Raw genomic sequence first — 57,671 nt, 5'->3', positions numbered from 1 at the left:
ACGTCTTCTTCGAGTGATGGCACGACAGATTGCCGTTTAATTCACGCCGCTCTTCGTGAGTAACTTATTTACAGCCCGCCTAATCGTTCTTTGCATCGAATGTCGGTTAGGCGAATCGCTTCTCCTTCTTGGGCTCGTTTGCTATCGCCTCTCTTCTGAGGTGGCTCGTTGTCCAATCCCTGTTGTGGGCGTTCGAGGTGGTCGCGCTCTCGGAACTCGGAGCAGAGTAGGCTCATTTGTTTCTCGCCGAAGGCGATGACGTGGTCGAGGCATTCTTGCTGGATTGCTTGAACGAATCTTTCGACGAAGGCGATGGTGTTTCGAGTCACGGACTCGATGTCGAGCTTCTTGCGTTCTCCGAGAATTCGGGTGCAACCCCGGACGCTGTCCTTGGCGGGTTTGAGGATCCGATTTTTGATGTCATCGGCGGTTCTTGGCCGACCCTGCTTTGGCCGCTTCTCGCGGGCTCAATCTGCTTGCAGAGCGGGTTGCGACCTGGTTTTCGGCCTTCAAGTCGCTCACTGGCCGAGCCAATTCCTTGTCCGTGGACTTGGCGATCACGAGTCATAGCGAGGTGTAGACGTTGCGAAGGTCGCCATCGAGATGAGGTTGTTTTTCCGGGGGAAATCTCACGCTGCGGGGGCCTGGACGGGGAGGGACGTGACTACAGTTCTTCTTTGATCTCAGTCATTAAACGAGTCACTTCCCTTTGAAATCGCATCATGGTTGTGCTGAATCTCAGGTAGTTTTCGCCAGGCCGCTGCGCGAATCGCTCGATTGCCTCGATTCGCTGTGACAGTGCATTGAAGTCACGAATGCTCGATTGAGAGAGGTGGGGACTGCTGCGGATCGTGTTTAAATGCTTGTCCATGTTCTGTTGCAGCAACGCGATGATTTCTTGGGTGCCCTTGCTTTGCAATGCTGATCGAAGAAGACGTGCCGGTTCGGCCGGAATCAGTTCGACCAAATCATCGGCCGCACGAGTCGCCGTCACTCGCGCCGCCTGCTGCCGCATTGCTTCCGGGACGTTCACATTCGCCTCCAGCAATCGTATTCCCGCAAGTGCGGCAAGTCGCTTGAACACCACACGGCTTTCATGCAACTGAGCACGTCGTCCCGCTTCTTTCGCGGTCATTGCACGCACGCTGTCGAGTGCCTTGGCCAGATCCTGTGCAGGGATTCCAAACGCGATGCCGTCCTGAGTTTGTTGCCTTGATTTGTTCTTGAACGAGTCATCAAGACGAGCGAGGCCTTCGTGAATCAACTTTTCTCCTTCGTCTGTCGCTTTCATGGCGATGACTCCAACGACCTGGTCCAGTTCATTCAAAATCGGGCCGCCGCTGGAACCGGAATCAATGGATGCATCGACCTGCAAAAAATCGAAGCCATCCACACGTACCATTGACCGTAGGGTTCCCTTCACCACCGCGTTTCTCAGCGTCACCCCTCCACCAATGGCCGGGTTGCCCCGCAATTGAACCGACTCGCCCTGTGGCACATATCCGTCGTACGCAACCGCCAAGGGTGTTCGCCGGGTTTCCAGAGAAAGGATTGCAAGGTCTCGATCGACATCCTCAAACAGGACACCATGAACATGGACGAAATCGCTTTCCTCTGGGAAAAAGATCTTCAGGTCGTCTGCGGGCGCATTCTCGATGACATGATGATTCGTCACCAATAAATTGGGGGCGGCAAGAAACCCACTGCCATGACCAAGTGGATGCTCGATCAAGGCGACCGAATCAGCCGGTGATGGTTTGCCGCGAGGCTTGTACTGGCGGAGTTCGGACTCGCGAATCGGCAGGTATTGCAACTGGGAGATGCGATAACTGCCGAGTACGGTCTCGATAAACAGTCTGTCGCTGGGGATTTTGAAATTGGGGTGCAGTGTCAGTCGGGATGGATCGCCGGTCCACTCGAAAATCGTTTTGCCGTCGCACGTGACACGTAAATGACTGTGGTGAACCGTACAAATGATTTCGGAATCACGCCCCGTCGTGAACACGGGCTTGCGGTAAAACGTCGAATTCGCGGGTTCGTTTTTTTCATCGATCCAGGCTAATCCCGATCTCTTCGATCTGCCGTAATCAAAGATGGCGAGCGCTTGATGCCGACTACCGACCGCAAGACCGATGTTAAGCGATCCCGTGTCCATCTGCCGTTGCGCGACAAGTCTGAGTTGATAGGAACCTGAAACGGAATGCGGGATCAAGATTCTTGCTCGCGACGAACGTGACGACACAAGTGCGTTTGCGTCACGTTCCCACTTTCCTGCTTGCGTGTCATTGGCAGGGTCGATCATCGACAACAAGTCGACCTGTTCTCCCAGGACGTCCGGCACAATGCCTGGCCTTAATGTCTCGGACTGCTTACGTTCGATTAGCCAGGAGAGGACATAATCGCGGTCCGGCTTACTGAGCTTGCTGATTGAAAGTGTGATGACGTTGCGATCCGCTTTTTTCAACGTCACCGCTGAATCGTTCGCTTCGACCAGTTCAGCTTGCGTTTCAAATTTGCCGTCGCTGGTCGTCCACGTACGAAGCTCCGCTGCGGAACTGGGCAGCTGAACAAGAGTCGTAAGCGTCAGGAAGAGGAGGCCGCGGAGTTGGGGAATCGTCATTCGTCAACTCGAGGGGTTGAGAGCAGTCGCCGTAAGGGAAGATTTCATTTCTACCCTGATGATACTCGATGACCTTGGCTCAATTTGAGGGAGCGAAGCCAATACAATGTCATCGAAACCGGAACCGCTCCCGCGACATTGCCAGTACGCCCCCGTTTGGTCGAGAAACTGAAACCAGCACTTTGGCGGGCGAAGCGAACACCGCTGGAACGGCAAAAACAGTCCAGGCGAACCCGAGGGGGGGGATTTTCGAAGTGACGGATTTGATCGTTGCGGAAGACGGGAAGATTTTTCAGCGCGGGCCCTCTCTGGCGTTTGCTTGCTGCGCAAACGCCCTCTCTCCCAAGGGGAGAGAAACTCAATGGTTTGCCCAAAGGGCATTCACAACATAGCCTGGGGTCAGGGAACGAGCGCAGCGGAGTGAACGCCACCCCAGGCTATGTTGTTGATCGCCTTTGGCGAACCGAGCCGATTGGTTCTTGATCCACCATGGAACAAGAACGCCCAGCCACTACACCCTAAGGAGTTAGCACAATGGCCAAGACCAACCCATTTGGCCCGAAAGGTTGGACCCCCGATCGACTCGGCTCACTTGCCGGCAAGACCTATGTCATCACCGGTGCCAATAGCGGCGCGGGATTTGAGGCATCGCGGGTGTTCCTGTCCAAGGGCGCAAGCGTGGTGATGCTGAACCGCAGCGACCAGAAATCGTCTGTCGCCATCGCGGCCTTGAAGGAGGAGTTTGGCAGTAACGCTGACGTGACTTTCATCCAAATGGACTTGGCCGATCTCGATTCTGTGCGGAAAGCGGCGGCGGAAGTCTTGCAGCACGTCCCCCGCATTGACGCTTTGATCTGCAACGCGGCCATCGCGCAGGTGGCCAAACAGGAGATCACCGCCGACGGCTTCGAAAGCCAGCTTGGGGTGAACCACTTCGGCCATTTCCTGCTGTGTGGAATGCTGTTTGAGCGAGTCGAAGCGTCAGCCGGGCGGATCGTGGTTGTCGGCAGCAACGCGTACAAAATGGGGTTGAAGAAGATTCAATTCGAAGACCTTAACTTCGACGAGAACTACACCGCCTGGAACGCCTATGCCCAAAGCAAACTGGCGCAGATGATGTTTGCCTGCGAGCTGCAGCGCCGTGTGGGTGCTGCGGGCAAGAACGTGACGGTCCAGGTCTGCCATCCGGGCGCGTCGCGGACGAACTTGTTGCAGGACACAGCCAGCACCTTCAACAAGATGGCCTGGGCGGTCCTTTCTCGTTTCATCGCACAATCCGCCGAGCGAGGCTCCTGGCCCGAAGTGATGTGTGCAGCCGAACCGGAAGTGGAGTCTGTAAAACTCTATGGCCCTACCAAAAGGGGGCAAATGGTCGGCCCCGTCGGAGAGTGTCCGCTGGACGACTGCGCCCTCGATCGGGAAGCGGCTGCGAAACTCTGGATGTTGTCTGAGCAGAAGACGTCCGCGGCTTGGTCACCCTAACCTTGGGAAAACTCCCTCTGCTTCTGTTGCTGTAGATCCTTGAGGGTCTTCCCGGCTTCGTTTCGAAACTGCTGGTTGGTGATCTTCATGCTGGTGATCCGGTCGACACGGAATTCACGAAAGTCACCACGAGTTTCGCACCACGCGGCGAGAAGCCAAACCGGTGCGGTGAAGACGAGGCACAAGGGACGAACCCTGCGCTGGGACTTTTTCCTCGCTTGGTCGGTATAACAGATTTCAACCCAATGCTTGCTGCGGACCGCTCGGCGCAGCGCGGCAAGATCAATCGCGATCGGCGGTTTACCACGGCTGGCGCATGCGTAGGCTGCTAAAAGCTTCGCGTCTTCGGCAAGGGCATCGGGCAAGACGGCAGTGATCTTGTCGAGAGCCCGGCGGGCCGAGCGGGCAATCGCAGCGTCTCCCCAACTCTCCACCATCTGAGCTCCAAGAGTCAGGGCGTCCAGTTCCTCAGTATCAAACATCAGCGGCTTCACGACGTAGTCCCGGCTGAGCAGATAGCCGACGCCGGCTTCGCCAACGATCGGGACACCGGAGGAACGCAAATCCGCTACGTCACGGTAAATCGTGCGAACACCGATTTCCATCTCGCCAGCAAGCTCTTCCCCGGTGACGACCTCTCGGCGCGACTTGAGGTATTCGACAATTCGAAACAGGCGGTCGGCTCGGCGCATCGGGCGTGTCCGAGAACAGATTGGTGAGGAAATTTGCGAATCCTGACAGGCTCCTGACAGTACGCTGTCAGGAGCGCCCTGTAAAGTCTCGACGTCAATCCGTTTTCACAAAGGACAAACGAACATGAAGCCTGCCACAGTCAACACACCCTCTGATACCCAAGTCGAAGTCGTCAGAAGCTTCGAAGCGCCAGTCGACTCGGTTTGGAAACCGTTCACCGACGCCGACTTGGTCCGTCGCTGGATGCTCGGACCACCGGGCTGGTCGATGCCCATCTGTGAGATGGACTTTCGAGTCGGCGGAACGTACGAAAACGTCTTCCGAAACGAAGGAGACGAGTCTGAGATCGCAATGCACGGAGCATTTCGCGAAATCGAAATGCTCAGCAAGATCGTCCAAGATGAAAAGCATGTCGTACGCAGTTCAACAGACAACACGGGTCATGAAACGGTCGTGACCTTCACGTTCCGGGAAACGGACCATGTCACGACGGTCACCACGCTGATCGAGTATCCGTCCCAGGAGGCACGCGACGAAGCCCTGGCGAGTGGAATGGGAGCTGCAATGGAAATGGGATACTGTCGCATTGATGAACTCATCGTTGCCTCCTGAACTGTTTTTGCAAGCGGATCGTTTACGTCGAGGACGCCGTCAGCAACTGCCAGCAGGTAAGTTGCATGCGAGGCATGTGGAAGGGGCCTTTCCAGAGATTTCCTTTGAGTGGGGAGCTGAGTCGGCCGTCGCGGTGCAGATAGCCGAACCACTCGCCGTGCTCGGTGTCAGGAAAATGCGCATAGCTCCAGTCATGGATCATTTGGTGCCAGTCGGCGTACTTGGGATCACCGGTCAGCTGATGAGCCAGAAGTGTTGCAATGATGGTTTCGTTTTGCGGCCACCAGAATTTCATGTCGTGCCAGTACTCCTGGACGGGCCGACCGTTGACATCGACGAAGTACAGGATCCCTCCAAACTCTTGATCCCAGCCACGCTGCCACATCCAGTCTAGCATCTGGCAGCCGGTTTGGACCAGCGAGGCGTCACCTCGAAGCTTTCCTTCCTGCATGATGAACCAGCCGCCTTCGATCGCGTGGCCGGGGTTGAGCGTGCGGCCGTCGAAGTGGTCGATGATTTCACCGGTCGGACTGACGGTCTCCATCACGCACTGGATTTCTTCTTTGAGGTGAAAACGACGGATGTCGTCAATGCTACGATCGATCCATCGGTCGGCATCGGACAGGCCGATCGATTCGCGAAGCTCCTGTGCCGTCACCAGGGTGATCATCGGGAACCCGATGCCTCGGGTCGGCCTTGTCGAGGTGAATTTTGGCTGCACACCGAGCGGATTCAGGTTGTGATCAAGAAACCGTCGGAATGTACGTCTTGCTTTTTCCGCGTATTGTTCGTCGCCGGTCGCTTTGAAGAGTTCTCCATAGGCGATCGATGCAAAGCTTTCTGAAAACGCGTAGCGGCGTTTGCGAATGGGTTTTCCCTCTCGAGTGACGTGAAACCACATCCGACCGTCCGCTGGATCGAAACAATGGTCATCGAGAAACCGAGCGCCGTGTTTCGCCAGTTCCAGCCATTCGTCACGCGGTTGGACGTTGTTGTACAGTTCGCCCAACAGCCAAGTGAATCGGCCTTGTTGCCAAACGCCCTTGTCCGTGTCGATCACGGTTCCGTCACGATCGAGCGACATCATGAACCCGCCGTACTCACGATCCACGCAGTGCTTGATCCAAAACGGCAGCGTGTCGCCGAGCAATCCGTCGCGATACGTGGTGATCAATTCGTTGCGCCGAGATTCATCCATATATAGTGGCTCAAAGTGAATCAATGTCGTCGTGCGAGTTGCCGGCATGCAGCGTGTGAATGGTCAGCCCGGCGAGGTCGTCAGCCGGTTTTTGCGTGGCGAGACTGGTGATGTAACCGACGACGAAGCAGGTGGTGATTCCACAGGCCGTGTACAGGTAGCCGTTGATCGCGGTGAATTTCCAAAGACCGAACATCACGGCGGCGCCGACCAGTGCACCGGCCATCGCACCGGTGGAATTGGCTCGGGTCGTTGTGCCCCCCAACACAAACAACCCGCCGAGCACGCCCATGAACAACCCGATCACGACCAAAAAGGTATCGAACAGCGATTTGATGTCGGGGTTGACGAACACCAGCCCCAACAGTGTCCCGATCACCCCCATCACAAACGTCAGACCGCGAGCCGCATTGAGATAGCCGCGCTCGGATTTGCAGGTGTCGAAGGGCCGCAGGAAATCGGTCACCAAAGCCGTCGCGGTGGAATTCATGCTGGTCGAAACCGTCGACTGTGCGGCGGCAAAAACCCCCGCGACGACCAACCCGGCCAATCCGATCGGCATCTCACGGGCAATGAAGTACGGAAACACTTGGTCGGTCGAAATCGTCGGGTCCAAGCGACCGGGGTTTGATTGATAGAACGCAAACAGAGCCGTGCCGATGCCGAAAAACAGCAGTGTGGACGGGATCGTCAGCGCGGCATTGGTCCAAATCGAACGCGCGGCGAGACTGGGGTCGGCAGTCGTCATGTACCGCTGCACGACGGCTTGGTCGGCGGTGTATGACGAAAGGTTTTGGCCGATGGCTCCGACGACGATGACCCACAATGCGATTTGGGCGCTCGTCGGACTCAGGTGCAGGTTTGCGATCCGAAATTTATCAGCGTCATCCGCGGCGGACAGAAAACCGCCGACCCCGCCGTCGGTCCCCATCACCAAGAGAACGATCGCAAGCAGCGCTCCGCCAAACAGCACAACGGTCTGGAGGGTGTCGGTCCAGATCACCGCTTCGACGCCACCCATGGTGCAATAGAGGATGCTGAGCACGCCCATCAGCAACACCGATTGAGCCGGTGTCAGCGGAGTCGCGACGGCCATCGCTAGACCGGTCAGTGACATGACGACCGCCATGCGAAAGAGGTGGAACAGCGTGAAACTGGCACTCCCGAACAGTCTGACCGGACGGCTGAATCGCTTTTCCAGATACTCGTACGCGCTGGTGGCATCGATGCGGCGAAAGAACGGCATCGCGACATACACGGCGACGATCGCAACCAGCGGAATGGTGAAATTGCCGATCGAGTACACCCAGTCCTGGGCATAGGCCTTGGACGGGATGCCGGTGAAGGTCAGCGAGCTGAGCATCGTGGCAAAAATGCTGCAACCGGCAGCCCACCACGGAATGTGGCGTCCCCCGCGAAAGTAGTCGTCGGTCGTCTTGTTGGTTCGGGCGAAGTAAAACCCGACGCCGACCATCGACACAAGATAGCCGAACAGGACGACATAGTTGACCCACCCGAAATTGTGTTCGGCTCGGTTGACGGCAACGCGATAGACCTTGGGCGTGCGGGTTCGCGGTCGGATTTCGCCGGACGGGACGATCAGATCGTCGCCCCATTGAACAGCGGTGGTCGTCACCTGGGTGACGGGATTCTTCCCGGCGGCAACCCAGGTGTCGGTGATGGTGTGATAGGCGGCAGTTTCGTTGCCAAATCCTGGGTGATTGTCCCGCAGTTCGTCGCCTTGGAAGAACAGTTCGCCGGTGGATCCGCCGAGCACAAGAAGATGGCTTTGGCCATACTTGACACCGGTGCCGGCCATCCAACATCGCGGGGCGTCGCTGCGTTGCCGCCAGGTGGCGGTGTTCGGATTGAATTCCCAGACATCGCGAAGGAATTCATAGCTGGAGGGCTCTTCCGCCGGCCCGTGCTGTCGTCGCCCGCTGATGACATACACACAGTCGTTGTATCCATTGTGCTGGCTAACGGTCAGGTTCAATGCCCGCGTTGGGCCGGGACAGGCAGGCAATTCTTTCCAGACAAATTCGTCTTGGTTTGCTTGCTGCGACAAATCCAGCGCCCACAAATTCGACATGGCTGTTTCCAGCGACGGACCGCTTTGCCCGCCTGCCAGATAGATCACATCGCCGATGATGGTTGCGGCCGTGAACGCGCACGGTTTTGGCAGCGAAGGATACTCCGTCGTCGTGATTCGTTCTGACTCGGGATCCCAGCTCAGCAGGAACACGTCGTCAAAGGTGTCGTCGGAATCGTTCCCACCCATGCAAACCACGCCCGCGCTGGTCGAGACGGACGCCCCGTATGCGACAGCACGGTCGAGTTTGCCGCCGTCTTTCCAGCTGTAGCGGTCGCCATCTCTGGTCAGCACGAAGATGCGATCGTGCCAGACTTTGTCGTTGTCCCAGACCGGCTTGGGAAAGTTCGCACCGCCGGCCACGATCATGACGTCATTGTGAACGCCGGCAAACGGACCTGCAAAGCCGAGTGCATCCGGCATGGGCGGCAGTTCCGTCCACGTCAGTAAATCCTGAGCGGTCGCGAGAGTGGGTGACGTGACTGCGGCAAGGAAAAGCAGGAGATGCAGGAATCGTTTCATAATCTCGTTTGTCATTGTGGCTTCCAGCCATCCCGATCGCATGGCATTGCTTCATGATTGAGTGACAGGCCGGCAGCCTGAGCGACATTCACCTGAACGCACCGAATCACGCCGGATCCGGGATGATCGTTCCCGTGCGGTCATCGACTCGGTGCAGCCGAGTGACAGCTGCGTTGGCGCCGTCGCCCGATTTCAGGGACACCAACCAATAGGGATCGTCCGGCACGTTCGCGGCGACCATCGTTCGCACGGTCTCCGGATCATGCACTCCGTTCTGGCTGTACAGTTTTGCGTGGAATTCCTTTTCGCGGCGAAGTCTCTCCGTGCCAAAGAACACGGCGGAACATTTCGTGCCGGGGGGAATGTCGCCAAAGTGTTCAATGACAACCATAATTGCCGCTTTCTGATCCAGCTCTCGGTTCGTCAACTTTTGCTCCTCTAGCCGCGGCATTTGCGTCATGAATCAATCCCGAGGTGTCGCATCGACGGTGCTGTTTGGCAATCCTCGTGGGTGGATTCTACATGATTGATCCGCATCCACTCACCGCCGCTGAAGTCAAACCCGCCGTACGACTTAGACCGCGACCGCCCCGGACCACGGAATCGCTGTGGCACTTGCTTAGCGGTCAGCGGCAAACGATGATGTGGGGCCACCCTCCCAGTCCTCCCCCACTTTTCCGCCTCCCTGAATCACCATGAAATCACTTGTCCTGCTTCCACTGGCCATCCTGGTGGCGATCAGCTCCGTGCGGGCCGCGGACGTTCCCACGGGAACACTCACCGAAGGCGTTTTCGCCGACAGCCGCATCTTTCCGGGCACCACGCGCCAGTACAGCGTCTACGTTCCGGCGCAATACGACGAAAACGAACCGGCGAACTTGATGGTGTTCATGGACGGCAAGAATTACGCCAAACCGGGCGGCGCCTTTGGCGTCCCCAGGGTCTTCGACAAGCTGATCGATCAAAATGCGATGCCGGTCACGATCGCCGTTTTTGTCAATCCGGGCACGATCCCCGCGACCAAACCCGGTGCGAAAGACCGCAGCAATCGTTCCTTCGAATACGATTCACTCGGTGACCGCTACGCGACGTTCTTGGTCGACGAATTTCTGCCCGTCGCCCTAAAAGGACTGAATGTTTCCGACGACGCCCAGCGCCGCGCGGTGTGCGGCATTTCGTCCGGCGGGATTTGCGCGTTCACCGTCGCTTGGGAAAAGCCACAGCAATTCGGCAAAGTGCTCAGCCACATCGGCAGCTTCACCAACATCCGCGGCGGCTGGGCCTATCCCGGATTGGTTCGAAAGACCAAAGACAACCCCAAGCCGATCAAGGTTTATCTGCAAGAAGGCAAGGACGACCTGAACAACCTGCACGGAAACTGGCCGCTGGGCAATCGAGACTTGGCGGCCGCCCTGCAGTTCGCCGGATACGACTACAAGTTGGTGATGACCGAAGGCGGACATAGCGGAAAGTGGGGCGGCGAAGTTTTCCCGGACGCGCTGCGTTGGCTGTGGTCCGACGACTCCGAGTCGACCGTGATTGCGTCGACGGAAACCCGACCCGAATGGCAACCGCATCCCGATGCCATTGCCAACGAGTCTGTCCCCAAAGGCACGGTCGAGCCAATGGAGCCCTGGGAGTCGGAGATCTTTGCAGACACGATCCGCGATTGGGCGATCTATGTGCCGGCACAATACCAAGCGGACACGCCAGCCGCGTTGATGGTTTTTCAGGACGGGGAACGGATGCGCGACACCAAAGGACGCTGGCGAATCCCGGTCGTGTTTGACAACCTGATCGCACGCGGCGAAATGCCACCGACGATCGCCGTGTTTATCAATCCTGGGCAACACAAATCCAAACCGCGGCAAGGGAAAAAATCATCCAACCGCAGCTTCGAATACGACAGCCTGGGCGATCGCTACACGCGATTTTTGCTGGAGGAAATCCTTCCCGCGGTCGAACAACGCTACAACGTTTCGTCCGATCCCGCGATGCGGGCGATCGGCGGATCCAGTTCCGGCGCCATCTGTGCGTTCACCGCCGCCTGGGAACACCCCGATCAGTTCGGCAAGGTTTATTCGAACGTCGGCAGTTTCACCAACCTTCGCGGCGGCAACGTCTATCCGGCACTGGTTCGTAAAACGGAACCGAAACCGATCCGAGTGTACATGTCCGACACCAGCGGTGATGTCGACAACGCGTTCGGAAGCTGGCCTTGGGCGAATCAACGAATGGCATCGGCGCTGAAGTACATGGGTTACGACACCCGTTTCGATTGGGCCGAAGGCTACGCGCACAATGCCGATTTCGGCAGCGCGCGTTTTCCCGAAGCGATGAAATGGCTGTGGCGAAACGAGACACACCAGCCGGTGCTGGACACCAGCGGTGACCTGCGTGGAGACTTGACGCTGTTGAACCTGTTGATCCCGGGCCAGTCATGGGAAGTCGTCGCGTCGGACTTGGGATTCGCCGATGCGCCCTGCAGCGACACCGAGGGGAACTTTATCTACAGCGACATGAAGGCACCGGCGGTGTATCGCGTCAGTGCCGATGACGGCAAGCAAACGGTGATCGCCAAGGAGTCGGTCAGCGGGCTGATGCTCGGCCCTGACGGACTGCTGTATGGATGCCAGGGCGCGCAAGGCCGCGTGATTTCCATCGACCCCAAATCCGGTGCGGTCAACGTGGTCGCGACCGGCGTCAAACCGAATGACTTGGCCGTCAGCGACGACGGACTCCTCTTCATCACCGAAACCAGGGCCAAGCAGGTCACGCGCATCGACCCGAAAACCGGCGCGACGACGGCGGTCGACAGCGGCATCACACGCCCGAACGGAATCGCGCTTTCCAACGACGGGGGAACGCTGGCGGTTTCCGATTCCGGCGGCACGAGCACGTGGACGTTCCGGGTCAACCCCGACGGCAGCCTGGACGCCAAAATGCCGACGATGCCGATGCGGCTTGCGATCGATGCCAAGGGCGAATTCAAGTTCAACGAACCCCCGCCGTACCTGACTGCATCGCGGGGCGATGGCATGGCCGTCGACAAGGCAGGGCGCTACTACGTGACCAGCTCGGTCGGAGTGCAAATCTTCGATCCGACCGGACGCCCCTGCGGCGTGCTGCCGACGCCCGATCCGACCAAACCGCTGACCAGTTGCACACTGGCCGGGGCGAATCACGACACCCTGTACGTGACCAACGGCTCGACGGTCTACCGTCGCAAGTTGAGCGTGAAGTAGCGCTGCGGAATATCTGGGACACCCCGCTGGTGTGCAGGCTTTAGCCGCCTCGATTCGCTGCCCCGCAGCGAGCGGAGGAATCGCCTAAAGGGACCGTCCAGCTTAAGGCGATCGCTTTTCGGATGTACGATGGCCCTTCCGGGCCGTCGCCCGTGGGGCTCTGCGCGACGACCTAGAAAGGACGTCGTACACCCCTCCGCCGACCACCTCTCACCCATTCGGTCAGATCATTCAGATTTGTCGCGTTTCGCGCTAGCCCTAAGCTGGACGGTCTCTAACCCGGATATTGCATCCGCTGAGTGGTTGACTGTGATTTTGGACTGAGTTACGGCGGCGTTGCCTATTATGGCCGATTTTCGCTGCAATTGATTGGCTTTGGGCAGAGGCCCCCCACCCCCAGAGGACAAAATTGTCGCTGGGTGATGAATCGCGATGCGATGGGGGTAGCTAGTCGCTACGACAAAGACGCGTCAGCACCTGATTGAACAGCGGTTCCCAGGGGCAGTGGCTGCAGAGATGAAAGATCACACGACGGCAAGTCACACGCACGCGTGCTGCAATTTTCAATAGACGCAATCGAATTGTGTCCACGCGTAGACGACTATGTTTCGTTCCACTCAGGCCCAGGCGACGCACCCCATCGAGTAGAACGTAAGCAAATGATGAAAGCATCACGCGGAACTGATTGGCAATAAAACGGGTGCAACTGGTGCGATCAGCGAACAGGCAAAGCTGTTGTTCTTTGATCCGATTCTCCATCTCGCCACGCATGCAGTAGTGCTCTCGATAAAACTTCTCCGGGTCAAAGGCGACAGAACACCATGTTCCTGGAGTCTTAACTTGCAACGGTTGCCTTTTGCCGTTGACCATCGGTCGATGGTAGGTCGTGTCGACAATGCCATCACTTGAGAAACGGTTTGTTACGACGAAGCGAGGATTGGGGCCTTTGCCAGTGTACTCTGCTTTGCCGACCACCCAGCGATGGCGGTCCCAAGTCCTGCCGGTGCGATAGCGAAACCATTTGAAGCAGGCTTGTTTCCCACCCCGGTGTGATCGAAGGATTCTTGCCCGTGTCATTTCGCAAGCAATTTCCTTGACTAAAACCTTATTTTTGGGCAAACCAAAGATGTAGTGGACATCGTTTTTGTCGCACCAACGCATCAGGCGTTCGATCGCAAAGCCTCCGTCACCACGAAGGGTAATTTTGACCTGAGGCCATCGTTTGCGGATCCTTGCGACGAGTAATTTTGTGATCCCGCGTGCGTGGTGTGCATCACCGAGATTGGCCGCACGAAGATAAGAGACGAGAAGTTGGTCGCCGCAAAATACGTACAGCGGTTGGAAGCAGTAACTGTCGTAGTAGGCATTGAAAGCCCTTCTTTCTTGCTCGCCGTGTACCTTGTCGTCCGTTGCGTCTAGATCGAGCGTGATTTCACCAGGCGGGGTGTCGAAGCTGTCAAGGAAAATGTCAACGAGGATCTTGCTGAGCTCGAAGAGTTCTTTTTTGCCGATTCGATTTTCAAATCGCGAATGCGTCGAGGGACTTGCCAGAGTGGGATCTTCATCGTCGTCCGCCCCGGCATTGATTCGAGGGGTCCGTCCGGCGGCGACTTGAAAGGCGGCATCGTTGCGAAGATGCTGTTGATCGTTTGCATCTTCGTATCCTGCAGCGATCGCAAAGATTCGACTGATGAGGATTTCCGCTTGCGAATGCTTGGTGTGAAACGGATCACGTGGGTCGTCGATGGCTTGGTCAATCCGCTCGATCAAATTGAGCTTTTTGTCGACTTCACGAAGCAGGACGAGGCCTCCGTCGGAGGTGAGCGATCCGCCGTTGAAATCCACTTCAACGGCCTGCCTGCGGAGGCGTTTCAATGCGGGACGTTTTCGATTACGCTTTGTCATTGCCGAAAGCCTTGGTTTCGTGTTCTGTGAAGTGTCGTAACTCCAATAGATACACGAACTAAGGCTTTCGCGCTATAGGGGGAATCGTATCAGCGGATGCAATATCCGGGCTAAAGGCTAGACACCAACGGCGCTGAATTCCCCTCCACCAATGTCGTTGCCATGCGACGGTTGGCTCTCTGTCGTTTGGGTCGTTCCGCAACCAGGCGGGTGTTTCGTGTTACAATCCCCAGACGACACCGGCGGTGGTCATCGCACCCCGAGACGCCTTCAAGAACACGATCAAACGAGACGAACATGAACAAGAAGACTCAGCCGATCACGCGTCGCCAATCCATCAAAGCCGCCGCGGCTGGGACCGCTGCGGTGTTCGCCGCCCCGGCGATCGTTCGCGGACAGAACTTGAACGACAAAATCCGGGTCGCGATCGTGGGCATGGGCGGTCGCGCCAAAGCCCACGCCGAAAGCCTGGTCGATTTGGAAAAAGAATCGACCTCCGGCGTCACTCTGGCGGGCATCTGCGATTGCGACGAAGCCAAATTAAAATCTGCCGAAACGGTTTGGACCGAGCGTAGCGGTCACAAGCTCGACACCTACGACGACATGCGACGCGTGCTCGATGACGCTTCCATCGACGCGGTCACGTTTGCCACCCCCAACCACTGGCACTCGCTGAACGTGATCTGGGGCTGCCAAGCCGGCAAAGATGTGTATGTCGAAAAACCCGGCTCGCACAACATCTTCGAAGGACGCAAGATGGTCGAGGCGGCCCGCAAGTACAACCGGATCGTCCAACACGGAACACAATGTCGATCGTCACCGAACATCGTCGAAGGGATCGACAAGCTGCATCAAGGCGTGATCGGCGACGTCTACTTTGCCCGCGGGATCGCCTACAAGATCCGCGGCGACCTGGGCAAACATGCTCCGCGGCCGGTCCCCGACGGACTCGATTGGAACGCCTGGTGTGGTCCGGCGCCGGTGCACGAGTTCAGCAATTTTCAACATCGCCGTTGGCACTGGATCTGGGATTACGGCAACGGAGAAATCGGCAATCAAGGCGTCCATCAGATGGACATCCTGCGTTGGGGGCTGAAACTGGACACGCACCCGGTCCAAGTTTCATCGGTGGGCTCCAATTACATGCAAGAGAACGTTCATCAGAGCAGCGCCGAAACACCGGGTGTCTTGTCGACGTCACTGAAATGGGCCGATGGAAAAATGGTCGAGTTTGCCGTTCGCGATTGGTACACCAACGCCGAAGCAGGCTTTCGCGACAAGTATCCCTTCGTCCAAAAAGATTTCCCCGTCGGAACGATCTTCTTGGGCACCGAAGGCACGATGATCATCCCCGATTACTCCAGCTACTACACGTTCTTGGGACGCAATCGCGAACCGGGCCCGAGCGCCTTTGAAGAGGGGAGCCCGATTTCCAACCTGCCGCATTTCCGCAACTGGGCGCTCGCGGTTCGGGCACGCAACCCCGAATTCCTCTCTGCCGAGATCGAACAGGGGCACCATTCGGCCGCGCTGTGTCACTTGGCCAATATCGCCTACCGGGTCGATCGCACGTTGCACTTTGATCCGGAAAAAGAAACCTTCAAAGACGACGCCCAAGCGGACCGATTGTTGACGCGACCGGCACGCGGTGCGTTCACGGTCCCCGACGTCGTGTAATCTGACGTCAACGAGCGGAAAAGGGGTCAGGTACCAAAAACCAAATGGCCCACAGGGTGCTTCGCATTTTTGGTACCTGACCCCTTTTCCGCGGCACCCAACGAAGAGTGAGATAGGCTTCCAGCCTGTCGATTCAGAGCATGACAGGCTGGAAGCCTATCCCACAATAATCCGGCAATTCACATCCCACCAAGAAACCCATGATGACGAAATACGGCTTGATCCTGTCGACCTGTGTGCTGGGGTTCGCGTTGGTCCAGTCCGACGCAGCCGCCGACTGGCCGCAATGGCGCGGATCGGCGGACCTGGGCAGTGTTGCGACGGGCAACTACCCGTCCGAACTGGATGACCAGACCCTGCGTTGGAAAGCACCGCTGCCCGGCAAGGGATGTTCCACACCGATCGAAGTCGACCACACCCTGTACGTCACCGCGCCGAGCGATGGTGTTGATGCATTGGTGGCGATCGATTGGTCGGGAAAGCAACAGTGGCTGACGAAGTTCGGCCCCGAAGTCAAAGGAAAACATCGCAACGGCTCGGGCAGCAATGCGTCTCCGGTCAGCGACGGCGATGCGATTTTCGTGTACTTCAAAAGCGGGACGTTGGCCGCCGTGGAACTCGACGGCACGGTGCGATGGCAGACGAATCTGGTCGATCGTTTCGGCAAGGACACGCTGTACTGGGACCACGGGACGTCCCCCGTGTTGACGAAACAACATGTCGTTTTTGCCCGCATGCACAACGGCGAATCGTGGCTGGCCGCGTTCGATAAACAGACCGGCAAAATCGCATGGAAAGAAGCCCGAAATTATCAGACGCCGCGTGAATGCGACCACGGCTATTCCACACCGCTGGTGATCGAACACCAGGGAAAGGAATCGCTACTGGTCTGGGGCGCACAACACTTGACGATCCACGACGCGCAAGACGGACGTGTGGTGTGGTCCTGTGGCGATTTCAATCCCGACTCCAATCAACTCTGGCCGGTCGTGGCCTCGCCGGTCCTGGTGGGCGACATGGCCGTCGTCGCCTTTGGGCGGAACGACAAGGGCGCACCGCGACTGTACGGAATTCGCATCGACGGCAGCGGCGACGTCACCGACACGAATCACGAATGGTTCCGCGATGACATCTCAACGTTCGTCCCTTCGCCCGTCGCGTACAACGGGAACGTTTACCTGGTCCGCGATCGCGGTGAAGTCGAATGCCTCGATCCGGCGACCGGCAAAACGATCTGGAGCGACGCGTTTCCCAAGAATCGGAATTCGTACTACGCGTCTCCGACCATCGCCGCCGGAAAACTGTACGCGGCGCGGGAAGACGGCGTCGTCTTCGTCGCCGATGTGGCCGACGGTGATTTTCGATTGCTGTCCGAAAACGACTTGAAAGAGTCCGTGATCGGATCGCCCGTTCCGGTTGAAAACCGCATTTTCATCCGCGGCGAAAAGCATCTGTTTTGTTTTTCGGCGAAGTGATTCGAAACTCGTTCCCAGGATCGGTCTGGGAACGCAATGACATGCAGACTCCGCCTGGCGAGTTGCCAAACCGAGAGGCGGAGCCTCTGAGACAGTGTGTTCACGGGCAGAGCCCGGGAACAAGGGACAAACACCGGAGGGCTCGCGCCCTGCCGCTAATTAATCGTTCTCGAAACTCGTTCCCAGGTTCGGCCTGGGAACGCGATGACACGCAGGCTCCGCCTGGGCTGCGCAAAATTGCAACTCAGAAGGATAGCAGATTTAGGCCGTATCGGTTCCTGGGGATGACGGTAGTACGCTGCGGCGGAACATCGTCATGGTTTGTCTGAGGTTGTCCTTCACCCAATTGCATAGGGTTTTGTGGGTAACGGAGGCGAGGCTCGTTTCAATGGCTTCCGCACTGACGTCGGCGACGCTGGCAGCCATTGATAAGACGTTGCGGGTGAAACCGCTGCGAGAATGTTGTCGACCCATCTGCTTGCCCTTACCGATCAAGGATTCAAGGATTTCGCTGCTCGCCGGCAACCTCTCCCCGGGGGCAAGAATGCTTGAATTCTCTTCGATCGCCGAGACGATCTCGTCGCGAAACGCTTGGCTCTGCCAATCGCCTACATCACACGAAAGTTTTTCAGCCAGGGAAGCAGCCGAGTCTGCGTTAAAACCGACTGTTCGTGAGTGCTCTAACGTCTTGTCGACCATCCGCATCAGACGTGCCCAGACTGCGATCGATTCACGATAGTCAAGCACCCAAGCGAATTTCTCTTCCAGGCGACCAAGTCGATCTTGTTGCTGACGTTCTTCATGGGGGGTGTCAAGCAGACGCAACATCCGCTCTGCCCACCCGATCAGACTGTGCAGATTCATGAAGCGTGCCTTGACCTTGAGTTTGGGAGGCAACAACGATCCCAGCTCAGTCTGTTTGGCTTTCGGTTGTGTCTTTCCACAGTGCCCGAGAAACGAATCCCATTGAGGGTCTTTCTGCAGGACATGTTTGAGTGCCGTCGCAGTTCGGTGACACATGTCGGTCAATGCGATCGTCGACTCGCTTTCCTGTTGAAAACCAGCGATTCCGTTGACCAAGTCGGAACCTTGGTCGGAAATGATGGCCTTGACCTGACCGACTCGGTCAGCAGCTTTCTTCAGTTGCTCGGCAACAATCTTGCCGTTGGATGTCTGGACAATCTCGATCAGGATGGCCGAGAGATCGCTCAGTCGGATAGGCCGATCGAGATTGAGCCAATGTTCAAGGCGAATCCCAACGATCAAAAGACATTTCTCGTTTCCCAATTGGATCGTGTGGTCGACCAGGAGAATCCAATCGTCGGCCTGTTCTTTGGGACGCGTTAATTCATGCAGCCCCCGTCGCAGCGTCCAGTTCTGAATCGTGTTTGCCGTAGGGGCGTGAGACAATCCAGAATGGATGGTGCCTAGCGTGCGGGCAATTTTCTCACAAGCTCGATAGCTGATGGTTGCTTGGAGCACCCAAGAAATCGTGAGTACAACGAGACTCAACGAAAAAGAATGTTGGGGGGCCGGCGGCAGCAATTGAGTCGACGGCTGCGTCGGGCGATTCTTCAGGGGCTGCTCCGCGTTTTTAACTGCTCTAATTCACTCTGCAGCTCGGCGACGCGCCGCCGCAGTTGGCTTGCCTCGCCTCTCCATCGCTGGCGGCTCTCTCTCGCATTGCAGAGGTTTTGCTTGAGTTCCTTAATCAACCGCTTGGATTGCATGGCGTTGTTCTTCCATTTCTCTCGTCCACGGCGTGCCGAACCAAGAAGTTTGGAAACAGGTGACTTATACTCAATCGTGGCTTGAGACATGACTGAACCTCCATGACGCGGAAAAACTGCATATAAGAGAACCAATTCCGTCAAATTCTCAAATAGCAATTTCAACACAAAACCGGTCGGTTTTGCGCAGCCCAGGCGGAGCCTCTGAGACAGTGTGTTCCCGGGCAGAGCCCGGGAACAAGGGACAAACACCGGAGGGCTCGCGCCCTGCCGCTAACAATAGGTCACGCTGTGCGTGACAGCAGGCATGCACAGCATGCCCTACCCGCCCCCCAACCTCCACCCCACCCTATCATGCAACGACACCCGTACCTTCTCCCTGCCGCAATGCTTCTCGCCGTGATGACGTTCACGGCAGGTCCCTCCATCGGTCAGGAGACGCCATCCGCCTGGCAAGCCAACGCCGACTTGGTCGAAAAGCTGACCCGGCAACGCCGTGAGTTCAATTACGTTGAATCCAAGGTCCCGAAGTACACGTTGCCGAATCCGTTGCTGACCCGCGCGGGCGATTTGATCCGTTCGCCGAAGCAGTGGAATGACAGTCGCCGCGGTGAGCTGCTGGAGTTGTTTCGCGAGCACGTTTATGGACGCCGCCCCGACACCGATTATTCGCTGCGATTCGAGCAAACGTCAGAGGAGACGCAAGCGTTCGACGGCGCGGCGACGGGGCGTGGAATGAAAGCGATCATCCAAATCGGCGATCGCAGTTTCTCGTTTCCGTTTGTCGTCTTTCTGCCCAACAACGCCAGCGGAGCGACCCCGGCGGTGATCCACATCAACAACCGCTACTTCGTTCCGCTGACCACCGCCCTGGAAAAACCGGATCCGTTTTGGCCGGTGAAAACCTTCATCGATCGCGGCTACGCCACGGCATCGTTCCACACCTCGGATGTCGACCCCGACAAGAAAGACGGCTACGCCGATGGAATCCGTTCGTTTTTTGCCGACGGAAAGCCGCCCGAAGACACCGCGTGGCGAAGTCTGTCCGCCTGGGGCTGGGCGGCCAGTCGCGTACTCGATCATCTGGCGACGATCGATTCGATTGACGCATCACGTGTCGCGGTTTCGGGCCACTCGCGGGGCGGAAAAACGTCGTTGTGGGCGGCGTGCGAAGACCAGCGTTTCGCCATCGGCTACAGCAACAATTCGGGATGTGGCGGCGCCGCGTTGTCACGGCGTGCTTATGGGGAAACCGTCGGACGAATCACCAGTTCGTTTCCGCACTGGTTCTGCAAACCGTTTTCCGACTACGCCGGTCGCGAAAGCGACTTGCCCGTCGATCAACACGAAGTGATCGCCCTGATCGCACCGCGGGGCGTCTATGTGGCCAGCGCCGACGAAGACCTGTGGGCGGACCCGAAAGGCGAGTACGCGTCGATCGTCGCCGCCGCTCCCGTGTTCCGCTTGCTAGGAAAAGACTCAATCGAAACGACAACCATGCCGCCGCTGGGTCAACAACGCATCAACGGGCAGACCGGGTACCACATCCGCGCCGGCGGACACGGACTCGGTGAAGTGGACTGGAACTTTTTCCTGGACTTTGCCGACACGTTGCTGAAGTAGTTTGCATGATGTTTGAACTGCGCTGCACCGTCAGAAACTGTACCCAGCCGCTGAAATTGCGAGACAACGCGCTTCGCTGTGACGCCGGCCACCATTTTGATCGCGCGAAAGCGGGTTACTGGAGTCTGCTGCAACCGCAAGATCGCAAGTCGCTCAAACCCGGCGACTCCGATGATGCCGTCCTGGCCCGACACCGCTGGCTGGAGCGGGGGCTAGCCGCCGAGCTGGTCGAAACGCTCCGCCCATGGATCAAGTCGCCGACTGCGGGAGAGGAATCGACACCGATTCGCGCGCTGGACCTGGGCTGCGGCGAAGGCTCCTTTGGGCCGGCGTTGTTTTCGGACAATCCGAACGGCTACTGCGGCATCGACTTGTCCAAACGCGCGATCAAACTGGCCGCGCGGGGTTGGCCCGAGGCGACGTGGGTGTTGGCCAATGCGGACCGCACGTTGCCGGCCGCGGATGGGAGTGTTGATCAAGTGATTTCGCTCTTCGGCCGCCGCCCGGCCGAAGAGATTTCGCGCGTGCTCGTTTCCGGCGGAAACTGTATCGTCGCGGTGCCCGGCGAAGAGGACTTGATCGAGCTTCGTGAAAGCGTACAGCACGAAGGTCATCGCCGAAGCCGTTGGGAAGCGGTCGTGGACGAACTCTCCGCGACGGGGCTGGAGTTTGTCGAACACCGGAACTGGCGACAACGTGTCGAATTGGAACCCGACGCGATCGCCGATGCGTTGGCGATGACCTACCGCGCCGTGCGACGCTCGCAACAAACGCGTGCGGAATCGTTGACGGCGATGACCGTGACCTTGGCGGCCGACTTGGTCCTGCTGCGTCGGCCGTAGGCCGGCGGACCGAGCGGCGTTGCGGATGCCGATGCTGGAAATCGCTCCGGGCCCGTGCAGGTAGCGCCGTGAAGCATCTTTACCATGTGTATCTTGAATTTTTAGCGGAACGGCGCGAGCGAGCTGTCGATCTTGTCGGGATCTGCTGAGTCAATGGTGAGCCGCTGGCCGTAAGGCCTCGGGCAGCGTCGCAGTGTCCGGCCGCTTACGCGCCCGCGCGGCTCACAAAAACGACAGACCGCGAGCCGTCCGGTCGCGCTTCAAAAACACCGTGAAAGACCGGAGGGCTCGCGCCCTGCCGCTAAAAATGCATCACAGTGTTGCCGTGCAGGCTCGCGGTAGAAGCCGTAGACTATGATGACCGATGTTTCCTGCCCCTAGGTTTCGCGCCCCTCCCACTCTCCCACTCTCCCACTCTCCCACTCTCCCACTCTCCCACTCTCCCACTCTCCCACTCTCCCACTCTCCCACTCTCCCACCGAAGATTCAACATGAAACGCCCCTCCGATTCACGACGGAATTTTCTGAAAACCTCCGCTGTCCTATCCGGCGGCTATTGGCTCGGTTCGACGCCGTCGGCGCGTGCCGCGTCGCCCAATGAGAAACTGAACGTCGCTTGCATCGGAGTCGGCGGACGCGGGTCGGCAAACGTCAGTGGCGTCAACGGCGAAAACATTGTCGCGATGTGCGACGTCGATGAAGCGAAAGCGGGCAAGCGTTTTGAACAATTCGACAAGGCTCGGAAATACCAAGATTTCCGCGTGATGCTGGATCAACTGGACAAGCAAATTGATGCCGTCGTCATCAGCACGCCCGACCACACCCACTTTCATCCCGCCCGCCAGGCGATGCTGCTGGGCAAGCACGTGTATTGCGAAAAACCGCTCGCCCATACCGTCTGGGAAGTTCGCGAGCTGACGAAAATCGCCAAGAAGATGGATGTCGCCACGCAGCTCGGCAACCAGCGACACGCCAACGAAGGCATGGCCCGCACGGTCGAAGCGGTTCGCTCGGGCGTGATCGGCGAAGTCACCGAAGTCTATTGCGCGGTCGGCGGCTCACGCGGCATGCCCGACGTCCCCACCGAGTTCCCTCCGGTCCCCAGCCATCTGAACTGGGATCTGTGGCAGGGGCCTGCGCAAGAACGCCCCTATTCGCCGGAGTACTGTCCTTACAAATGGCGTTTCTGGTGGGACTACGGGACCGGCGAAACGGGCAACTGGGGCTGCCACATTCTGGACATCCCCTTTTGGGCGTTGCAATTGAAGTATCCCGACCGGGTCGATCTGGATGAAGTCCCCGGCGCCGATCAAATCGATCCCCAACGGACTCCCAAGTCGATGAAGACGCGGTTGGAATTTCCGGCGGAACAGGGACACGGCGCACTGACGCTGCATTGGTGGCACGGATCCCTGGGCGACGTTTTCAAGCAACACAAGACGGTTCCCCAGAAAGGGGACAACACCTTGTTCATCGGCACCAAGGGCACGATCACGGCCGGGTTCAACGGCTACAAGGTCACACTCAACGACGGCGGCCACCCCGCCGCTGCAGAGAAAACGATCCCCAAGTCGCCGGGATTCCACCAAGAGTGGATCAACGCCTGCAAGGGCGGCCCCCGATCGACGTGCGACTTTGTCGACTACACCGGCCCGCTGGCCGAATCGGTGCTGCTGGCCAACACCGCGTTCCGCGCCGGCGGCGGATTCGACTGGGACGCCAAGGCCTTCAAAGCGACGGGCAACGACAACGTCGAGCAGTATTTGATGTCGCATTTCCGCAAGGGCTGGGAAGTCGCCCCGGTTTAAACGCAAGCTGGAAGCTTACGCCACATGGTTAGGTACGACACAATTGTCATCGGCGGTGGCCACAACGGATTGATCACGGCAGCTTACCTGGCCAAGGCCGGTAAGAAGGTCTGTGTGTTGGAGCGTCGTGGGACGCTGGGCGGATGCGCGACGACCGAAGAGCTTTATCCGGGCTTTCGGTTTTCGCCCGCCGCCTATGTCGTCAGTTTGCTGCTGCCGGAAGTCATCGCCGATCTGCGGCTGAAGGAATACGGGTACCAGGTGCTGCGTCGCGACCCGTCATCGATCACCTTCGATGGCCAGGGCCGACACCTGGTCCTGGGCCACGACGCCAAGCGAAATTTTGAATCGATCGCAGGGTTCAGCAAGAAAGACGCCGAAGCGTTCCCGGCCTACGAGACGATGCTGACCGAGATCGCCGAACGGTTGGAACCGCTGTTGAAAACCGTACCGCCGCAGTTGCCCAGTCGGCTTCGAAAGGCCGGCCTGTGGGACAAGGCAAGGAACCTGATCGGCGGGCTGAAGACCGGTTCGCTGATGCAGACGTTGCTGTACGAAGACCCCGGCGCCATGGAAGTCTTAACGGGCGCGGCCGATCGGATTCTCAATCGCTGGTTCGAATCCGATCTGCTGAAAGGCACGTTGGCGACCGATGCGATCATCGGTGCGTTTCACGGGCCGTCGTCACCGGGCAGCGCCTACGTGTTGCTGCATCACGTGATGGGTGACGCCGGCGGAGCGCGCGGCGTCTGGGGGTACATCAAGGGCGGAATGGGAGGGCTGGCCGCGGCACTCCGCCAGGCCTGCCTGGATCTGAAAGTCGACATCAAAATGGAAGTCGAGGTGCAAGAGATCCTGGTCGAACACAACGCGGTGCGCGGCGTGTCAACCTCCGACGGCGAGGTCGTTGGCCGTTCGGTTGCCTCGGGAGTCGACGCCAACCGAACGCTGCTTCAACTGCTGGACCCACGGCACCTTCCCGACGAATTCGTTCGACAAGTCAAAAACATTGACTACTCCTCGGCCAGCGGCAAAATCAATTTGGCCCTGGACGGGCTGCCGGACTTTGGCGTCGACCCGCAACTGTTGCGAGGCACGATTCACACCACGCCGAACATGCAATTCATTGAAAGAGGCTACCAAGAAGCGCTGGCGGGGAATTACAGCAGCAAACCGGTGCTGGAGATGACGATTCCGTCCAACGTCGACGACAGTCTCGCACCGCCGGGAAAACATGTCCTGTCGCTGTTCGTCCAGTACGCCCCGTATCAATTGTCCGAGGGTCGGCACTGGGATGATGAAAAAGCCGGCTGGGTCGAAAACTGCATCGACATGCTGGAAGCATTCGCACCGGATATCCGAGACAAGATCCTGTTCACCCACGCGATGACACCGCTGGATCTGGAACGCACCTACGGATTGACCGGCGGCAACATCATGCAAGGGGCGATGCATCTGCATCAACTCGGGCCATCACGCCCTCTGATCGGCTGGTCGGACCACCGCACTCCCGTCGAAAAACTTTATCTCTGCGGTGCGGCCTCGCATCCCGGCGGCGGCGTGATGGGGGCCTGTGGACGAAACGCCGCGGGCATCATCCTGAGCGACCTTTAATCGGCTTCCAGACGTACAATCAATGGAATGCGTCTTAATTTACAAACCAAACTGACGATTTTCGTTGCAGTGGTCGCGTTTTTGACCGCGACGCTGGCGAATTTGACGAGTTTTCACTTCGCCAAATCGGGTCTGACCGAACAGATTCACCGGCGATTGCAGACCGCCGCACACGATCGCCAGCAGCGGGTGCTCGCCTACGTCAATCAGCAGAAAGAACGGGCGTTGCTGGTTGCCAGCCGAACCCGCCTGCGGAGGTATCTCGCCGAACGGATCGACGGCACGGTCGACGAGGCGAGGTTCCGTCAGGGTGTCGAACGGATTCTCACCGATGCCCAATCGAGTACCCCGGAGTTCTTGGCCATCTCGATCACCGACCCGCAGGGCCAAGTGATCACGACGACCGACTCAAGCTTCCTGGAGATCAACTACTCCGATCATCCCGACTATGCACAAGGCCGCATCGACGCCCATCTTGGGACCCCGTTTCGCGACGACGACGGCCGATACGTTGCCTGGCTGACGGCGCCGGCGGAAACCAACGACGACGAGTTTCTAGGGGTCGTGATGGTGCTGCTGGACGTCGATCGCTTGACCCAGATCCTGCACGATTCCACCGGGCTGGGAGATTCCGGTGAAGTGCTGATTGCATCGCGACAAGGTGACCGGTTGCACTACCTGATCCCCTCGGCAAAGCCGCACGACGACACGTCGGCGAGCCTTGAAACGGAGGCGATGAATCGAGCGATTGCGAATGATTCGGGCCAAGACATCGGCCGCTATGCGGGAACCGATGTGTTGATCGCCTGGCGACCGATCGCGTTGCAGGCCCCCGAATTCCGCAAGTGGGGCATGGTGGTCAAAATGGATTGCGAGGAAGCGTTCGCACCGATCGGCAAGCTGCGCAACATGCAATGGTTCCTGGAAGCCGCGCTGGTGCTGTTGAGCGTCCTGGGGGCGTTTGTCTTGGCCAGACGGTTCACGTCTCCGATTTCGCGACTCGCCAAAACCGCGGACATGATCGCCGGGGGTGATCGGTACGCTCGCGTCGCGGTCCATTCGGATGACGAATTGGGGCGACTGGGAACCTCGTTCAATCGCATGACCGACGAATTGGTAAGGGCTCAGGTGACGCTCGAAGATCGGGTCGAAGAGCGGACGCGGGAGTTGGCCGAATCCAATCAATATTTGCGGAAAGCGCGTGAAGAGGCGGACCAGGCGAATCGTGCCAAGAGCGAATTCTTGGCCAACATGAGCCATGAAATTCGCACGCCGATGAACGGGATCATCGGCATGTCGGACTTGTTGGAAGGCACGCCACTTTCGGCGGAACAACGTGAATACCTGGGGATGGTTCGCGGGTCGGCCGACTCGCTGCTGCGGCTGCTCAACGACATCCTGGACTTTTCTAAAATCGAAGCCGGCAAACTGGAATTGGAATCGATTGCGTTTGACCTGAGAGACACGGTGGAACGGACGGCCCGTTCGCTGGGGCATCACGCCGCAGACAAGGGTCTGGAACTGGCCTGCCGCATCGATCCGGATGCCCCGCAAGTCGTCGTCGGCGATCCCGGACGGATCCGCCAAATCATCGTGAACCTGGTCGGCAACGCGATGAAGTTCACCGAGGCCGGTGAGGTGGTCGTTGCCGTGGAACTGGAAGATCGCAACGAAACAAATGCCCAATTGCATTTTTCGGTCCGTGACACGGGAATCGGCATCCCGGAGGAAAAACTAGACAGTGTTTTCGAGTCGTTTTCCCAAGTCGACGCATCGACCACGCGTCAATACGGAGGCACCGGCCTGGGGCTTTCGATCTCCGGCCAACTGGTCTCCATGATGGGCGGCCGGATTTGGGTGGAAAGCGAACTGGGCCAAGGGACGACGTTTCACTTCAATCTGAACCTGGAAATTGGACAGCCGCTGGAACCCTCACCCCCGGCCGCGTTGGAAGACCTGGCCGGTTTGCCCGTGCTGGTCGTCGACGACAACGGCACGAATCGATTGATCTTCAATGAAATGCTTCAATCCTGGGGGCTGGCCCCGACGTGTGTCGCCGATGGGCAAACGGCGCTGGAGGAACTCGAGCGCGCCGCCGCGTCCGATTCGCCCTACCAACTGGTGCTGCTCGATTGCGTGATGCCGAACATGGATGGTTACGATGTCGCCACCAAGATGCTGGAAAACGATCAGCTTCGTCACACCAAGACCATCATCATCTCTTCGGCGACCAGCGAGGACAAACAACGATGTCGCGACCTGGGGGTGGCCAGCTATGTGACCAAACCCGTTGTCCAATCGGAGTTTCTCGACACGATCCTGAATGCCATGGTGTCGTCCGATGCCATCGTGGGCATCAGCGACACAAGCCAGGTGAAAAAATCCGATGTGGCGTTGCGTGTGCTGATGGTGGAAGACGGCTATGTCAACCAACGTGTGGCCACCGGGCTGCTGGAGCGCATGGGACACCAGGTCCAGGTCGCAAGTGACGGAAAACTCGGAGTCGAAGCCTGGCGAAAGGGCCACTTTGATGTGATCTTGATGGACTGGCAAATGCCCGTGATGGACGGGCAAGAAGCGACCGAACGGATCCGCACCGAAGAAGCGTCAACGGGAAACCACATCCCCATCATCGCCATGACGGCTGCGGCGATGAAAGGGGATCGCGAACGATGTTTGGAAGCCGGCATGGATGACTACATCAGCAAACCCATTGACCCTGAGGAACTGGCCATGGCCCTGCGGCGACACGCACCCGAAGATTCCCCGACTGCCGCGGAGGCCTCTGGCGAGACGTCGGCGGACGATGCAACCGTCCAGCCCAACGACGCCCCCGAGGGCGATGCCCCGAAGACGGAGACGGGCGGCTACCAGATCATCGATGTCGATCACGCCCGCAATCGGATGCGCGGCTGCAACGATGCGTTCTTGACGGAGATCGCGAAAGTCTTGCGGGACGAGGCGGCGCAGCGTGTCAACGAAATCAAGGACGCACTGACGGCGAACGACGTCAAAGTTGTCACCCGAGGCGCCCACACGCTCAAAGGCGCCGCGGCAAATTTTGGCGCCAAACCCGTCGTCGAACTCGCCGAGCAAATCGAACAACTCGGCAAAGCCGAAGACCTGGGCCCCGTCCCCGATCTACTGCAAGCCCTCAAACAGCAAGTCGAACGCCTGGACGCCGAACTCGAAACGTTTGTGAATCGGCAAGGACCGTCGGAAGAATGACAGAATGCTTTGAAATGGCAGAATCATACGGGGCAGAATCATGTCCTGACCGCTCAGATCGCTGACCAAGAATCATTCTGCCACTCCATCATTCTGCCACTCCCCTCTCGCTAACACCGACAACACCTTCGGCCCCGGCTACTTGATTTGAATCGGTGAGGTTCCCGGCGGATCGTTGCCTTCGATCTGGCGCATCAATGCTTTCAGCTCAGCAACTTTCTCCGGGTGCTCCGCGGCCAGATTCGTTTGCTCGCCCAGATCGGATTTCAGGTTGTAGAGTTCGTCGACTTTCTTTCGATCCGCTTCGATCGCGTAGCCGTGAAAGTAGGCGTCGGGTTTGAGGTATTTCCAATCGCCCTGACGCACGCCGGCGTTGTTGAAGTAAAAATGTTCGCGGCCGGTGTCGCGTTTTCCCAATAGCAGGTCGGTTTGATCGATGCCGTCAATGCGGCGATCGCGGGGAACGTCAAATCCGGCCAAGTGAGCGAAGGTCGGCATGAAGTCGATGGTGGCGAAGAGGGCGTCGGAAACGCGTCCGGCGGGGACCTTGCCCGGCCAGCGAACGATGCAAGGCAATCGATAGCCGCCCTCGTAGCACGATCCCTTGCCGTTGCGGAGCGGACCGGACTGGCCCCAGAAAATCGATCCCTCGGGATGGCCCTTCTTTCGGTCGGTGTACTTCGGTTGGTTCCACGGTCCGTTGTCGCTGGTGTAGATCACCAACGTGTTCTCGCTCAGCCCCAGGTCGTCGACCACGTCGAGCAGTCGCCCCGTTTCGTGGTCAAACTCTTCGACAACATCCCCGTACAAGCCGCCGGCGGATTTGCCGCGAAAGCGATCCGAGGCGTCAATGATGGTGTGCATCATCGTGTGGGCGAGATACAACACGAATGGTTTTTCCGGATCGCGTTTCTCGTTCAAATACTCGATCGCCTTGTCGGTGTAGAGCGTGGTCAGGCTGCCCATGTCATCGGTCGCGCCGGCGGGTTCATTGTTTTCGTGAAAGCGGACGCGGCCGCCGTCGTTGGCCCCCAAGGTGCCGAAGTAGTAATCGAACCCTTGTGCGTTGGGCATGCGGTCGAGAATCGCTTTCCGGTTGGAAACATCCCACTTTCCGATGCAGGCGGTTTGGTAACCCGCGTTGCGAATCAACTCGGCGAACGTGATTTCCGAGGCCGGCATGCCCCAACCCTTGCTGCGCAGCGGTTGGCGTCCGGTCAGCAGCGCCGATCGCGACGGCCCGCAGACCGTCTGGGAGTAGAACGAAGTGAACCGAGTTCCCTCGGCCGCCAACTGATCCAAACGCGGCGTCTTATTGGCTTCGTTTCCGTAACACGCCAAGTCGGCATAGCCTTGATCATCGGTAAACACGATCAGGATGTTGGGTTTATCAGCGGCAACAGCGGCAACAGCGGCAGAGGCAATAAAACAGAGGATCAGCGACACGGTGAAACGAGTGAAAAGCAACGAGTGATTCATGGTTGTCGTATAGATCGCGGATTGGATGGAGCGTAGCGGCATTGATCGATTTGAAGGTCCTTGATGATACGGTGCGCAACTTTGGCTTTCAGAGAGGCTCAATGTCGGGAGCGGGCGTTGGTCCGCGAAATCGATTCGCTTGAGTCCCTGCTGACGAGCATCTCCATGGAAAACAACTCCGTTATTACGCCGTCTCAGCGGGTTCCGCTGTGGGTCAAACTTGCTTTTACCGCTTTCGTTGCCGTTCTGGTCCCGTACTACTGGCGAGAATACGGGCCGACCAACTTCCTGTACTACTGCGATGTCGCACTCTTTCTGGCTCTCCTCGCCACGTGGACGGAGAAGCCGATTTTCGCATCGATGGCCGCGGTCGGAATTACGATTCCCCAGGTACTCTGGCAGATCGATTTCCTGGGGCAATGGATCGGATTGCCGCTGATCGGGATGACCGACTACATGTTCGATCCCGGGATTTCGCTGTTTGCTCGTGGTTTGTCGTTCTTTCATTTTTGGTTGCCGCTGATGTTGCTCTATTTCGTCTGGCGACTGGGATATGACCGCCGAGCGTTTGCGGCGTGGACGCTTCTGGCATGGGTGCTCATGCTGATTTGTTTCTTTGTGCTTCCTCCAGCAGGGGCCGAATTGGACTTTCCTAACCAGCCACACAATGTGAATTATGTGTACGGGATGGACGATGCCCAACCTCAAAGCTGGATGCCTCCGTGGGCCTGGTTGTCGTTGCTGATCGTAGGACTGCCGACCATCATCTTTCTACCGACACACCACGCGTTGAAGTCGGTTTCCAGGTTCGGTCGTGGAGTTGAGAGATTCGAAAAAATCCCTGAGGCTTCGGGATTCTGAGGAAGACCGCAATCGTTAGTTAGGGTTGATGGTATAGCCATGCGTCACGGAAAGCGTGACCGACACGCAAAACGCAGTTTGGTGAGGCGTGTAGGGCATGCTGAGCATGCCTCAGGTCACGCACAGCGTGACCTACATCGCTAAGAGCGGATCGACGGTTCCGGTGCTGTCGGCGAAACGTTTCATGTCCAGCCCCATCATGCGGGCTTGGGTCAGCCACAGATTGGCCAGCGGTGTGCCTTCGGGCAGGTTGATGTGCTGGCCGGACTGAACGCTCTTGCCGCCGCCGGCGACGATGATCGGCAAATCGTTGTACTGGTGCGTGGAACCGTCGCCCAAACCCGACCCATAGGTGAACAACGTGTTGTCCAACAACGACGTCCCATCGGCCTGTTCCACCCGATCCATCTTTTCGATCAGGTACGCGTACTGTTCCATGTGAAAGCGATCGACTTTCAACAGATCGTCGATCATCTTGGTTTGATTGTGCGACATCTGGTGATGGCTTCGCGGTTGATCGAACAGACTTTCAAACATGTACGGCGTGTCCCACCGTTCGGGTCCGACCATAAACGTCGTGACGTTGGTCAGTCCGGTCTGCAAGGCGACCACCATCAGATCGCCCATCAAACGGATGTATTCACCGCGGGGCAGATAGGCTTCGGGCGGTTCGTCGAAGTCGACTTTGGCAAGTTCGGCCTTCATGTTTTCCAGCCGATCCATCTGCGTTTCGATCGTGCGAATCGAATCAAAATACTCGTCGAATTTCAACCGATCGGTGTACCCGAGGTCGCGTTGCAACGACTTGGCGTCCTCCAAGACCAGATCGGTGACGTCACGGTAGCGATCGATTTCCTGGGTCGAAAACAAGCGATGATACATTTTCCGCGGGTCGCGGATCGACGGTGCCAGGTGTCCCGTGCCGTACCACGAAATGTTGTCAAAGTAGATCGACTCCTTATTATCGCGGTGGCTATTGCAACTGAATTCGAGCGTCGGAAACGGGGTCGCTTTGCCGACTTGATCGGCGACCAGATGATCCAGTGTTCGATCCAGCGGCCAGGCGGTGCCTTGGATCGTGTACGGTTCCGCGCTACTCAAGTAACACGAGGCGCATTGCGCGTGCACGTCGGTCCCTTGCTGGAACGTCCGGTCCATGCCGGTGATCAAATTAATCTTGCTTTTGAATCGTTCCAGCGGGCGCATCGTGGGCGTCAATTCGCCCAGCGGCTTGACGCTAAAGTAGGGATCCTGCTTACCCAGCGAGGTCATGACATTGCCCAGATTCCCTTTGGGGATGATATCGTTCGCCTCGCCGGGAAAGAACCCGCGTCGGACGACACCGATCGGCACGTAGAAATGGGCCATCCGCTTGGGCACGCCGGTCGCTGATCCGGCCGTCACCAGACTCTCCATCCAAGGAAGCGAGAGCGCCGCGCCACCGAGCCCGCGCAGGAATGTTCGTCGTGAAGTGCTGTGCATCATTCGGCCTTGGGATTGGTTTTACTTTGGAAGGGTTCGCTGCGAATCACTTCTTTGATCAGCGTTTGGATTTTGTAACCATCATCGGCAGTTGCCGTCGCGATGTGGTCCAGTGCGATCTGATCCGATGCCGACAGTTCACGGGCGAGTCCGAAGGACAACAGATGCCCGGCCAACGCGCGGGTGAACCGGTCTTTTTCGGCCAGCACCGCATCCTTGAATTCGACGACATCCTTGAACGCATGCTTACGAAATAACGTGCCGGCAACATCCACCGACCGCCCGTTTTCATACTGGCTACGCCATCTGCCGACCGGGTCATAGTTCTCCAACGCGAACCCCAGCGGATCGATTTGCTCGTGGCAACCCTTGCAATCACTTCGTTCGCGGTGCAGCGAAAGCCTCTCGCGAAGCGTCAAATGCTCTTCGCCGGCCGGCGGTTTCTCACCCAGCGGCGGCACATCGGCCGGCGGCGGTTCGGGCGGGTTGTTGAATATGGCGGTCGCGATCCAAGCCCCGCGCGTGATCGGCTGGGTGCGGTCGGGACCGGAAGTCATCGTCATCACCGCGGCGTTGGTGATCACCCCGCCACTGCGCCGATCCGAGACGGGGACGCGATGAAAATTCAACACCGTCACCCCGCCGCCCCGTTTCGTGATCTCCGACGGGTCGCTGCGAAGCTCTCCGTAAGCGTCTTCCAACAGCACCGACCGGTAGGTGAAATCAGAATCGATCAGCTGGGTGATGGGATGGTTTTCGATCAACACCGTTTCGAACAGCAGCAGCGGTTCGATCATCATGTGCATGCTGTCGCGGTACTTGGCGAAATAAAAACCGGGATACTTCTCGGGATTCGGAACCGAAGAAATGATCCGTTCCAGCTGCAGCCATTGCGCCGGAAAACTGTCACAGAACCGTTTCAGTTTCTTGTCCCTGAGCATCCGAGTGACTTGGGCGTCCAGGATTTCCGGTTGTTTCAATTGGCCTGCCACGGCAAGATCCAGTAGTTCTGTGTCCGGCAGGCTGCCCCAGAGAAAGAACGACAGCCGCGATGCGAGTTCCAAATCATCGACAGGTTGGGCCGTCGCTGACTCGCCGGAACGATCGTACAAATAGAGAAACTTTGGTGATGAAATCGTGGCGGCGGCGATCGATTTCATCGCGTCGGTGAACCCGACGCCCGCGGCGAGTTGCCGGGAGGTGAACCGGACGTATCGATTGAGATCGGCATCACCGATCGGGCGTCGAAAGGCACGGGTCAGAAAGGGCTGCAAACGCCGCCGCACTTCACCGTCGAGGTCTACCTCGTCTGTCGGGGCGGCAAAAAACGTCTGCCAGACGCCGACGTTCTGCGGAACAAAATCGGGGCTTTCAGTGATCGACTGCCCGAGTGCCAGAAAGGCCTCCATCAACAAGGGCGACAACGACAGGTGGTCGCCGCGGTTGTCGAAACCGTGTTCGGCGCGCAAGTCTTGCGGGAATGCCGCCACTCCCGCCAAGCGTGGTTCGATCAACTGCGACTTTCCCAGCGGACGGCTGCCCACCGAAACCACGTCGGCCATCCGGCCGGTTTCCGGTTGGAAGTACCCTTTGTGCTCGCGCACCATCCGCTCGGGAAGGGTGAAGACGATGCATTTCAAATCGAACAAATCGATCACGGCGTTGTTGTATTGAAAACGATTCATGCGTCGGATCGGAGCGTGCGCAAAAGCCTTCTTTTGGGCCACGGCCGCCTGCAGGATCGCTTTGAGTTCCAAGACCAATTTGCGTCGCAGCGTCGGGTCCAGCGGCGGTTCGTCTTCCGGCGGCATCTCTTCCAGATCGAGCACATCGATCAGACGGCGAACAAGTTCCGTGTTTTCGTTCAGACCTTCACCGCGTATCGCGAGCAGGTCCACGTCGCCTTCCGCTTCGCCGTCGGCGCCGTGGCATTGGACACAATGCTGCTCGAGCGCCGGTGCGATGGTTTCGGCAAATGCATCGGTTTCGGAGGCGGCGGCTGAGCCGGCAAGCAATCCCAGCAGCAGGACCTGGGCGATGATCGTGACAGTCGAGACGTTCTGCAGCGCGTGATTGCGCATCACTGAGTCTTTCCACGAGTTGGAGGCGAGGCGACGATGGAGTCGGGGGGGGCAGGAGCAGAAACCGCCGAGAAACGAGTCTCAGCGGATTTCGACCGCTTCAAGTTTAACCTGTCCGAGCCCGCCATGCCATCTTTGCCGCCCCCCGGCGGGACGCGTCACGGGCTGTCGATTGAGTGAGCCGCGACGCGTAAGCGGCCGGGCATTTCGGCGCCCGCCCGAGGCCTTACGGCCAGCGGCTCACCATTGACTCCGCAGATCCCGATTCAATCGACAAGCTGGCCAGCGAGCGGCACCGCGGCGACTGGCCCGCTACAATGGCCGATTGGTCAGGTCAGTCGCCAACATGCAACTCCTATTTGCAACGGGACAAAACGATGGGACTCCGATCCGTGTTTCCGGCCATGCTGGCCACGATGACGCTCTGCAGCGTCGCGACCGTCTCAGGCGGGCAAGCCACCGACGACCTCAAACGGATGGAAATCGACAAGGGCATCGTGGCCCTTGTCGGATTGCCGGACGACAAGGTCGACTACTTGATCGAAGTTTGCCGGGCCAGTGAACTGACGGTCTATTTCCAAACCCCTGACACTCAACTGGCCCGGCATGCCAGACGGACTGCCGATGCGGCGGGTTATCTGGGTACCCGCTTGTTTGTCGACACCGGATCGGGGCGATCGATTCATTTGGGCAACAACACCGCCGACCGGGTGCTGGTCTTCGATTCCGACACCAACGCCCCATCTGGCCGAGAGATCTTGCGCGTGTTGCGTCCCAAGGGTGTGGCGATCGTCGGCGACCAAACGATCACCAAACCGGTTCCCCAAGGCGTGGATGATTGGTCACACCCCTATCACGGACCGGACAACAATCCGCAATCCGACGACCAGTTGGTGCGCGGCAGCTTGCGAACCCAGTTCATCGGGTACCCGAAGTTCAGCCCGATGCCGGAGCAGACCGTCGTCGCCGGCGGGCGGATCTACAAAGCGATGGGGCACATCGCCCACAAGGCCAACCAGAACGAAATGCTCAATACGTTGTTGTGCATCAACGCTTACAACGGAACGATCCTTTGGCGACGTCCGCTTTCTGCCGGTTTCATGCTGCACCGTAACACGATGGTCGCGACCGACGACGCGCTTTACCTGGGGGACCACGAAGCCTGCAAGATCATTGATGGTCGGACCGGAGAAACCATCGACGAGATCAAGGTGGGGACCGACATCAGCGACGGACCGGTCTGGAAGTGGATGGCGATGCGCCATGGAATCCTGTTCGCCCTGGTCGGCAACCCCGAAGCCAAACTGGAAACCCAACGGGCCATTCGACGCGGGCTGGGGCATTGGCCCTGGGGCATGTGGGACGGCCACGACTACAACGACCCCCGCACCTCGTTCGGTTTCGGCCGAACGCTGGTCGCAATCGATTTGAAAACGAAAGAACCGCTTTGGCACTATCGGGACGACGAATTCTTAGACGCGCGTGCGGTGTGCATGAACGAAAGTCAGATCTTTTGTTATTGCCCCGGCAAGTTCCTGGCTTCGATCGATCGGTACACGGGAAAACTGAATTGGAAGAACACCGACAAAGATCTATTGGACGCGATCGGCGACAACCAAAAGGCACAGCACTACATCACCGGCTACGCCACCACGTGCTACATGAAGTGTAGCGGGGACTACCTGTTCTTTGCCGGTCCACAACGAACACGGATGGTCGTCGCTTCTGCCCATGACGGCAAACTTGCCTGGACGCACCCGACGGGAAATCTGCAGCTGGTGCTTCGCGATGACGGCGTTTGGGCGGCCGGTCCGCAAAAGTCGGAAAACGGAATGAAGTTCGACTACGCAACAGGCGAAGTGCTCGCGACGTTTCCCGCCCGACGTGCCTGCACACGGGCGACCGGTTGTGCCGACAGCATCTTTTACCGCGCCAACGGTGGCACGGTTCGTGTGTTGACCGAATCAAATACGGCCCAGCACATCGATCCGATGCGTCCGCCGTGCCAGGATGGTGTGATCGTTGCCGGCGGACACCTGTACTGGGGGCCATGGATGTGTGGTTGCCAACTGTCGCTCTACGGAAACATCGGACTGCGTCCCGGGGACGATGCGGCCGATGAAACAGACGACTCGAACGAACCCCGGTGGGTCCGCGGCGACATGCATGCGGCGGTCGAATCGCTGGACGTGAATCCCGGGGACTGGACCACCTTTCGTGGCAACAATGCTCGCACGGATGCCTCCTCGGTGGCGATCCCCGCGGATGTCCACCCACAGTGGGCGGTCCAAGTTTGCCGCGACGCACTGCCGACCGCACCGGTCACCGCCGGCGACATGGTCTTCCTCGCTGATCGCACCGGTGCCGTCCAAGCGATCGACGGAAATGGAAAGACGGTCTGGAAAACGTACACGGCCGGACCGGTCTATTACCCGCCGGCGGTCGCCAAGAATCGCGTTTACGTCGGATCGGCCGACGGACGAGTCTATGCCTACGCGGCCCGGGACGGACGATTCCTCTGGTCTTACCGAGTCGGCCCGAAAGACTACCGGATTTCCGTCTATGACCGACTCGTTTCCGCATGGCCCGTCGCGGGCGGGGTAGTCGTCGACGGCGACACGGTTTACGCGGCTGCAGGGATCACACATTACGACGGCACGCACGTCGTCGCACTCGATGCGGTGACCGGATCCTTGAAGGTTTCCAACACGACGTCGGGGACCTTGGAACGTGAAGTCAACAACGGAATCAGTCTGCAGGGCAACCTGACGATCGTCGATGGTGAACTGCGATTCCTTGCCGGCGGTGTCTACGAGACGGCACGCTATGACCTGGAAACATTGGCGTGCCTCAACACGCCCCGTGCTCAAGTCAACTCGCAATTCCGAACGGCTTTCTACCCGTATTATCCGGCGTATGGAAAATACGTCTCGCTGGATTATCAGTGCAGCGACGGTTGCCAGCTGAGCCACGACGCCAGTTACGAAGGCAGCCAATTCGTCAACTTGGCTCGCCAACCACCGTTGGCACCGGGGACGCCCAAACCCTACAAAGAAGCCGCACGCTGGATCCGCCGCGGGGGTGAAGCCCCCAAGGCCATTTGGCAAGACAAGGGCAATCGACGGTTCACCAGTTTCGCCGTCACCGACGACACGTTGCTGGCCACGGGCCATCCCGATGGGAACGAATCCGATTCCTTCCTCGTTTCGATCAACACCCGCGATGGCAGCGACAACTGGATCAAGCCGCTGCCCGCGCTCGCCGTCAAAGGCGGCGTGTCGATCGATCACGCGGGACGGATTTCGGTGGCGTTGGAAAACGGACAATTGCTCCGTTTTGCGCCCGAGGATTAGGAGCAATGATCCTCTCCACCCTTGTTCCCAGGCTCTGCCTGGGAACACACTTTCTCGGAGGCTCCGCCTCCTGGCTGGCGGAGGTGGTGGCGGAGCCACATCGACATTGCGTTCCAGGGCATGTTTGACGAGGTTTTAGCGGCCGGGCGCAAGCGGGCTGTCGTTTTTGTGAGCCGCGACGCGTAAGCGGCCGGGCACTCAGACGCTGCCCGAGGCCTTACGGCCAGCGGCTCACCAATGACTCGCCCCATTCCACTAAATTGACAGCCCGCGAGCGCTCCGGTTGCTTGTTATTGCCAACACACCGGAGGGCTCGCGCCCTGCCGCTAACAAATCGTTCAAGGCGTAGGGCAGAGCCTGGGAACACACTTCCTCGGAGGCTCCGCCTGCTGGCTGGCGGCGGTGGTGGCGGAGCCACGTCGACCTTGCGTTCCAAGGCGGAGCCCTGGAACGAGGGACAATCACTTTCAACCCTACCGGTGTATTGCATGACATCAAGCGCTAGCCCGGACCAGTACTTCTCTGTCATGCACAGCATGACCTACTGGCCTCTCTGCAGAAAGACAAACGTGCCCAGCTTGGACGCGGTGGCGACGTCGACTCGTCCGTCTTGGTTTAGGTCGGTGGCCAAAATTTGAACTCCGACGCCGGAGGCGTCGTCGATTTGGTGCGGGATGTATCGAACCGCGCCGGCGGGATCACGCTGTAGTTCAAACCAATAAACCACCGGCGGTGCCCCGGGATCGATGTCTCCGTCGGGACCATGCGCCCAACGCCGCTTTCCGGTGATCAGGTCCGGCAAGCCGTCGCCGTTGATGTCGGCCGATGCCAACGCATGGGGCTGGGTGAACGCCACGCCGAACCGATCGATCGCCGAACGATCGCCCATGATCAGATGTTCGTGAAAGCTCGTTTTTGATCCGGTTCCGGTTTGCTCATACCACGCCAATCCCCAACCATGTGCATCGACGGCGGAAAGGATGTCATTGTCACCGTCGCCATCGACATCTTGGGCGAACATCTGCGCACCGCCGCGGCCTTTCGAAAACAGACCGCGATGAAATTCCCAGCTGGACTTTGGGGACAGATCGCGTGGCTGTTCATACCATCCGTCGTTCAGCAACAGATCCAGCTTGCCATCATGATTGACGTCGCCGACACCTTGGCCGTGATAGAACTGCGGCCAGTCCTCGGGATCGCCGATCGGAATGAATCGCCACGGTTCGGTCGGATGCGATGGATCGGGTTGAATCGAGCCCCAACATCCGTCCCAGTGGCAGATCACCTGGGGGACACCGTCGCCATCCAGGTCCACGAGTGTGGGCGATTCGCCTTTGACGCGATGAAACGCCACGTGTTTGTCCCACAGGCCATCCGACTTGCCGGGATTCTCGTACCAGATCGCTTCGTGTTTGTGGACGCGTCCGAGCACCAGGATGTCTTGCCGGCCGTCGCCGGAGAAATCGGCAACGAAGCTGAACATGCTGTTGCTGGGACTATCCGCCGGCGGCAAAGCGACGGGTTCGTAGAACGCGTGAGCGATCTGAAAGTCGGGACCTTCATACCAAAACGGTCCAGCGACCACATCCACGTCGCCATCGCCGTCGATGTCGCCGGACGAAACGCCGTCGCAGTAATACAGATCGCTCAAGACCAGTCGTTGGAATCGGATCGCATCGCCGGATGTGTGTTGCGATGGGGCCGGCGGCTGTTGCGCCCCCGCGATCGCTGCCGAGAAAACCAACGAACAAAGGAGGGTCAGCGGACGCGTCATCTCGAAGCCTGGCGTGAAGAAGCGGTTCAAAGCGGCCCATCATACACCGCGGATTTGAACCGCGGGGTCGCAATCAATCGCGAAGCCGGAACCGACGGGCTATAGTGCTACCGAAAATCATTTCGGATCAACGGTCGGCGAGGAGATCAAACAGACATGTTCGGGTTGTTCGGCTCCAATCCACCCCTGACGACTCGCCAGCGGACCGAACTGGAGCTGCTGATGCGACGCATCGTCCAACGCATCGGCGAATCGAGGCCCTTCGCTGCCTGCAGCGAAGACATTAGAGTGAACAGTCTCACGCCTTGATTCACCTCCGCTCCGATCCAGACCGCTCATGAAAGACGCGTTTGCCAATACACACCGCTTCATCGTTGCCTTGGCCACCATCACAACACTGGCCGCTTCACCGAGCAACCCAAGCCATGCCACCGATTGGACGATCCCGGTCGCCGGCAATGCCTTTCAAACGGCCCCGAACCCGGGCGGTCGAGGGTTTCGGCGCGACTCCACGATCGCCTGGTCCGAACCGGATCGCGTCTACTCGATCTTCTTTCGGGTGGATCGACCCGCCGTCTTGGATCTAGCTCTTCGCGCACGTGCGGCCGATGCCCCCGGCACGCTGGCGGTTCGCGCCGCTGACCAAGCTTTCGATACCGTGATCCGATCGCCGGACTTCTCCGCCAATCCGGTCGGGCGGATCGAAGTCCCCGAGGCGGGCTACGTCCGCGTCGATCTGCAAGGCGTCCGACGTGGCGGGAGAGTCTACGCCGACGTCCGTGACCTGGTGGTCGCGTCCGATACCGACGGCCTGACGCTGGACTACGTCCAATCCAACTCGGGCAACATGTTCTACTGGGGGCGTCGTGGCCCATCGGTCCATCTTCGCTACGAAGTCCCCCGCGATCAAACATTGCAATACGCTTACAGCGAACTGACCGTCCCCGCGGGCCAAGACCCGATCGGCTCTTACTTCATGACCAACGGCTTTGGCGAAGGTTACTTCGGGATCCAGGTCAACAGCCCGACGGAGCGACGCGTGCTGTTCTCGGTCTGGAGTCCGTTCAAGACCGACAACCCGCGTGACATTCCCAAAGAACAACAAATCGTGATGCTCGCCAAAGGTCCCGGCGTGCACGTCGGTGAGTTCGGTAACGAAGGCTCCGGCGGCCAAAGTTATTTGGTCTACCCCTGGAAGGCGGGAACGACGTACCGGTTCCTGACCGAAGTGCGACCGGACGGAAAGGGGAACACGATTTACAGCTCATGGTTCGGCGACAAATCCCAGAACACGTGGCGATTGATCGCAAGCTTTCGCCGTCCCAAGACGGACACGCACCTGACGGGGTTCCATGGATTCCTCGAGAATTTTTCGCCCACCTACGGACACATCGGGCGCCGTGCAAATTATGGGAACGTTTGGGTGCGTGACGTCAACCAACAGTGGCATCAATGCACCCGCGCACGGTTCTCGGTCGATGCAACGGGCCGCGGCCGTCACCGCTTGGATTTCACCGGCGGTGCCGATGGAGATCACTTCTTTCTGCGCAATTGCGGTTTCTTTGACGAAACGGGTCGCCCGGGAGAAACCTTTACACGTCAATCGACCGCCGACGCCCAGCCGGACATCGATTTCGACGCCCTGCCGCGGGGTTGAGACCGTTGGTGACTAGGCTTTGGGACCGTCCAGCTTCGCAGCGATGCGAAACGCAACGAATCCTCGTGATCTGGTCGATGGAGTGTGATGTGGGCAGCGGACCAATGTACGACGGCCTTTCCAGCTCGTCGTCGGGAGTCCAGCGGACGACGGCCCGGAAGGGCCGTCGTACTTCAAAAAACCGTCGTCTTAAGCTGGACGGTCCCGCCTAAGGTCTATGACTTCACACCGATATTGATGTACGCGTGAACGTGTGGGGCGCCGCGGAAATGCCAGACCAGCGAGGGGCCCTCGACACGCCAGATGTCCCAGACCTTGTCGTCATCCAGATCTTCGTCTTGATAGAACGCCATGTGCAGCTGGTCGAGTCCACCGCTGCTCTTCAGAATCGCCATCACCTCATCGACATCTTCTTCTCGATAGGGTGCCAACAAAACTTTCAACGTCGATTCGACTAATTCTTTTTGATCGCTGGACAGTTTGTTGACGGCGATCCCTGGGAATTTACCACCGGCGCCTTGTAGCTGAACGGCGGTTTCCCGAGGCGCCTGTTTCAGCAGCGCCGCTTCGGCTTGACCGGGATCGAGCGCCTGGAAGACTTCGTTGGTCTTTTGGGTTTGGTAGAAGAACAGGTTATCGCTGGGGTTCTCTTCTCCGTGGCCGTAGACGATGGGACCGCCGAAGGCCGCCTTGTCGACGCGATTCCCGTCGGCACGCATCGTCAGGTGCCGCCCGGTCATCTCGAATTGAAATTGGTCGGTCCCGGGTTCGCCGAAGATGGCGACGCTGTAGTTTTCCATCCCGCCGTCGTCTTCATCCATCTGCTGGATCAGGCGGTCGTAACCGTCTTTGGACGTGATGTTGCGGACGATCTGATCGATCAACGTCCTCTGTTTCTTGGAAAACAGATCGTCACCGATGACCACATCGGTGACGTGCCAGTTCGGATTGATCCTGCGTCGGGTCTGGTGATCGAAGGGCCGCCAGATCGCTTTCTTCTGTTTGTCCGAAAGCGACGCATACAACTCGGCGACAACGGTTTCCGCGGACGTTTGCGACGTCGCGGCATGAGCGAACCGCGGGTCAAAAAGCCCCGCCGACGCGACTCCGGCGGCAACCGCTCCTCCAAGTTTGACAAAATCTCGTCGGGCAACACGCTGGCCATCGCGACGCGTTTCGGGACGGTTCATGTTCATTGTTGAGCTCACTGAAAGGTTGGGGGGGAATGTCCAGGCGGGAACCGTCGAAGGACGGCGGAACGGATTCATCTTAGCAAGTTGCTGACCGTGACGCACCATTTCGGAATCCGAAAGAAGTCCAGGCGTGCCCGTTCACGATCGGCGTTGCGTGTCGCTTTATCGTTTCGTAGGGCATGCTGTGCATGCCGATGGGCCCGTCAGGCACAGCCTGACCTACGCCGAAACACAAACCCGCAAAAGCACGAGAAGGGTGAACAAAAAGGAGGTCATCCGATTTTCTTGGGCGTTGATCACTTGTCGCGGCGCGTCAGAATGACTTGGTGTGGCCCTTGAGTCTTTCCGTCAAAGACGACGTCGACGGCGAGCGTCAGTTGACCGGCCGGAAGGCTGAGATCGGTGACATGCCCGCGCCGTTGCCCGGCCGGAATTTCAAGCGTCTCGGTCAGCTTTCCCACCGTGATCGTCGCCGTTCCCGCCGGCGGGTCGCTGGCAAAGATCAACTCGACCTCGTAGCTCCCTGGCTCGGGAGCCTCCAGCAACCAGACGCCGTTGGAGTTGCCCGCCCAGGGGCGTCCCTGGATGTGCCGCCAGTCCTGACGCGTCAACACGCTGCGCCGCTCATGTTCGGTCCCGATGACGATCCGTGGCGGCGCATAGTTGTCCGGGCGTGTCGAACTGACGTCTTTGAACCAGGCGTCGTATCCTTGCTTCAATCGCTGCACCACGTCGGGGTGCTGTTTGGCGAGATTGTTGCTTTGACGTGGATCCTTGCTCAGATCGTAGAGCTGGAAACTCGGTTCGCCGGCAAAGCTTTCCTTGCCAAAGCCAGTCGGATGCACCAGTTTCCACGGTTCTTCATGGAGGGCAAAGTGATGGTAGCGTTGCGGCTCGTTGCCACGATGGGTTTGCAAAACGATTTGACGTCGTGGCAGGCTCGTCGCGTCACCGGTCAACAGCGGCAGAAAGCTTCGACCGTCAAGCTTGTGTCCGTCGGGCACCGCGACGCCGCAGGCATCAAGCAGGGTGGGCAGCAAATCGATGTGCGCGGACAGCACATCCGAACTGCGACCGGCCGCAACCTTGGCGGGCCAGTGAAAGACAAGTGGCGAACGGATGCCGCCATCGTCGACATGTGATTTCATGCCACGCATGTCGCCGACGTACCGCATCGTGTTGGGACCGTTGTCGTTCAGATAGACGACGATGGTGTTCTCGCTCAGCCCGAGTGCGTCCAGTTTCTTGAACAGCCGCCCGACGTTCTGGTCGATATTGGTGATCATGGCGGCGATCCGCGCCAGTTTGTCGCTCTCCTGCTCGAGCCGCTTGGGATTCAGCTGGTTGACCAGGATGGGTGAGAAATCGACCTTGCGATATTCCTGGTACAAGGCTTCGGGTACGTCGTGAAAGGGACCATGCGGCGCGTTGGTGGCGATGTAGGTGAAGAAGTTTTTGTCAGCCCGGGCACTCTCGTCGATGAAGTCCATCGCGGCATCAAAATAGAGGTCCGTGCAGTAGCCCTTCATCGGTGTTTCTTCACCGTTCTTGATCAGCGTCGGGTCGGTGTACTTGCCTTCGGCGCCGACGGGATCGGAGGGCTGGCCGATGCCGCCGCCGCGATGCACCAGACTGTCTTGAAAACCCTGGTCCATAGCGCGGAGCGGATAATTATCGCCCATGTGCCACTTGCCGTAGATCCCGGTGCGATACCCGGCGTCCCTCAAAAACTCGGCGATCGTGACTTCGTCGCTGTCCATCATCGCGCGGCCGATGTAGGTATCGATGCAACGGGTCCGGTAGTTGTAACGACCGGTCATCAAACAGGCGCGCGTGGGCGCGCAAACCGGACTGACATAAAACTTGCTCAAAAACCCGCTGCGCCGATGCATCGCATCCAACTCGGGTGTTCGGATCACCGGGTTTCCCATGAATCCGTAATCACCGCCACCCTGGTCATCACTCATGATGACAATCACGTTGGGACGTTCCGCGGCGACGGCACGAGAGATGGAAATCCCGGGCAAGAGGACGCCAAAGAAAAAGACGATCGCGAGGACAACAGGTTTTCTCTGCATGGGCTTGTTCGGGAAGAGGGCGGTGGTTAGGCAGGAGGATTTGGCAGGCATTCGAACGGGATCGTTGAATTCGCACCATCGTAACCCAGCTAGCCCTGCTGTGCATGACAGCCGATCCATCGGTCACGCCGTCGGTGGCATCTGGGATGCGCAGTATGCCCTTCTCCACGAGAACCCGGGTTCGAATCGGCCCGCGGATAGGCAAGGCGTACCCACGGATGGAAAACAGCCTGGAATCCGTGCTGACGCACTGCCATCGGTGGGTTTTGATCCGTCGCTGTGTTCCAACAATCGCCTTGCACCGAAATCTGGTGCGGCCGATCAATTATAGTGATGGTTTACCGACCACCCACTCCACATGTCTTCGCGTGAACGCCAGATGAGAATTCCAACTCTGATCCTCGTTGCCGCCAGCTTCGGTTTCACTCTGGGGTTGCCTTGCCAGGCACAATCAGTCCCCTCGGCGAAACAGCTGGAAAACTGGCTGAAACGTTTCCCCGATGCGGACGCCAACCGCGACGGCACGCTGACGATCGAAGAAGCGAATCGGTACCGCCAGACGTTGCAGTCGCGGGCGAACCGGCAAGGCAACGCCGGCGGCGCAAACCGGGGCGCGCCGCGCGAGTTCAATGTCGATCCCGGCTGGGATCGGGAACGCTTTCCCGAACACGCCGTCTGTTACCTGCCCCCGCAGCAGATCAAAGCCATCTTCGAACAGTCCGTCGGGGGAAAGCGACCGGCCGTGGTTTCTTTTGAAAAACCCCGTGACGGCGCGCTGCGAATCGTGGGCACCGGACACAGTTTCATGGCGCCGGGCTATCGGACGTTTCCGATCATCTGCAAAGCGGCAGGCATGACGCAACCGCTTTACACGCACACCGGCGGCGGGATGACCGGCAGCACACGCTACAAGTGGGAACAGGAAAACGGGATCTTCGATTTCGAAGGCCGCCCCGAACCAAAACTGTTGGCATCGATCGCCAATGCCAAATGGGACGCGATGATGTGGGGGCCCTACTTCAACGACCGCCCCGTTTACTATTCCTGTTGGATTGATTTCTGTTTGAAATACAACCCCGACATGAAATTCTATCTGTCCGACGCTTGGCCACAGCTGTATCAACTCGGCACGAACCCGAAATCGGAATCTTTCTTTACCGAAGAAGTCTTTGATCGACTCGGCGCCGAACGGCGCGCCGAGTACTCAAAGCAAGTCGAAGTGCTTCGCAAACAGTACCCCGACAAAATTTTCATCATGCCGACGTCCGACGCGATGGTCTTGGCGGCCAAGTCGTACTTGCGGGGCGAGTTGCCGGGCGTCGAGGGGATCCACCGTGTGATCGGCGGCAAGGAGCGATCGTTGTGGCGTGACCAGTTGGGGCACATCGGCCCCGGCTTCGATCGACTGGAAGGCTATGTGTTCTACGCCACGCTGTATGGCAAGTCGCCGGAATTGATCGACGACGCCATCCCATTCGGCGGGAACGATTCATTCCCCGGTCCCCGTCTGGATCAAACGTTTCGCAAGATCGCCTGGCAAGCCGTCATCGGCCACCCACTCTCGGGCGTCAAGGACGAAGACGGTGACCGGGTCGACGATGTCCGCGATCGCTGAATTCAATCCGGGTTACGGGCCTGATTGAACAGCGACCGCTTCGAAGATTGCGATCTGCCCGTCGTTTCGTTTGCCCTTTTTGTTCTCGCCCCCATTGGGCCACGAAAGGGCGACGCCGAACAGTTTCCCATCGCGGCGGACGGCGCAAAATCCGTGCATGTGATGCATGTATTGCAAACCGTCGTATTCGGCGGGAACCAAGCGCCCGACCGGTAGCCCGTCCGACACGATCAAGACAGGCGCAACGCCTTTGCTGTCCGCCAATGGATTCAGCAACGGCAAGTACATCTGGTCACCGAGAAGGGCAAGGTTGCACGGATTTGAACCAGGCGGCAACTGAATGAACTTCTCTTCGGAGGCACCCGGCACCTGGATCATCTCGCCATCGGCGCTGAATCCGTAAATCCGACCGTGAGCGCGTGATGCGACTTCGACAACTTCGTCACCATCGATCTGACTGACTTCGACACCGTGGGCCGTCGCAAAGGGGCCCCCTTTGTTTGTCTTGCCACCCCACGCCGCGCCGGTCCACTTCCATGTGCCGTCGACATGCTTGGCCGTCAACGCGTAATCCCCAGGGGCGTATCCTGTCACCACAATCAACGATTCTGCTTCGGGTGCGAAGACGACATCACACGGAGCGAATTTGCCACCGTTGGCGTAATACTGGTTGATACGTTCGTCATCAAATTCACCACCCTTTGGCGACGTCAAAACGGCAACCACTGCGCCGCGTTTTGAAATCACAACTTCGCCGGTGTTCGTGGAAGAGAACGCCCACAGTGATTCATCATTGAACAGGAAACAATCGGCCCCGTGCGCGTTCATCCCGGAAGCAAACTTGGGGTCTTGGTCTTCCACCAGCGTCCACTCTTTCATTTCGGCATCGAGTGCGACGAGTCCGAAATGACTGACAACCGTGACAATCTCGTTCGTCTTGAGGTCTTGATCGGCGTTGTTGTGCAACCCACCCTTTGCCGCGGCAATCATCTCGTCGGATTGCTTGCCGAGATCGTCGCGATGTTCCCAGCGGTAAGTCGTCTCACCGATTTGAAACGTGCTCGACATCGTGGCCTCGGACCGTTCCACTTTCGCGGTCAGTTGCGATGCCGAGTGATCATGCCCTTCGTGAGCGTGAACCGTCCCGGCAAAGCAACCTGCGAGGAGCCCGGTGAGCGCCGCGCGGGCGATCGGAGTGCATGGAACCGAAAAGGATGCGATAACGCGTTTAGAAAAACTCATGAATATTCTTGAGGGATGGAAAGGCAGGGTGTCGTGAGTTCAGCGTTTGCGACAGAAACGAACCGACGAGAAACAAACTCACTTGTCTCCGAACTGTAAATACAGTGGGCACGGATGACAAAGGCACTGCATGAAGCCGCGCAGCAAAGAAGACTGAACTGACATCAGGACGTCTGACGGGCGCCATAACGAACCTTGCCTTTCAGCCTTCGGTTCAACGTTCCCGGACGTGGCGGATCACGATGCACTCTGTTTGAATGGAGGCATCGCACGAGGGCGGCGAAAATTTCAATCGGGGCTTGACCGACTGCAGCGATCAGTTCTCGCTTGCGTGCCAAATGCTGTTCAGGACATGCAGCGTCATCGCGGTGATCTCGGCCGAATCGTCGCCGGCGAACACCTCGATCGTGGGTCGGCGTCCGGTCGGGAAAATGCGATCGCTGATCACCGCTTCACCGTCGTTGATGAACACTTCGATCGACGAGCGGTCGACCAACAGCCGCAGCGAGACTTCGCCGTCGAGGACGCGCGCCGGTGCCTCGTGACGTCCCGCGAACGCTTGGTGAAACGCGACGTTGCCGGATTTGCGACGATCCACGTAGACCGCACCGGGCTCGCGATCGTAGCCGATTTCGGTGAACTCGTCGTCGCCCGTGCGAATGCGAAGCCCGACCGATCGGGCGGTGCCGGGCTTGAGCGTCGTCTCGAGTTCAAACACCATGTCCATCAATTCCCCCGGCTTGGTCACGGCGATCGGCGGCCAGGTCGCCGCGTGCGTTTGGATCGATCGACTGTGGACGCGCAGCCGCTGCAGTTCTTTCACCGGCCGTTGCACCAGCACGTACTCACCCGAGTCATCGCGTCCCACGTCATCGCGACCGGACATCTTCCGCAAACTCAACGTGCGCGGCACCGACATGCAGCTGCGCCAGGGCGACGTCGGGACGAGGCAGGTTTCCCAATTGTTGAACCAACCGATCCAGATTCGACGTCCATCCGATGGCGGCAGGTCGGACCAACTCACCGGCGCGTAAAAGTCGCGCCCGAAATCGACCCACTTGGCTTCCTGCGTCGCCGTAAACCGGGTGCCGTCGAAATGGCCGACGAAGTACTCGCCGCCACTGCCGCCGGCCACGCTGCCGCTGCCCATGTCGACCTCCAGCACCCACAACGACTTTCCATCGCCGCCTTCAACCGGCAATTCGAACAGGTCCGGGCATTCCCAGTTCGACTTTTGTGTCACCCCGGCGGGGCCGAACCGACTCAGCTCCTTCCAGTGCTTCAAATCTTGCGACGCATAGAAGACCACGACTTTCTCTTTGGCGAGCGAAACGACCATGACCCAGCGATCGGTCGGCTGGTGCCAAAACACTTTGGGGTCACGAAAGTCAGGGTTATCGATGTCCAGCACAGGATTCCCCGCGTACCGCGTCCAGGTCCTGCCGTTGTCGTTGCTGTAGGCCAGATTTTGAACCTGTTTCCCGTGGCCATGACCGGTATAGATCGCCACCATCGCCGGCTGGTCCCCGCGGCCGAATCCCGAGCGGTTGTGATGATCGACGACACAACAACCGCTAAATGCCATGATGCCGTCCGCTTCGGGGATCGCCAGCGGCAGGTGTTCCCAGTGGGTCAGATCGCGACTGACGGCGTGGCCCCAACTCATGTGGCCCCACGCATTGCCCGCTGGGTTGTATTGGTAAAACAGGTGATACTCGCCATCATGAAACACCAGCCCGTTGGGATCGTTCATCCAATTGATTTCAGGACTGAAGTGGTATTGCGGCCGCAACGGTTCACGCAGGTAGTCGGCCGATCGCCGATACTTCGCGAGCTGGTATTCCAGATCAAATCGTTTCGGCGGGTCATCGGTCTGGACCAGATGATCGACCAGCAGATGGCCCCATCCGCCGGTCGCGTGGTCATAGATTCGCAGTCGAGCCTGGCGTCCTGCGAATTCGCCCACATCCCAAGACGACCACTCCAATTCTTCCGACTCGGCGCCGGTCGCAACACGAACCGATTTTCCGTCGACCAGCAATTCGATCCCGACGCCGTCTTGCTGTGCACCGCCACCAATCAAAAACGCCAGATGGCGGCGACCAATCGTGAATCGGGGACTGGTGGCGGTCCCGGTCGTCGCGTCTCCCCCCACAAAGGTGTTGATCAGACGCTGACCGCGGAATCCCGACACCGGCATTTGATTGGCAAGGGTGCCGCGTGCCGGCTGCGCACCGAACGCGTCCCCGGTGATCGACCATTCGCCGTAAGAATCGGATTCGAAATCATCGATCAACAGATCGTCACCGATCACCGCTTGCGCTGAACAGACGGACGCGACGATCACAATGGACAGGATTCTCAGAACGCTCATTGGAAAAATTTCCTGGCGCTGCGTTGCAACTTCTAGATTCACGGTTTCATCAAGTGGTCCGGAAACGTCATCGTCGCGCCCGGCTGTGAACACACGTAAGACGCCACGGCGATCGCATTTCGGTTGACGGTGTCGATGTCGTGCCCGGCGAGCAGCCCCAGGGTGATCGCGGCGGTGAACGCATCGCCCGCGCCGACGGTGTCCGCCACCTCGGTGGGAATCCCCGGAAGATCGCTGACCCGATCCTCGGAAACGATGGCGGCGCCACCCGCCCCGCGCGTCAATGCGACGTAACGAAGCTGATGCCGGGCCGCCAATTGCCGCATCACGTCCACGTCGTCGCCGGACAAACCGTTGATGCGGGCGAGTCGCGGCAGTTCATCGTCGTTGAGCTTCAGCACATTGGCCAGAGCGAGCGATTGTTGGATGACGGAATCGCCAAAGAAGGGCTCACGCAGATTCACATCCAGAATCCGCAGCGCCGATTCCGGTGTCGCCTGGACGAACTGATGAATGGTCCGGCGTGACGTTTCACTGCGTTGCCCGAGGGTGCCGAAGCAGACCGCGTCGCATCCCGCCGCGACCTTGGCCAACGCGTCATTCCAAACCAGGTGATCCCAGGCTGAATCGTCGGCGAAGTGATAGCTTGCCTTGCCGTCGTCATCGAGTTGGACGTCGACTTTTCCGGTCGCGTGTGGGTTGACCTGTACCGCGGAGGTGTCGACACCGCGCTGTTTCAGCGATTCGATCGCCTTGCGTCCCAGATCGTCCTCCCCGACGGCACTGACCATCGACACCCCAGCGGCGCCGCGTGACAGCTCCGACGTGCTGCACGAAAAATTGGCCGGGGCGCCTCCGAAACGCGGTCCATCAGGAAAAACGTCCCAAAGAATTTCACCAATCCCAACAACCTGATGCACAACCATCACTCCTCTGCGATTCCCGTTCGGGTCTGCCTGTCCTCCAGAGAAACGCCGTTCGTCTCCGGCACAAAGAACTTCACCCGATCCAGTGCAGCACCATCATACCGCAGAAGGAAGCCAGGTTTACCGCCCGCGGACCCCCTTGATCTGTGAAGCGGCAACCGGGCAACGCCCAATGCCGCCTACTTTGACGCCAAGCGGGGTGTTTTTGTTAGCGGTAGGGCGCGAGCGGGCTGTCGTTATTGTGAGCTGCGGGCGCGTAAGCGGCCGGGCGTTCCGGCGCCCGCCCGAGGCCTTACGGCCAGCGGCTCACCATTGACTCAGCAGATCCCGACCAAAATCGACAGCCCGCTCGCGCCGTTCCGCAAACACCTCTAGGCCAAAGGACGTGGCATTGGGGCAACGCCACCGGGCAACGCCACCGGGCAACGCCACCGGGCAACGCCACCGGGCAGCGAAAACGGCACGGGAATTGTGTTGCAGGGTGGACATGTACCACAACGAACCGATTCCACCGACCACCCCGCACGACGGCTTTGATTTGCCGGATGCCCCGGCCGAGCACCTTCCCCTCGAACGGGCCGCCTGGCAACAGGGGTTGCAGCAGGAGGTTCTCGCGCTGTTGACCCAAAAAGCCTCGTCAATTCGCGAAGAAATCTACGATCGGGTCGATGAAATCCTGTTGCGAACCACGCTGGAGGCGACCGGTGGGAACATCAGCCAGGCAAGTCATCGTCTGGGAATCAGCCGGCCGACCCTGAGAAGCCGGCTGCGCCAACTGAAGATCGAACTGCCGACATCGTGATCGCGTTGGAAAACTTCTTGCCAAGCCTTGCGAAAGACTTTGCCAGCGACACGCGTTCGGCATCAAAGGAATCAACCGTGCACCCGATTGGCAAAAAATTTTCCAGTTTGTACGGCTGTCAAACTGACCCCAAGCAGCGAGACTGAGAATGAATTGTCGTTCAACCGCTGCAGCGTCTGGACCATCATCACGCAAACGAAATCGAATGAATCAACCGACGACTCCTTTCAATCGCCACCCCGATCACGCCGTGCTGAGCGGCTCGCACGTGGGTGCGGAACCGGATTTTGATGTTTCAGAATTTGAACGCAAGCTGGCCGTGCGCCAACTGCGGATCGAAGACTACGAGGCGTTGGTGGCGATGCAATTGCGTTGTTTTCCGGGCATGGAACCGTGGGGACGCGACCAGATCGAAAGTCAACTCGAGTACTTTCCCGAGGGCCAATTGGTGGTCGAATGCGACGGCCGCGTGGTGGCCAGCAGCAGCAGTCTGATGCTGGATTACGACGACGACCTGGAATGGTGCGACTGGAAAAAAACGGCCGACGCCGGGTACATTCGCAACCATCGCCCCAAGGGTGACACGCTGTACGGGATCGAAATCATGGTCGACCCCGATTTTCGCGGGATGCGACTGTCCAAGCGGCTCTACGACGCCCGCAAGGAGCTTTGCCGGGGCCGAAATGTCGAACAAATGATTGTCGGCGGACGGATCCCGGGGTATCACAAGTATGCCGACCAGATGAAGGCGTCCGAGTATGTCGATCGCGTCATCAACAAGTCGATTTTTGACCCGGTCTTATCGGCCCAGGTGGCCAACGGGTTCGCGCTGGAAGGCTTGTTGAAGGACTATCTGCCGTCGGACACCGAGAGTTGTGGTTACGCGACGTTCTTGATTTGGCGCAACCTGGAGTATTCACCGGTCAGCAAACGGCGGCACCGACGCACCGTCCGCCCGGTTCGTATCGGTGCGGTTCAATACCAGATGCGATCGGTGGCTGATTTTGACGAATTCGCCCGTCAGATCACGTACTTCGTCGACGTCGCCGGCGACTACCGTTGCGACTTCCTGCTGTTCCCCGAGCTGATCACCACTCAATTGCTCTCGATCATCCCTTCGCTGCGTCCCGGCGAGGCGGCCCGAAAGCTGGCCGAATACACGCCGAGATTGCTGGAGGTGTTCGCAGACCTGGCGATGAAATTCGACACGAACATCATCGCCGGATCGCATTTCATCGTCGAAGACGACCGGCTGTACAACGTGGCGTTTCTGTTCCACCGCGACGGTCGCATTGACAAGCAATACAAATTGCACATCACGCCCAGTGAGCGGAGTTGGTGGGGCGTGGAAGGCGGGCCGTCGATCGAAGTGTTTGACACCGATTGCGGCAAGGTCTCGATCCAGGTCTGCTACGATTGCGAATTCCCGGAACTCGGCCGCATCGCAGCGGGCTTAGGGGCGGACATCATCTTTGTTCCCTACAACACCGAAAGCCGACACGGCTATCTGCGCGTCCGGGCCTGCGCCCAAGCCCGCTGCATCGAAAACGACGTTTATGTCGCGATCGCCGGATGCACCGGGAACTTGCCCTTCGTCGAAAACGCCGATGTGCACTACGCCCAAACCGCGATCTTGACGCCTTGCGACGTCACCTTTGCCCGCGACGGGATCGGGGCCGAAGCGAGCCCGAACATCGAAACCGTCATCATCCACGACGTGGACTTGGAACTGCTCCGACGCCACCGCGAACGCGGCAGTGTCACCAACTGGAAAGACCGCCGCACCGATCTGTACGACGTCCGGTACAAGTGAATCGCCGGCCGCAGCGGCGACGCGGTCAAGCATGGGTTAGCGGCAGGGCGCGAGCCCTCCGGTCCTTGACGGTGGTTTTGAAGCGCAACCGGACGGCTCGCGGGCTGTCGTTTTAGTCGGGTTCTGCGGAGTTAATGGTGAGCCGCTGGCCGTAAGGCCTCGGGCTTTCGTCGCAGTGCCCGGCCGCTTACGCGTCGCGGCTCACTAAATCGACGGCCCGCTCGCGCCGTTCCGCTAACACTTTCAGTGCCAAAGAGGACAGCGTCTGCTCTCGGTGGCGTCAGTTCCCGTTTCGATCCGCGGCGGCGGTCGCATCCACGCCGTCGCCAGAGACGCGTGCGAATTCGGTTTCGTACGCCGCGAAGTCGCGCTCGATGCCCTCCAGGTCCTCCAGAATCGATCGTCGTACGGCGCCGCTGGAATCGGTGTCGGCAGCCAAATCGATCGCGTCGTCCACCCTACCGATCAGCCGGCGCCGGCGTTTCGCCAGCGGATCCATGTTTGTCGCGTGCGTCCGGTCGGGTGATCGGTCCTGCTGGCGAAACAGGGCCAACAATTGCTGGTGCAGTCGACCGAGTCGGTCTTCCAGCAGCATCGACAGGTAGTGGCTGTTTCCCTCTTGATTATGGACGCCGACCGTCGCTTGTTCGGCAACCGCGATGGCGTTGGAAAGGGTGTCGTGAATGGATTTGGCTAGCTGGACGGATGGTGGAACCATGGCTGAGAAATGCCTTTCCGTGTGGAAATGATTTTGCCAGGATTTCGTTCACGCGGTCGCGGGATCACCGCAGGACAGCTCTTCACAAAGTGAACGGCAGGCAACGTAACCGACTGATACAGGATACTTTGCCGCGAGCGCACTCGCTTGATCGAGCAACCGGATCGCGACGGCAGGTTCCCCCGATTCGAAGGACAGCAAGGCCGAACCGGCGTACTCGGCCGCCGTCTTGGCATCGTTTTCGACCAGGGCCAGCCACTCAGCGGCCTGCCGCCAACACTGCGATTCCTCGCCCCGCGTCGCCCTGGCCGCCACCAACGCCTGCCGCGACTGCAACCCGCGCAAATTCAATCCACGCGAACCGAAATCGGTGTCCCAGCAACACCCCACCCAGCTTTGTTGAGCAAGTCGTACCAATGCACCGAGTCGAGTTGACATCATGGTTGTTCGCGAAAAAGGGAAGGAGCGGATGATGGGAGATGTCCTGTTCGGCTAAGTTAGACCGTCGCACGTCCCGTCGTTTGCGGCTCGCGGCGTGCAACCCCTGTCGCAAATGATGTTCCCTTGGGATGCCAAATCTTTTGCCACAGCGCTGCCCGACGGGGCGTCCACTCTCCTTGTTTTCAATGCCGATTCGTGAAAGCCCTGATCCGCCGAAACGCTTTCCCGATGGTCTGCAGCGCCGCGGTCGTCTTGACCGTCGGCTCGTTCGTGATCGCCTACCGGGCGCTGAGTGATCTTCCGCCGGCCAACCAACAGATCTCGATCGCTCAAGTCCGGCTGCAACAACTCGGTTCGCTCCGCGCCAACCTGGCCGCGGCCACCTCGCGTGTTCGCGTTCTCAAAATGGGTGGTGACGATCAAGACCGGATGGAACTGGCCGAAGCGATCGCACGGTGCGACCAGTTGCTCGGTGAATTGCAGACCGCCGACCAGCCCGATGCCCCGTCTGTACTGGGGCGGATTCACGACGGTGTCGGCGACTTCCTGGAACTGCTGCGATCGGCGAACGTCGCCCAAGGGGCCGTCGGTGACGAGCAACTGATGCAACTGCGCCAGGAATCGAAATCGCTGCGGTCGCGGGTGGAGTCGCTCGAAGAACTGCTCCGCGGCCAGTTGCAGGAACTCCGAAACTCGCTGGAATCGAAACGCAGGGGCGCCCTTTCCAGCTTGGTCGCCGGTCATGGGATCATGCTGGCCGCGCTGGCTTTGTTGTACACCGCGCGTCGCTCGGAACACCGTCGTCGCTTGGTCGCCGACAGCAAGACCGTCCAAGCCGATCAACGATTCGAATTGTTGTTCCAGAGCAGCGGGGACGGAATCATCGTGACCGACGAATTGGGGCGGATCGAAGTGGCCAACGTCGCGATGGCGGAAATGCTGGGCGTTTCCGCCGACGACTTGCCGGGACAAATCGTGACGCGTTTTTTCGAAACGACCGTGATCGATGAATGGCTCGCCAACCAACTCGATCACGAAGGCCAACGCCGCCAATCGCTGCGACGGGTCAACGTCAAACGGGCCGATGGTGAAACACGGTTGGCGGAGATCTCGGTCAAACCCCGCACCGATTTCGGAATCGAGCGTCTGGCGATTTCCGTCCGCGACGTCTCCGATCAACAGGCCTCGCGTCTGCGTCTCAAGCAACAGGAAGCCCTGTTGGCCGAAATCCCCGATCCGATCCATGTCCTCGACACCGCCGGACGGATCATTTACTGGAACCGAGGCGCCCAACAACTCTTTGGCTACGAGGCGGCCGAATCGATCGGGCACTCGGCGACCGATCTGTTGCAAATCGTTCCGCCCAACGACCACTTCGAAAATGTTCACGGCAGCGACTACGAAAACGCTTCCCGCTGGTCGGGTGAACTGCGCGCGACCGCCAAAGATGGAACACGGCTGCGGATCGAGCGCCGTCGCACCCGATTGTATGACGAAGGCGAATCGATCGGGGATGTCATCTTCGACCTCGATCTGGTCGCCCGTACCAAGCTGCAACAGGTCGAACGGCGTCGCCAGCGACTCGAATCGCTCGGCGCCTTGGCCGGGGGAATCGCGCACGATCTGAACAACCTGCTGACGCCGATTCTGATGAGCGGGAAAATGCTGCAGCGGGACAATCCCAACGTCGATCGCAGCGGGTTGGTGGAGACCATCGTGATCGGAGCCTCGCGCGGTGCGGACCTGATTTCGCAACTGCTGACCTTCGCCCGCGGCGGTGACGGCGTCCACCAGCCGATCCGCTTGCAGGCGTTTTTGCCCGAGATCGTGGCGATCATCGAACGCACCCTGCCCAGCGGCATTCGTTTGCAATTGACGATCGAACCCGCCTTGCCCGACATCAGCGGTGACGAAACCGAAATCAGTCAGGTCGTCATGAACCTGGCCATCAACGCCCGCGACGCGATGTCCGAGACGGGCGTGTTGGGAATCGAAGCGTCGCTGATGACGCTGGTCACCGAACGCTCCTATTCCTACACGACGCTGCAGCCGGGGGACTATGTCGTCATCAGCGTCTCAGACACCGGCACCGGCATTCCCATCGGCATCCGAGATCGAATTTTCGACCCGTTTTTCTCCACCAAGCCGCGCGGCCAGGGCACCGGCCTGGGACTGAGCACGTCGATCGGGATCGTCAAAGGCCACAATGGCGCGATCGGACTGCAGTCGACCGTCGGCAAGGGGACAACGGTCTCGGTGATCCTGCCGGTCCAGCTTTCCCAAGCAACGACAGAAACCGCCCCCGCCGACGCTCCAGACGCTTGAGCGGAAAAGGGGTCAGGTACCAAAAACCAAATGGCCCGAAGGGTGCTTCGCATTTTTGGTACCTGACCCCTTTTCCGCGGCCTGCCGCCGTTCGCCTCGAGCCTGGGCGGCGCGTTTGCCGGGCAGCGGGCTTGCCGAACGGCGGGGCTTGGATCGCGCCAGACACCTGCCATACTGGATCCCACCCCATCCCCTCCGCAACGCCGACTCGGTCATGACGAATTCTCAAACCCTGCTGGTCATTGACGACGATCCGTTGATCCTTCAGTGCATGCGTTTGTGTCTGCCCGAACCGGATTATCACGTGGTGACGGCAGAATCGGCCGGGCAGGCGATCTCGGCGTTTCGCAGCGGACAGCCCGATGCGGTGCTGTTGGACATCCAGCTTCCCGACCAGTCCGGCTTGGCGCTGATTCACGAGATCCGCGAGCTCGATGGACGCGTTCCGGTGATCCTGATGACCGGCCACGGCACCTCGGAAACGGCGATCGCGGCGATGAGCGGCGGTGCGTTTGATTACGTGACCAAACCGTTCGAGCCCGATGAGATCCTGCCGGTCATCGATGCCGCGTTGGAAACCAGCCGCATGGCGCGCAAGCCCGCGATCCTGCCGTCGGAAAAAGAACGCTTGTCGCCGGAAAAACCCAGTGACCAAATGATGGGCGAGTGCCCCGCGATGGTCGAAGTGTTCCGCTCCATCGGCCGGGTCGCCTCGCGCGATACCGCCGTCTTGATCCTGGGCGAAACCGGCACCGGAAAAGAAGTGGTGGCCCGGGCGCTCTACCAACACAGCTCGCGGCACGACCATGTGTTCCACGCGATCAACTGTGCGGCGATCCCCGAGGCGTTGTTGGAGAGTGAATTGTTCGGTCACGAGAAGGGCTCGTTCACCGGAGCGGAGCAGCGGCGGATCGGAAAATTTGAAATCTGCAACGGCGGGACGTTGTTTCTGGACGAAATCGGGGACATGACTCCCGTGATGCAAACCAAGTTGCTGCGTGTCCTGCAGGAAAAGGAGTTTGAACGCGTCGGGGGCAGCAAAACCATCAAAACGGACGTGCGAATCATCGCGGCGACCAACCGCGACCTGG

37 protein-coding genes (1 of these 37 cut by a window edge) are annotated in these 57,671 nt (G+C 58.9%); 18 read left to right on the top strand and 19 right to left on the bottom strand.

Annotation, left to right across the window (positions count from 1 at the left end; genetic code table 11):
* Positions 1 to 664 precede the first annotated feature (664 nt).
* Entirely contained in the window at positions 665 to 2,620 is a 1,956-nt protein-coding gene (locus Enr13x_RS01805) for a trypsin-like peptidase domain-containing protein (RefSeq protein ID WP_145384436.1), read from the bottom strand.
* Positions 2,621 to 3,154: 534 nt separating this feature from the next.
* Here Enr13x_RS01805 and Enr13x_RS01800 point away from each other — a divergent pair.
* Positions 3,155 to 4,102: an SDR family oxidoreductase gene (locus Enr13x_RS01800; RefSeq protein WP_145384435.1), complete on the top strand. Its 948-nt coding sequence runs from the start codon at positions 3,155 to 3,157 to the stop codon at positions 4,100 to 4,102.
* Here the strand turns inward: Enr13x_RS01800 and Enr13x_RS01795 are convergent.
* Positions 4,099 to 4,794, bottom strand: a complete 696-nt coding sequence (locus Enr13x_RS01795; protein WP_145384434.1) for a helix-turn-helix transcriptional regulator — start codon at positions 4,792 to 4,794, stop codon at positions 4,099 to 4,101. The two genes, Enr13x_RS01800 and Enr13x_RS01795, sit on opposite strands and share 4 nt — an antisense overlap.
* Positions 4,795 to 4,918: 124 nt before the next feature.
* On the opposite strand from Enr13x_RS01795, the gene Enr13x_RS01790 reads away from it, so the two are divergent.
* Positions 4,919 to 5,407 carry an SRPBCC domain-containing protein gene (locus Enr13x_RS01790; RefSeq protein ID WP_145384433.1) on the top strand — a complete coding sequence of 163 codons (489 nt, stop codon included), beginning with the start codon at positions 4,919 to 4,921 and terminating at the stop codon, positions 5,405 to 5,407.
* Between the two features lie 22 nt (positions 5,408 to 5,429).
* On the opposite strand, the gene Enr13x_RS01785 is transcribed toward Enr13x_RS01790, so the two are convergent.
* From Enr13x_RS01785 to Enr13x_RS01775, 3 genes are all read right to left on the bottom strand, one after another.
* Complete coding sequence (locus tag Enr13x_RS01785; protein WP_145384432.1) at positions 5,430 to 6,605, bottom strand: AGE family epimerase/isomerase; 1,176 nt, start codon at positions 6,603 to 6,605, stop codon at positions 5,430 to 5,432.
* A gap of 10 nt (positions 6,606 to 6,615) precedes the next feature.
* Positions 6,616 to 9,234 (bottom strand): sodium:solute symporter family transporter, encoded by a 2,619-nt coding sequence (locus Enr13x_RS01780; RefSeq protein ID WP_231744048.1) that lies wholly within the window; start codon positions 9,232 to 9,234, stop codon positions 6,616 to 6,618.
* A gap of 91 nt (positions 9,235 to 9,325) precedes the next feature.
* Positions 9,326 to 9,679 (bottom strand): hypothetical protein, encoded by a 354-nt coding sequence (locus Enr13x_RS01775; protein WP_231744047.1) that lies wholly within the window; start codon positions 9,677 to 9,679, stop codon positions 9,326 to 9,328.
* Between the two features lie 235 nt (positions 9,680 to 9,914).
* Here Enr13x_RS01775 and Enr13x_RS01770 point away from each other — a divergent pair, with 235 nt between their 5' ends.
* Positions 9,915 to 12,464 (top strand): alpha/beta hydrolase-fold protein, encoded by a 2,550-nt coding sequence (locus Enr13x_RS01770; protein WP_145384430.1) that lies wholly within the window; start codon positions 9,915 to 9,917, stop codon positions 12,462 to 12,464.
* 447 nt (positions 12,465 to 12,911) lie between these two features.
* Here Enr13x_RS01770 and Enr13x_RS01765 read toward each other — a convergent pair whose 3' ends face one another.
* Positions 12,912 to 14,369, bottom strand: a complete 1,458-nt coding sequence (locus Enr13x_RS01765; protein ID WP_145384429.1) for an IS1380 family transposase — start codon at positions 14,367 to 14,369, stop codon at positions 12,912 to 12,914.
* Positions 14,370 to 14,666: 297 nt separating this feature from the next.
* Here Enr13x_RS01765 and Enr13x_RS01760 point away from each other — a divergent pair, with 297 nt between their 5' ends.
* Together Enr13x_RS01760 and Enr13x_RS01755 are read left to right on the top strand one after the other, a co-directional pair.
* On the top strand, positions 14,667 to 16,046 hold the full coding sequence (locus Enr13x_RS01760; protein WP_145384428.1) for a Gfo/Idh/MocA family protein: 1,380 nt from the start codon (positions 14,667 to 14,669) through the stop codon (positions 16,044 to 16,046).
* 200 nt (positions 16,047 to 16,246) lie between these two features.
* Positions 16,247 to 17,521, top strand: coding sequence for a PQQ-like beta-propeller repeat protein (locus Enr13x_RS01755; protein WP_145384427.1), 1,275 nt, complete (start codon positions 16,247 to 16,249; stop codon positions 17,519 to 17,521).
* A 261-nt stretch (positions 17,522 to 17,782) separates the two neighbouring features.
* Here the strand turns inward: Enr13x_RS01755 and Enr13x_RS01750 are convergent, their stop codons facing one another.
* Positions 17,783 to 19,003: a hypothetical protein gene (locus Enr13x_RS01750; RefSeq protein ID WP_145384426.1), complete on the bottom strand. Its 1,221-nt coding sequence runs from the start codon at positions 19,001 to 19,003 to the stop codon at positions 17,783 to 17,785.
* 92 nt (positions 19,004 to 19,095) lie between these two features.
* Positions 19,096 to 19,341 carry a hypothetical protein gene (locus Enr13x_RS01745; protein WP_145384425.1) on the bottom strand — a complete coding sequence of 82 codons (246 nt, stop codon included), beginning with the start codon at positions 19,339 to 19,341 and terminating at the stop codon, positions 19,096 to 19,098.
* 264 nt (positions 19,342 to 19,605) lie between these two features.
* Between Enr13x_RS01745 and Enr13x_RS01740 the strand changes: the two genes are divergently transcribed.
* From Enr13x_RS01740 to Enr13x_RS01720, 5 genes are all read left to right on the top strand, one after another.
* The gene (locus Enr13x_RS01740; RefSeq protein WP_145384424.1) at positions 19,606 to 20,874 is read left to right on the top strand and encodes a glucuronyl esterase domain-containing protein; all 1,269 of its coding nucleotides are present in this window, start codon (positions 19,606 to 19,608) and stop codon (positions 20,872 to 20,874) included.
* A 5-nt stretch (positions 20,875 to 20,879) separates the two neighbouring features.
* On the top strand, positions 20,880 to 21,716 hold the full coding sequence (locus Enr13x_RS01735; protein WP_315856996.1) for a putative RNA methyltransferase: 837 nt from the start codon (positions 20,880 to 20,882) through the stop codon (positions 21,714 to 21,716).
* A 491-nt stretch (positions 21,717 to 22,207) separates the two neighbouring features.
* Positions 22,208 to 23,524 (top strand): Gfo/Idh/MocA family protein, encoded by a 1,317-nt coding sequence (locus Enr13x_RS01730; protein ID WP_145384423.1) that lies wholly within the window; start codon positions 22,208 to 22,210, stop codon positions 23,522 to 23,524.
* Between the two features lie 24 nt (positions 23,525 to 23,548).
* Entirely contained in the window at positions 23,549 to 25,138 is a 1,590-nt protein-coding gene (locus Enr13x_RS01725; RefSeq protein WP_145384422.1) for a phytoene desaturase family protein, read from the top strand.
* A 27-nt stretch (positions 25,139 to 25,165) separates the two neighbouring features.
* Positions 25,166 to 28,366 carry a response regulator gene (locus tag Enr13x_RS01720; RefSeq protein ID WP_145384421.1) on the top strand — a complete coding sequence of 1,067 codons (3,201 nt, stop codon included), beginning with the start codon at positions 25,166 to 25,168 and terminating at the stop codon, positions 28,364 to 28,366.
* A 138-nt stretch (positions 28,367 to 28,504) separates the two neighbouring features.
* Here the strand turns inward: Enr13x_RS01720 and Enr13x_RS01715 are convergent, their stop codons facing one another.
* The gene (locus tag Enr13x_RS01715; protein WP_145384420.1) at positions 28,505 to 29,845 is read right to left on the bottom strand and encodes a sulfatase family protein; all 1,341 of its coding nucleotides are present in this window, start codon (positions 29,843 to 29,845) and stop codon (positions 28,505 to 28,507) included.
* Positions 29,846 to 30,010: 165 nt separating this feature from the next.
* Here Enr13x_RS01715 and Enr13x_RS01710 point away from each other — a divergent pair, with 165 nt between their 5' ends.
* Positions 30,011 to 30,706, top strand: a complete 696-nt coding sequence (locus tag Enr13x_RS01710; RefSeq protein WP_145384419.1) for a hypothetical protein — start codon at positions 30,011 to 30,013, stop codon at positions 30,704 to 30,706.
* Between the two features lie 132 nt (positions 30,707 to 30,838).
* On the opposite strand, the gene Enr13x_RS01705 is transcribed toward Enr13x_RS01710, so the two are convergent.
* Together Enr13x_RS01705 and Enr13x_RS01700 are read right to left on the bottom strand one after the other, a co-directional pair.
* The gene (locus Enr13x_RS01705) at positions 30,839 to 32,191 is read right to left on the bottom strand and encodes a DUF1552 domain-containing protein (RefSeq protein ID WP_231744046.1); all 1,353 of its coding nucleotides are present in this window, start codon (positions 32,189 to 32,191) and stop codon (positions 30,839 to 30,841) included.
* Positions 32,188 to 34,269, bottom strand: coding sequence for a DUF1592 domain-containing protein (locus tag Enr13x_RS01700; protein WP_145392051.1), 2,082 nt, complete (start codon positions 34,267 to 34,269; stop codon positions 32,188 to 32,190). The genes Enr13x_RS01705 and Enr13x_RS01700 overlap by 4 nt, the downstream gene beginning before the upstream one ends.
* Before the next feature lie 377 nt (positions 34,270 to 34,646).
* Here Enr13x_RS01700 and Enr13x_RS01695 point away from each other — a divergent pair, with 377 nt between their 5' ends.
* Positions 34,647 to 37,622: an outer membrane protein assembly factor BamB family protein gene (locus tag Enr13x_RS01695; protein WP_197455705.1), complete on the top strand. Its 2,976-nt coding sequence runs from the start codon at positions 34,647 to 34,649 to the stop codon at positions 37,620 to 37,622.
* Positions 37,623 to 38,163: 541 nt separating this feature from the next.
* On the opposite strand, the gene Enr13x_RS01690 is transcribed toward Enr13x_RS01695, so the two are convergent.
* Complete coding sequence (locus tag Enr13x_RS01690; RefSeq protein WP_145384417.1) at positions 38,164 to 39,396, bottom strand: FG-GAP repeat domain-containing protein; 1,233 nt, start codon at positions 39,394 to 39,396, stop codon at positions 38,164 to 38,166.
* Between the two features lie 337 nt (positions 39,397 to 39,733).
* On the opposite strand from Enr13x_RS01690, the gene Enr13x_RS01685 reads away from it, so the two are divergent.
* Positions 39,734 to 41,053 (top strand): DUF3472 domain-containing protein, encoded by a 1,320-nt coding sequence (locus Enr13x_RS01685; RefSeq protein ID WP_231744045.1) that lies wholly within the window; start codon positions 39,734 to 39,736, stop codon positions 41,051 to 41,053.
* Between the two features lie 215 nt (positions 41,054 to 41,268).
* Here Enr13x_RS01685 and Enr13x_RS01680 read toward each other — a convergent pair whose 3' ends face one another.
* Together Enr13x_RS01680 and Enr13x_RS01675 are read right to left on the bottom strand one after the other, a co-directional pair.
* Positions 41,269 to 42,249, bottom strand: coding sequence for a DUF3500 domain-containing protein (locus Enr13x_RS01680; RefSeq protein WP_145384416.1), 981 nt, complete (start codon positions 42,247 to 42,249; stop codon positions 41,269 to 41,271).
* Between the two features lie 293 nt (positions 42,250 to 42,542).
* A complete protein-coding gene (locus Enr13x_RS01675) occupies positions 42,543 to 44,324 on the bottom strand; it encodes an arylsulfatase (protein ID WP_145384415.1) in 1,782 nt (593 codons plus the stop codon).
* A 379-nt stretch (positions 44,325 to 44,703) separates the two neighbouring features.
* Here Enr13x_RS01675 and Enr13x_RS01670 point away from each other — a divergent pair, with 379 nt between their 5' ends.
* Entirely contained in the window at positions 44,704 to 45,939 is a 1,236-nt protein-coding gene (locus Enr13x_RS01670) for a hypothetical protein (protein ID WP_231744044.1), read from the top strand.
* A gap of 12 nt (positions 45,940 to 45,951) precedes the next feature.
* Here Enr13x_RS01670 and Enr13x_RS01665 read toward each other — a convergent pair whose 3' ends face one another.
* The 3 genes from Enr13x_RS01665 to Enr13x_RS01655 form a co-directional block, all read right to left on the bottom strand.
* Complete coding sequence (locus Enr13x_RS01665) at positions 45,952 to 47,007, bottom strand: NHL repeat-containing protein (protein ID WP_231744043.1); 1,056 nt, start codon at positions 47,005 to 47,007, stop codon at positions 45,952 to 45,954.
* A 490-nt stretch (positions 47,008 to 47,497) separates the two neighbouring features.
* Positions 47,498 to 49,555: a glycoside hydrolase family 32 protein gene (locus Enr13x_RS01660; RefSeq protein ID WP_145384413.1), complete on the bottom strand. Its 2,058-nt coding sequence runs from the start codon at positions 49,553 to 49,555 to the stop codon at positions 47,498 to 47,500.
* A gap of 38 nt (positions 49,556 to 49,593) precedes the next feature.
* Positions 49,594 to 50,481 (bottom strand): carbohydrate kinase family protein, encoded by an 888-nt coding sequence (locus tag Enr13x_RS01655; protein ID WP_145384412.1) that lies wholly within the window; start codon positions 50,479 to 50,481, stop codon positions 49,594 to 49,596.
* Positions 50,482 to 50,968: 487 nt separating this feature from the next.
* Here Enr13x_RS01655 and Enr13x_RS01650 point away from each other — a divergent pair, with 487 nt between their 5' ends.
* Both Enr13x_RS01650 and Enr13x_RS01645 read left to right on the top strand, forming a co-directional pair.
* Positions 50,969 to 51,283, top strand: coding sequence for a helix-turn-helix domain-containing protein (locus Enr13x_RS01650; protein WP_145384411.1), 315 nt, complete (start codon positions 50,969 to 50,971; stop codon positions 51,281 to 51,283).
* 205 nt (positions 51,284 to 51,488) lie between these two features.
* A complete protein-coding gene (locus Enr13x_RS01645; protein WP_145384410.1) occupies positions 51,489 to 53,096 on the top strand; it encodes a bifunctional GNAT family N-acetyltransferase/carbon-nitrogen hydrolase family protein in 1,608 nt (535 codons plus the stop codon).
* Positions 53,097 to 53,376: 280 nt separating this feature from the next.
* Here Enr13x_RS01645 and Enr13x_RS01640 read toward each other — a convergent pair whose 3' ends face one another.
* Both Enr13x_RS01640 and Enr13x_RS01635 read right to left on the bottom strand, forming a co-directional pair.
* Positions 53,377 to 53,814 carry a hypothetical protein gene (locus Enr13x_RS01640; protein WP_145384409.1) on the bottom strand — a complete coding sequence of 146 codons (438 nt, stop codon included), beginning with the start codon at positions 53,812 to 53,814 and terminating at the stop codon, positions 53,377 to 53,379.
* Between the two features lie 48 nt (positions 53,815 to 53,862).
* Positions 53,863 to 54,255 (bottom strand): hypothetical protein, encoded by a 393-nt coding sequence (locus Enr13x_RS01635; protein WP_145384408.1) that lies wholly within the window; start codon positions 54,253 to 54,255, stop codon positions 53,863 to 53,865.
* A gap of 195 nt (positions 54,256 to 54,450) precedes the next feature.
* Between Enr13x_RS01635 and Enr13x_RS01630 the strand changes: the two genes are divergently transcribed.
* Together Enr13x_RS01630 and Enr13x_RS01625 are read left to right on the top strand one after the other, a co-directional pair.
* The gene (locus tag Enr13x_RS01630; RefSeq protein ID WP_145384407.1) at positions 54,451 to 56,580 is read left to right on the top strand and encodes a PAS domain-containing sensor histidine kinase; all 2,130 of its coding nucleotides are present in this window, start codon (positions 54,451 to 54,453) and stop codon (positions 56,578 to 56,580) included.
* A 214-nt stretch (positions 56,581 to 56,794) separates the two neighbouring features.
* Positions 56,795 to 57,671, top strand: partial view of a sigma-54-dependent transcriptional regulator gene (locus Enr13x_RS01625; protein WP_145384406.1) — the 5' portion only. The gene runs 563 nt beyond the window's last position; the window shows 877 of its 1,440 coding nt (coding positions 1-877); its start codon is at positions 56,795 to 56,797; its stop codon lies off the right edge, out of view.

This window comes from Stieleria neptunia (genome assembly GCF_007754155.1).
GTDB lineage: Bacteria > Planctomycetota > Planctomycetia > Pirellulales > Pirellulaceae > Stieleria > Stieleria neptunia.
The sequence above is the reverse complement of the archived record's forward strand: the minus strand, read 5'-3'. Positions and strand labels throughout refer to the sequence as shown.

Bases quoted from the DNA above. Each gene is read 5' to 3' on its own strand.
- Enr13x_RS01805 (WP_145384436.1), bottom strand. From the start codon at position 2,620: ATGACGATTCCCCAACTCCGCGGCCTCCTCTTCCTGACGCTTACGACT.
- Enr13x_RS01800 (WP_145384435.1), top strand. From the start codon at position 3,155: ATGGCCAAGACCAACCCATTTGGCCCGAAAGGTTGGACCCCCGATCGA.
- Enr13x_RS01795 (WP_145384434.1), bottom strand. From the start codon at position 4,794: ATGCGCCGAGCCGACCGCCTGTTTCGAATTGTCGAATACCTCAAGTCG.
- Enr13x_RS01790 (WP_145384433.1), top strand. From the start codon at position 4,919: ATGAAGCCTGCCACAGTCAACACACCCTCTGATACCCAAGTCGAAGTC.
- Enr13x_RS01785 (WP_145384432.1), bottom strand. From the start codon at position 6,605: ATGGATGAATCTCGGCGCAACGAATTGATCACCACGTATCGCGACGGA.
- Enr13x_RS01780 (WP_231744048.1), bottom strand. From the start codon at position 9,234: ATGACAAACGAGATTATGAAACGATTCCTGCATCTCCTGCTTTTCCTT.
- Enr13x_RS01775 (WP_231744047.1), bottom strand. From the start codon at position 9,679: ATGACGCAAATGCCGCGGCTAGAGGAGCAAAAGTTGACGAACCGAGAG.
- Enr13x_RS01770 (WP_145384430.1), top strand. From the start codon at position 9,915: ATGAAATCACTTGTCCTGCTTCCACTGGCCATCCTGGTGGCGATCAGC.
- Enr13x_RS01765 (WP_145384429.1), bottom strand. From the start codon at position 14,369: ATGACAAAGCGTAATCGAAAACGTCCCGCATTGAAACGCCTCCGCAGG.
- Enr13x_RS01760 (WP_145384428.1), top strand. From the start codon at position 14,667: ATGAACAAGAAGACTCAGCCGATCACGCGTCGCCAATCCATCAAAGCC.
- Enr13x_RS01755 (WP_145384427.1), top strand. From the start codon at position 16,247: ATGATGACGAAATACGGCTTGATCCTGTCGACCTGTGTGCTGGGGTTC.
- Enr13x_RS01745 (WP_145384425.1), bottom strand. From the start codon at position 19,341: ATGTCTCAAGCCACGATTGAGTATAAGTCACCTGTTTCCAAACTTCTT.
- Enr13x_RS01740 (WP_145384424.1), top strand. From the start codon at position 19,606: ATGCAACGACACCCGTACCTTCTCCCTGCCGCAATGCTTCTCGCCGTG.
- Enr13x_RS01735 (WP_315856996.1), top strand. From the start codon at position 20,880: ATGATGTTTGAACTGCGCTGCACCGTCAGAAACTGTACCCAGCCGCTG.
- Enr13x_RS01730 (WP_145384423.1), top strand. From the start codon at position 22,208: ATGAAACGCCCCTCCGATTCACGACGGAATTTTCTGAAAACCTCCGCT.
- Enr13x_RS01725 (WP_145384422.1), top strand. From the start codon at position 23,549: ATGGTTAGGTACGACACAATTGTCATCGGCGGTGGCCACAACGGATTG.
- Enr13x_RS01720 (WP_145384421.1), top strand. From the start codon at position 25,166: ATGCGTCTTAATTTACAAACCAAACTGACGATTTTCGTTGCAGTGGTC.
- Enr13x_RS01715 (WP_145384420.1), bottom strand. From the start codon at position 29,845: ATGAATCACTCGTTGCTTTTCACTCGTTTCACCGTGTCGCTGATCCTC.
- Enr13x_RS01710 (WP_145384419.1), top strand. From the start codon at position 30,011: ATGGAAAACAACTCCGTTATTACGCCGTCTCAGCGGGTTCCGCTGTGG.
- Enr13x_RS01705 (WP_231744046.1), bottom strand. From the start codon at position 32,191: ATGATGCACAGCACTTCACGACGAACATTCCTGCGCGGGCTCGGTGGC.
- Enr13x_RS01700 (WP_145392051.1), bottom strand. From the start codon at position 34,269: ATGCGCAATCACGCGCTGCAGAACGTCTCGACTGTCACGATCATCGCC.
- Enr13x_RS01695 (WP_197455705.1), top strand. From the start codon at position 34,647: ATGGGACTCCGATCCGTGTTTCCGGCCATGCTGGCCACGATGACGCTC.
- Enr13x_RS01690 (WP_145384417.1), bottom strand. From the start codon at position 39,396: ATGACGCGTCCGCTGACCCTCCTTTGTTCGTTGGTTTTCTCGGCAGCG.
- Enr13x_RS01685 (WP_231744045.1), top strand. From the start codon at position 39,734: ATGAAAGACGCGTTTGCCAATACACACCGCTTCATCGTTGCCTTGGCC.
- Enr13x_RS01680 (WP_145384416.1), bottom strand. From the start codon at position 42,249: ATGAACATGAACCGTCCCGAAACGCGTCGCGATGGCCAGCGTGTTGCC.
- Enr13x_RS01675 (WP_145384415.1), bottom strand. From the start codon at position 44,324: ATGCAGAGAAAACCTGTTGTCCTCGCGATCGTCTTTTTCTTTGGCGTC.
- Enr13x_RS01670 (WP_231744044.1), top strand. From the start codon at position 44,704: ATGAGAATTCCAACTCTGATCCTCGTTGCCGCCAGCTTCGGTTTCACT.
- Enr13x_RS01665 (WP_231744043.1), bottom strand. From the start codon at position 47,007: ATGTCGAGCACGTTTCAAATCGGTGAGACGACTTACCGCTGGGAACAT.
- Enr13x_RS01660 (WP_145384413.1), bottom strand. From the start codon at position 49,555: ATGAGCGTTCTGAGAATCCTGTCCATTGTGATCGTCGCGTCCGTCTGT.
- Enr13x_RS01655 (WP_145384412.1), bottom strand. From the start codon at position 50,481: ATGGTTGTGCATCAGGTTGTTGGGATTGGTGAAATTCTTTGGGACGTT.
- Enr13x_RS01650 (WP_145384411.1), top strand. From the start codon at position 50,969: ATGTACCACAACGAACCGATTCCACCGACCACCCCGCACGACGGCTTT.
- Enr13x_RS01645 (WP_145384410.1), top strand. From the start codon at position 51,489: ATGAATCAACCGACGACTCCTTTCAATCGCCACCCCGATCACGCCGTG.
- Enr13x_RS01640 (WP_145384409.1), bottom strand. From the start codon at position 53,814: ATGGTTCCACCATCCGTCCAGCTAGCCAAATCCATTCACGACACCCTT.
- Enr13x_RS01635 (WP_145384408.1), bottom strand. From the start codon at position 54,255: ATGATGTCAACTCGACTCGGTGCATTGGTACGACTTGCTCAACAAAGC.